We start from the raw sequence: 57,671 nt of genomic DNA, 5'->3' as shown, positions 1-57,671 counted from the left end.
GCAAATTCTCCACTGTGGCAGCTTCACCGTCTGCCATCTGGCAGCGATGCGCTTTATCGCGGCGCGTCAGGGGGCGGAAGTCATCCGACTGCAGTCGCTCTATTCCGCGCTGGCGATGGGCGGTGGCATTGCGATAATGACCATGATCTGCGGCGTGCTGTTCGCCCATCTGCAGGGGCATCTGTTCTGGGTGATGGCACTGGTGGCACTGCCCGCGCTGTTTCTGCGGCCCGGCTACGACTCCAGTAAATAACGAATACGCTGCTGATGGTGTAACGTCAGCGGCAGTTCCGCATGCACCAGCGGCGGAGAGTAGAGTGGCAACGAGGTCGGGTAGGGCGAAATGATGATGTCGACATCACGTGGCGCGCCCTCCCGCTGAAACAGTTTCACGTCCTGATAGGTAATATTAATTGGCAGCAGCGTGATCTCACGAATCTGCTGTTCTACATCCTGTTCCAGATCGGCGTCGTCGCCGGTCAGGATCAGCACCTGCTTTTCCTGCAGCGCACTCTCCTGCATCAGCCAGGCGCCGAAAATAATGGTAATTAAACTCACCTCTTCCGGTGTAAAAGCGATGCGGTAGTGCTGCTCAAAAGCCTGCAGTGCCTGCTGAGTGGTGCGAAGCAGACGCGGATAAAGGCGGCTGACATCCAGTGCCACGCTATTGTCGATACCGATATTGAAATGGGTACGATCCAGCGCCTGCGCCAGATGCGGATAGAGCTGGTGCAGCAGTTCATTGCGATCAGCAAAGGTAATCCCGGCACAGGCTTCAAAATCATCAATCAGCTGCTGAGTCGCCTTCATTAACTGCTGTTCAGCAGGATGCGCAACCGCGTCCACGACCGGCGTATGTATCTGGCTGAACAGCAGCGTCCAGAAATCCGCTTCGCTGACGGGCGGGGCAATGTGACAGCGTTTGCGCCAGTGGTAAATCACATCCTCAGCGGCCTGCCGCTCAGGCTTCTGCTGCAGCCAAAGACATTGCGCCTCACTGAACAGCACCGGCTGACGCTGGCACAAGCCATACTTCATGAATATCTGCAGAAACAGCCGGTCACGTTCGCTGAAGTCACGCTTCAGGCGCAGGCTACAGTGCTGAATCAGTGCCTGTAAATTGGTCTCATCCCACAGCGCTTTCTCAATCTTCATGACTTTCAGGCGCTGACGCAGAGGCGCGGCAAAATGTTCGCAGACGAAGTCCTGCGATAAACGCAGACTGCGTCGCAGGTTATGCAGCAGACAGAGGCGCCGATCCAGCTCAGTTCCATGAAGACGAAAGCTGCCATCTACCATCTGATGCAATTCCAGCTGGTGATATCGCTGTATCTCATGGCCCACATCCGCGATATCCTGTCGGGCAACGTCAGGATCGACGCCATTCAGCTGGCAGACTTTTTCAAGCGTAAGCAAAGGTGTCGGCAGAAACAGCAGCAATAAAAGATGGCACTGACGCTGTGAACGGGAGAAGAGTGGTGCCAAAGGGGTAGCAGAACTCATCAATCAGATTTCCAGCAGGCTATTTTGAGCTAAGAATAGTCAACCCGTTCAGCGCCTGCGCGGTTTACGCGGTTTATTTGCCAGAGGTTTAAGGCGGGTCACAAAATTTTGTTACTTATAGATTCTTTTCGTCGGGAACGTTACTTTATAACATTATGAAACGCGCACTCTTTGCTCTGTTAATGGTATTAAGTCCGGCTGTGCTGGCACACCCTCACAGCTTCATTGATATGAAAACGGAACTGGTGGTGAAGGATGACACCTTTACCGGGTTGAAGATGACCTGGACCATGGATGAGATTACCTCCGCTGATCTGCTGTATGACGCGGGCGACGCGAAACCTGGCACTGTAGTGTGGAAAAAGCTGGCAGCGGGTGTGATGGCAAACGTGCTGGGCCAGCACTACTTCTCAGAAATCTGGCACAACCAACAGCGGGTAAAGTTTTTGAATCTGCCAACGGAATATAACCTTTCGCGAAACGGCCACAAAGCGGTGCTGGAATTTATTCTGCCGCTGGCGGAACCCCCGAAGCTGACCGGACAGCGCTTTGAGATCCTGACTTTTGATCCCACCTATTTCGTCGATATGTTTTACGACAATCCCGGTGCTTTAACGCTGCCGCCTGCACTGCAGACGCGTTGCCGGTTTACCCTCAATACGCCCAAACCCAACGACTCGCTGAAACAGTATGCGTTGTCGCTGGACAAAGCGGATGCCCCGGCTGAAGAGATGGATTTAGGCCGCCAGTTCGCACAAACGGTGGTACTGACATGTCAATAATCTCCACGCCTTCCAGGGCCACCCGACTCTGGCCACTCTGGCTGATAGCAGGACTCTTCTCTGGCGGCGCACTGCTGGTCTGGCTTTACTGGTCGCAGATTCTGCTTCAGAGTGTATTGTGGCAGAAAGATTTGCACCGGCAGATGACTCAGCTGTTACAGCAGGTCGCGGAGCAGCCACACCAGGCAGGCATATCGCTGGTGATATTCAGCCTGATCTATGGCGTGCTGCACGCGCTGGGACCGGGCCACGGAAAAGTGGTGATCGCGACCTTTCTGGCGACCCATCCGAGCCGCGTCAGAACCAGTATCAGGCTGACGCTGCTTGCCTCACTGCTGCAGGGATCGGTCGCGATTGTGCTGGTCACGGTGATGCTGGTGCTGCTGAAAACCTCATCGCGCCAGCTGCATCTCAGCAGTTTCTGGCTTGAAAAGGGCAGTTATCTGCTGGTGATCGGGCTGGGTGTGATGATCGGGTATCGGGCGCTGCGTGCGCTGTGGCTGGCGTTGCGCCCACGACCCGCTCCGGTATTTCGTGCTTTCCAGCCGCAGCATCAGCATGACGAGCATTGCGGATGCGGCCACGCACATCTGCCGACGCCGCAGCAGATGAATGGCAACGTCAGCTGGAAAACTCAGATGCTGGTTGTGGTGTCGATGGGCTTACGTCCCTGTTCTGGCGCGATTATGATGCTGCTGTTCGCCAAAGTGATTGGTGTTTATGGCTGGGGCATTCTCTCTGCTGCGGTAATGGCACTGGGCACGGCTCTGACTATTTCCGCTATTGGTTTGCTGGTGCAACAGGCGCGCTCGGTAGCACAGCGGCTGGCACAGCCTGGTGCTGGTGCTGGCATCATGCGACTTCTGATTCCCATCCTGGCTTTGACCGGTAGCCTGATATTAATCGTAGTGGGTATTGCATTATGGCAGTCTGCCCGGTTAACGTTGGGCGGCGGAATTCGACCTTTCTGACTAAAAGCGCAGCGGGAATAAAATTTCCGCTGTTATCTTTACCTCGCTAATTATCTGGGGCTTCATCACTTTAATTTTTTATCTGAGTAGTTCAGTGGTGAAATCACTATTCCCTGTCTACGCTGTTAATACCAAAACGGCATTCCGCCGTCGGCATGATAAAAGATCAAGACAGCTTTCTGTTTATTGCGAGGAGTATATTTCATGGCTGATACCCGTATTAATAATGGCTACACCGAAACGCTGGCGACCGGACCTGCAGGATTACCTTTAAAGCGTATTTCCTGGAGCGCCGTTTTTGCCGGTGTTATTTGTGCCTTAATCGTTCATATCATTCTGACATTGCTGGGAACAGCCATTGGTGCCACCACCATTGATCCGATGAAAGAACAGAATCCTCTCGACGGCCTGGGTACTGGCGCACTGGTCTGGACAGCCATTGAAATGCTGGTTGCGATGGCGGCAGGGAGTTATGTTGCCGGGCGACTGGCTCAGCGCGAAGGGGCCCTGCACGGTTTATTGATGTTTGGCCTTAGCACAATTTTCACTATTTACCTGGCTATTGCACTGGCGACCAGTGTATTAGGCGGCGCGATGAATATTGTGGGTTCAGGTTTCCAGGCACTCGGTAGTGGTATTTCCGCTGCAGCGCCTTCGGTTACTCAAATGGCAAAACAAAAGCTGCAGGAGAATAATATTAATTTAGATAACCTGCAGAACGAACTGGAAACGACATTACGCCAGACAGGCAAACCGGAATTACAACCCGAGAATTTGAAGCAGGACGCAAATAAAGAAGCGCAGAATGCAGAAAACCAGGCTAGCAACACCGCGAATCATCCGCAGACAGCTGATACTGATCTGACTAACTGGGTAAAAGGTGTGATGGATCGTCATTCAGATACTCTGCAGGCAGCCGACCGTGATGCGCTGAAAAATATTATTAAAGCGCGTACCGGTAAAAGCGATCAGGAAGTGGATCAGATTGTCGCTAAAACTGAGCAGAACTATCAGCAGGCCGTTCAGAAATACCAGGAACTGAAACAGCAGGCTGAACAGAAAGCGCGTGAAGCCGGTGAGAAAGCCGCGGCTGCAACCGCTAAAGCAAGCTGGTATGCACTGATTCTGCTGATCATCGAAGCCGTACTGGCCGGTGTGATGGGTATGGTCGGTCGTCGTACACAGCCTCGTCAGGTGCTGGCACACGAACGTCGTTAATCATCACTGAATAACAGGCAACAAAAAAGGCGGCTGAGAAGCCGCCTTTTTCTGTACTGAAACTTAGCGTTTTAACGCTTCGCTCAGCTCATCACGCATATTCGACAGCATCGATTTCACGACACGTGGGTTACCCGCGACCAGGTTACCTGACAGCAGATAGCCGTGGTTACCGGTGAAGTCAGTGACCAGACCGCCCGCTTCACGCACCAGCAGTTCGCCCGCGGCAAAATCCCATGGCTTCAGGCCAATCTCAAAATAGCCATCAACGCGACCGGCAGCGACATAAGCCAGATCCAGCGCAGCAGAACCGGTGCGACGGAAATCAGCACACTGGGTAAAGAGTTTGGTCATGATGTTCATGTAAGCAGGCGCGTGCTGCTTCATTTTGAACGGGAAGCCGGTTGCCAGAACGGTGCCATCCAGATCGCGTGCCGTGCTGCCACGCAGACGGTAGCCATTCAGCTGCGCGCCCTGACCACGTGAAGAGGTGAACAGTTCATTGCGCATAGGATCGTAAACAACGGCGACTTCAGTGCGGCCTTTGATGCGCACAGCGATCGAAACAGCAAAGTGAGGTAAACGTTTGATGAAGTTAGAGGTGCCATCCAGCGGATCGATAACCCATTGAACATCCTGATCTTCGCCCGCCAGCTCACCGCTTTCTTCAGTGATGATGGTGTGTTTCGGGTAAGATTTACGAATAATTTCGATAATCAGGCGTTCTGCTTCGCGGTCAACATTCGTTACGAAGTCGTTGCTGCCTTTCTGGCTGGCTTCGACGGCGTCCGGGGTTTCATAATATTTGGCAATTAAATTTCCGGCCTTGCGCGCTGCGCGCACGGCAATGTTGAGCATTGGATGCATCGGTATCTCTCGCTGGATGTTAAAGAACGGGGAAAACGGCGCGGAGTATAGCAGTGTGTTCGGTAAATGTCCTGCTTTATGTTAATATTCGGCCTACTGATTTTACTGACCCGTTTCTGAGTATCCCTAATCATGTTGCAAAATATTCGTATCGTGCTGGTTGAGACGTCTCACACCGGTAACATGGGCTCCGTTGCGCGCGCCATGAAAACCATGGGCTTAACTAACCTCTATCTGGTTAATCCGCTGGTCAAACCTGATTCACAGGCTATCTCCCTGGCCGCCGGTGCCAGTGACGTTATCGGCGAAGCTAAAATTGTCGACTCGCTGGATGAGGCGATCGCCGGATGCAGTCTGGTTGTTGGGACCAGCGCCCGTTCCCGCTCGCTGCCCTGGCCGATGCTGGATGCACGTGAATGTGGCGTGAAAAGCGTGGAAGAGGGCCAGCAGGCACCTGTTGCGCTGGTGTTTGGTCGTGAACGTGTTGGCCTGACCAATGAAGAGTTGCAGAAGTGCCATTATCACGTCGCGATTCAGGCTAACCCGGAATACAGTTCGCTGAACCTGGCGATGGCGGTGCAGATTATCGCCTATGAAGTGCGCATGGCGTGGTTACAGTCGCAGGAGCAGGCCAGCCCGGCACCGAAGTATGAAGAATCCCCTTATCCGCTGGTGGATGACCTTGAACGCTTCTATCAGCATATGGAGCAGATGATGCTGAACAGCGGTTTTATCCGTGAAGCTAATCCGGGTCAGGTGATGAGTAAACTGCGTCGTTTATACACCCGCGCACGCCCGGAACGTGATGAACTCAACATCCTGCGTGGCATGCTTTCATCGTTTGAAAAGCGTAAAAACGAGAAAAAAGAAGCAGATAATAGTTGAGTAAATTACCAGGTTAAATACCTGACTAATTTACCAGGTTAAATAGTTGACCAAATTACTCGGGAATGGCAGACTTCAGCGCATCTGTTGCTAATCCTCCGATAACCGGACGCTATTGAGGTCACACGCTATGAGACTGACATCCAAAGGACGTTATGCCGTTACTGCAATGCTGGACGTTGCCCTTCACTCCCATGAAGGTCCGGTCCCGCTGGCGGATATTTCCGAGCGTCAGGGCATTTCGCTCTCCTATCTGGAGCAGTTATTCTCCCGACTGCGTAAAAATGGTCTGGTCTCGAGCGTGCGTGGTCCGGGTGGCGGTTATCTGTTAGGTAAAGAATCCAACACCATTTCTGTCGGTGAAGTGATTACCGCCGTGGATGAGTCTGTTGATGCGACCAAATGCCAGGGTAAAGAAGGTTGTCAGGGTGGCGAGCGCTGCCTGACTCACGTGCTGTGGCGCGATCTGAGCGTGCGCATCAGTGAATTCCTGAACAATATTACGCTGGCTGAGCTGGTGAATAATCAGGAGATTCTGGATGTGGCCGATCGTCAGAATGCAATTGATAATCGTCGCTTCCAGAGCCCGCGTTCTCAGGGAATTAACGTTAACCAACGCGCCTCCTGATCCCCGCTGTTGCGGCCCTTACTGCTAACGCGGTCAGGGCCGAATCTGCTATAAAGACGTATGATTTTTTATACGGAGCTGTAGCGCAATGAAATTACCGATTTACCTGGATTATGCCGCCACCACGCCGGCCGATCCGCGTGTAGCCAGCAAAATGATGCAGTTTCTGACGCTGGATGGCACGTTCGGTAATCCGGCCTCGCGATCGCACCGTTTTGGCTGGCAGTCTGAAGAAGCGGTTGATGTTGCCCGTAATCAGATCGCCGAACTGGTCAACGCCGATCCCCGCGAAATCGTCTTTACCTCTGGCGCCACCGAATCCGATAACCTCGCGATCAAAGGCGCTGCCCATGCCCACCAGGCACGCGGCAAACATATCATCACCAGCCAGACCGAACATAAAGCGGTGCTCGACAGCTGCCAGCAGCTGGAGCGTGAAGGCTTTGATGTCACGTATCTGACGCCAGCAACCAATGGCATTATCTCGCCTGACCAGTTACGTGCGGCGCTGCGCGACGACACGATTCTGGTCACTCTGATGCATGTGAACAATGAAACCGGGGTGATTCAGGATATTGCCGCCTTTGGTGAAATTTGCCGTGAGCGTGAGATTCTGTTCCATGTTGATGCCACCCAGAGCGTTGGCAAATTGCCCATCGATCTCAGCCTGTTACCGGTCGATTTGATGTCGTTTTCTGCCCACAAGCTTTATGGCCCGAAAGGCATCGGCGCGCTCTATGTACGGCGTAAACCGCGCGTGCAGATCGCTGCGCAGATCCACGGCGGCGGACATGAACGCGGAATGCGCTCCGGGACCTTGCCGGTGCATCAGATTGTCGGCATGGGTGAAGCCTATCGTATTGCCGCCGAAGAGCGCGAAACTGAAATGGCGCGGATTCAGGCGCTACGCGATCGCCTGTGGCAGGGCATCAGCGCACTGCCGGACGTTACCCTTAATGGCGATCTGCAGCAGAGTGCACCGAATATTCTTAACCTCAGTTTCGCTGATGTTGAGGGTGAATCACTGATCATGGCGCTGAAAGACCTGGCGCTCTCTTCCGGTTCGGCCTGTACCTCCGCCAGCCTGGAGCCTTCCTATGTCCTGCGCGCGCTGGGCCTGAGTGAAGAACTGGCGCACAGTTCGCTTCGCTTCTCGCTGGGACGCTTCACGACCGAAGAAGAGATCGACTACGCCATTGCACTGGTGCAGAAGTCAGTGACCCGTCTGCGGGCCTTAATGAAATCCTGATACCCGGCGATAGTCCGGAAACTGCGCCAATATGGGCACTTCGCTGGCAACGCCCGGCGGAATCTGTTATCAGGTCTCTCTGTGAATTACATTTAACATCTTATTAAAGCCGTTATAACAATCAGGCTGGATGAAACAGATAACGATTACGGAGCTTTTCGATGACCACACAACCGATGAACATTACGCTTAGCAGCCAGCCCGCCGATGCGCGCTGGGGCGAAAAAGCGATTCTCAGCAGCAACGACAGCGGCATGACACTGCACCTGACCGGCGCAGATGCGCTGAATACCATTCAGCGTGCGGCCCATAAAATCGATGGCCAGGGCATCCGCCATGTGGCGCTGACCGGCGAAGGCTGGCACCTTGAGCAGTGCTGGGCATTCTGGCAGGGCTTCCGTGGCCCGAAAGGCCAGCGTCAGGTTGACTGGCCTGAACTGGGCGAACATGAGCAGGCGGAGTTTGATCGCCGTCTGAAAATCATCGACTGGGTGCGCAACGTCATTAACCTGCCCGCAGAAGATCTGGGGCCGGAGCAGCTGGCGCACAATGCCGTCGATCTGATCAGTGAAGTGGGCGGTGACGCTGTCAGCTATCGTATTACCAAAGGCGATGAACTGCGGGTGCAGGGTTATATGGGCCTGCATACTGTGGGACGCGGTTCAAATCGTCCGCCGGTCTATCTGGCGCTCGACTACAACCCGACCGGCGACGAGAATGCGCCGGTTTACGCCTGCCTGGTCGGTAAAGGCATCACCTTTGATACCGGCGGCTACAGCCTGAAGCAGAGCAGCTTTATGGACTCCATGAAGTCTGACATGGGCGGCGCGGCGACGGTGACTGGCGCGCTGGCGATGGCGATTTCGCGCGGTCTTAACAAGCGCGTCAAACTCTACCTCTGCTGCGCCGATAATATGGTCAGCAGCAACGCCTTCAAGCTGGGCGACATTATTCGCTATCGCAACGGCAAATCGGTGGAAGTGATGAACACCGACGCGGAAGGCCGCCTGGTGCTGGCCGACGGTTTGATCGACGCCAGCGAGCAGAACCCGACGATGATCATTGACGCCGCAACGCTGACCGGCGCGGCTAAAACGGCGCTGGGCAACGATTACCATGCGCTGTTCACCTTTGATGATGTGATGGCGCAGTCGCTGATGGGCAGCGCAGTGAGTGAGAACGAACCTTTCTGGCGTCTGCCGCTGGCCGAATTCCATCGCAGCCATCTGCCGTCTAACTTTGCCGATCTCAATAACATCGCCAGTCCGTCTCATGCGGCCGGTGCCAGCAGCGCGGCAGCGTTCCTGTCACACTTCGTCAGCAACTATCAGCAGGGCTGGCTGCACATCGACTGCTCTGCGACCTATCGCAAAGGTGCCGTTGATCAGTGGGCGGCAGGTGCAACAGGTCTGGGCGTGCGTACCCTCGCCAATCTGTTACTCAAATAAGCCGATCTCAGCGGTGGCTGATGCTGCCGCTGTTCAGAGGGAAACGTTCAGAGGGAAAATATGAACCGTCTTGAAGAGGTGCTGAAGCTGGCGGCGACTGAGCCTGCCCATCGGCCCGAGTTTTTCCAGTTGCTGCTGGAATCTGACGTCTTTGTTCCGGGCGAAAGTACCACGCAACAGTTTGATGCCAGCACGCCCGTTGATCTCCAGCACTGGGAAAAAGAGGATGGCAGCAGCATTATTCCTTTTTTCACGTCAGAAGAGGCGATGAGTGAAGCGGTAAGCGGTGAGCAGTCATGGCTGCGTCTGCCGGTACGGACGTTGTTTGAGATGACGCGTGGCGAGACGCTGTTTCTCAATCCTAAACTGCCTTCCGGCAAAGAGTTCACTGCAGCGGAGATCACGCATCTGCTGGCGGAAGAGGGCAGTGCGCTAAGTCAGCAGACTGTGCTGGAAGGCGGGCAGTCACTGCTGCTCTCTGAGGTGGCTGAACCGCCTGCACAGATGATCGACTCGCTGACTCAGCTCTTCACGAAGCATAAGCAGGTGCGTCGGGCATTTATTGCCAGTATTCGTGAACGGGCAGACGAAGCACCTAATTTACTGATTGGCATTGAAGCGGACAGCAACATTGAAGCGATCATCCAGGCGGCGGGCAGTGTGGCAACGGATACGCTGCCAGACGATGCGCCAGTGGATATCTGTGAAGTGATGCCGAACGATCGCGGCATCAGCCACTTCTTTACCGCGCACATCACCCCCTTCTATGAACGTCGCTGGGGCAGTTTCCTGCGCGACTTCAAGGGCAGTGAGCGGATTATCTGACGCACTCAATACAAACAGGCGGCTCATGAGCCGCCTGTTTTTTATTTCGCAATAGGCAGGTCGTCCCGGCTGCCCCATTCGCCCCAGGAGCCGTCATACAGCGTGGCATCCCGTGCGCCCAGCGCGGTCAGCGCCAGAATCAACACCACCGCCGTTACGCCTGAGCCACAGCTGGCGACCACTGGCTGGGAAATATCGACACCTGCGTCAGCAAAAATTCTGCGCAGTTCCGCTTCCGGCTTGAGTGTTCCCTGCTCAACCAGCATATTCCACGGCACGTTCAGGCTGTTGGGAATATGGCCGCGATGCAGGCCGGGACGCGGTTCGTCCACTTCAGCGTTAAAACGATTGGCAGCACGGGCATCAACAATCTGCGCGCCGCCTTCATGGCTGATCAGCAGCACATCCGTCAGGCGTTTCACCCGGCTTTCATCCGCGTGGGCTTCAAACTCACCTTCCGGCAGATTCACTTCGCCGCTTGCCAGCGCAAAACCGGCCGCTTTCCAGCCCGGCAATCCCCCGGCCAGAATCGACACCTGAGCCACACCAAAGGTCTTCAGCATCCACCAGGCGCGGGGTGCGGAAAAGAGATTGCCTTCGTCATAAACGACCAGATGTTTATCACTGCTGATGCCCAGCTCGCGCATCGCGACGGCAAAGGTCTCGGCACGCGGCAGCATATGCGGATAAGGGCTGGTGTGATCGGAAAGGGCTTCAATATCAAAGTAAGGGGCGTCAGGTAAATGACCCGCCAGATACTCAGCCTGGATATCGCGAACCGCTTCCATTCCGGGTGGCAACAAACGTGCATCCAGTACCTGAAGGCGTTCATCGTTGTAGTGCTCTTGTAACCAGTCGGCGGACACAAACAGTGGCGTCGTCATAACAACCTCATCTCAGCAATCTGTCATACCAGTGTCAGGGAATGTGCGCACCATCTCAAGAGAAGCGTTGATTAAATGCGAGCATTGATATGAAATTGCGCGGCGTAATCAAACGACACTCCCTGCGTCCCGGTGAAGGAACTACCATGAAGAAACGCAACACCCGGCTGCTGCTCAGCATGCTGATCGGTGGCTCGCTGCTGTCAGCAACTCTATTACCTGTTTTGCCTCTTCAGGCGGCAGAGGCACCCTCAACGGCTCAGGTCAGCAAACCGCTGACCATTATCGATCTCTCAGAACTGCAGATCGACAGTGCCGCTGCGCTGGTCTTAACCTTCAGTCAGCCGCTGGATGATAAACAGGATATCGCGCAAAAAGTCAGGCTGACTGACGATAAACAGGGCCGGGTGGATGGCGGCTGGGAGCTTTCCGCTAACCGCAAAACGTTGCGCTTCCGTCATCCTGAACCCTCACGTCACTTCACCGTCACGGTGGATGCCGGATTGCGCGCGGCCAGCGGTGAAACGCTTGCCGCCGATTACAGCCAGAAAATCGCCACCAGTGATATCCAGCCGATGGTGGGGTTTGCCAGTCGCGGTTCATTGCTGCCGCTGCGTATCACGCAGGGACTGCCGGTGCTGGCGCTGAATGTGAACCAGGTCGATGTCGATTTCTTCCGCATTAAGAATGCCGGCCTGGCAGAGTTTCTCTCGCAGTGGAATTACGGCAATAACCTCTCCAGCTGGCAGTCACAGGATCTGCTGAAAAGCAGCCAGCTGGTCTACTCCGGTCGCTTCGAGCTTAATCCGGCGCGCAACACCCGTGAAAAATTGCAGTTGCCGATGAGTGACATTACCGCGCTTCAGCAGCCGGGCGTCTATCTGGCGGTGATGAAGCAGGCCGGAACGTATCGCTACAGCCAGCCCGCTACACTTTTCACCCTGAGCGACATTGGCCTCTCACTGCATCGCTTCCCGACTCAATTTGAACTGTTTGCCCAGAGCCTGGCAAACGGCCAGCCACTTTCCGGCGTCAGCGTCAGGTTGCTGGATGCCAAAGGGCAGGTGCTGCAAAGCGGCACCAGTGACAACACCGGCCATCTGCGCCTCAGGGCGGATGAAAAAGGCAGGATCCTGCTGGCCGTGCAGGGTGAACAGACCTCAATGATTGACCTGTCGCGTCCGGCGCTGGATCTCGCGGAGTTTCCGGTTGCCGGACCGCAGGGTTATGACAAACAGCTGTTTGTCTTTGGGCCGCGCGATATCTATCGCCCAGGCGAAATCGTCATCGTCAATGCGCTGCTGCGTGATGCCGACGGACATCCGTTGCCCGTTCAGCCGATAAAAGCAGAACTGGTGCAGCCCGATGGCCAGGTGATGCGAACCTTTGTCTGGCAGCCTGAGGCGGGCCTCTACCAGCAGCGCCTGGCACTGCCCGAATCTGCCATGACCGGCAACTGGATACTGCGACTCAATACCGGCGATAACCTCAAGCGTGAATGGACGTTCCACGTCGAGGATTTTCTGCCGGAGCGTATGGCGTTAACCCTGAAAAATGACCCTCAGCCGCAGCCTGCTGATGCCCCCGTTGAGTTTGGTATTGAGGGGCGTTATCTCTATGGCGCACCGGCGGCGGGTAACACGTTACAGGGACAACTCTATCTGCGACCGGCACGCGAAGCGGTGGCTGCACTGCCGGGCTACCAGTTTGGTGACATCACCGAAGAGGGGCTAAAGCGCACGCTGGATGAGGTCGATCTCAAACTCGACGCCAGCGGTAAAGCGCAGCTTTCGGTAGAGAGTCAGTGGGATCAGCTGCACTCTCCGCTCAACCTGATCCTGCAGGCCAGCCTGCTGGAGACCGGTGGACGTCCGGTCACCCGACGCGCTACCCAGGCCATCTGGCCTGCAGAAGCTCTGCCGGGTATCCGGCCGCTGTTCGGTAACAAGGCCGTTTATGACTACCGCAGTGACAGCTATCACGATGAGCCTACCGTGCCGGAAGAGAGCCTGGCCGAATTCGATATTGTCTATGCCAACAGTCAGGGCAAGAAACTGGCGGCAGACAAGCTGGATGTACGCCTGATTCGTGAACGCCGTGACTACTACTGGAGCTTCTCGGACAGCGAAGGCTGGCAGTCGCAGTATGGCGACAAAGACCTGCAGGAAGATGAACGCGCTATCTCTGTTTCGGCTGACGGCAGCACCAAAGTCAGCTTCCCGGTTGAGTGGGGCCACTACCGGCTGGAAGTGCAGGCGGGCGAGAAGATCGTCAGCAGCGTGCGGTTCCAGGCCGGTTATGACTGGCAGGACAACACCAACGGCACGGGCGCACTGCGTCCGGATCAGGTCAGACTGAAACTGGACAAAGCGGCTTACCAGCCGGGCGACACCGTGCATCTGCAGGTTGACTCCCCGGCAGCCGGTAAAGGTTACCTGATGGTGGAGTCGAGCAGCGGCACGCTCTGGTGGCAACCGCTGACTGTACCTGAGGGCGGCACAACAGTGGATGTCCCTGTTGCTGAGAGCTGGCGGCGTCACGATCTCTACTTCAGCGCTATCGTGGTACGTGACGGTGATAAGGTCAGTGGCGCAACGCCAAAACGCGCGGTGGGGCTATTACACCTGCCGATGGCGACAGAGGCGCGCCGCTTAAACCTGACGCTGGATGCACCCGATAAAATTCGTCCTGAGCAACTCCTGACGGTCAGGGTTCACGCCAGTCGTGACGGCGGTCCGCTGCCTGAAAAAGTGAATGTACTGTTGTCAGCCGTGGACAGTGGCGTGCTGAGCGTCACAGATTTTAAAACGCCCGATCCGTGGCAGGCTTTCTTTGGCCGTAAACGCTACAACGTCGATCAGTACGACGTCTTTGGTCAGCTGATCGAAGGCGGTGGCCGACTGGCGGCGCTGCGTTTTGGTGGTGATGGTGAAGATGAATCGATGACGCGCGGCGGTAAAAAGCCGGTAACGCATGTGAATATCGTGGCGCAACAGTTGCAGGCGGTAACGCTGGATAAAGAGGGCAACGGGACGATTACGCTACCGATCCCGGCGTTTAATGGCGAACTGCGGCTGATGACCCAGGCCTGGAGCGACGACAGCTTCGGCGCGGCAGAGCGCAAACTGGTGGTTGCGGCGCCGCTGATCAGCGAACTGGCCACGCCGCGCTTCCTTGCCAGCGGCGATTCGGCATCACTGGCGCTCGATCTCACGAACCTGACCGATCTGCCGCAAACTCTGAAAGTGGATGTGGCCAGCAGTGGCTTAGTCGATCTGGCCGGTGCGGCCAGCCAGAGCGTGACGCTGGCCAAAGGCGCTCGTACCACACTGCAGATTCCGGTCACGGCGAAAACCGGCTTTGGTGATGGCGAGATTGCCGTACAGATTTCCGGTCTGAACCTGCCGGGTGAACAGGTTAAGGCCAGCAAACAGCAGTGGAAAATCGGCGTCCGGCCGCCTTATCCTGCCCTGACGCTGAACTTTGATGCCGTTATCAATCCCGATCAGCCCTGGCAGATAGCGGCAGCGGCGCTGACTGGCCTGGATGCACAGACCCTGAGTGGACAACTGACGCTGAGCAATCGTCCGCCGCTGAATATCGCCAGCTATATCAGTGCGCTCTATGCCTATCCCTATGGCTGTCTGGAACAGACTACCAGCGGGCTCTGGCCTTCGCTTTACACCAGCCATGCCGAGCTAACTGCTATGGGCATTAAAACCAGCAGCGATGAAGCGCGACGGGCCGCCGTCGACACCGGCATTGCTCGTCTGGCGGGCATGCAGCGGGCCAACGGCAGTTTCGGGCTGTGGGATAAACAGAGTGAAGAGGAGTTCTGGCTGACGCCTTATGTAACGGACTTCCTGCTGCGCGCCAGTGAGGCGGGCTATGCGCTGCCAGATAATGTGGTTGATCGCGCTAACGCACGGCTGCTGCGCTACTTGCAGGATCCCGCGCAGATCAGCGGCGGCGGCAGTGACGACAACGCCGCGCTGCAGTTCAGCGTGCAGGCTTACGCCGGATTGGTGCTGGCGCGTCAGCAGCGCGCGCCACTGGGTGCGCTGCGTGCATTGTATGAAAAGCGTGAGAAAGCCCGCTCCGGACTGGCGCTGATGCAACTGGGTGTCGCGCTGAAGCTGATGGGTGACGGGCAGCGCGCATCGCTTGCGATCATGCAGGGTGCCACGCTGACCCGTTCGGACAAAGCGTGGTACGGCGACTATGGCAGCACGGTGCGCGATGAGGGGATGATGATTGCCCTGTTAGCAGAGAATAAGCTGCAGCCTGATTTGCAGAATAGTCTGCTGCTGTCGCTCTCCAAAGAGGTCAATGGCAAACGCTGGTTCTCGACCCAGGAAAATAACGCGCTTTATCTGGCTGCGCATACTTTACAGCAGCCGCAGGGCGGAAGCTGGCAGGCGCAGCTGTCCGGTTACCCAGCTCCGTTACAGGGCGATGCACCGCTGAACAAAGGGCTGGGCGCTGAGCAACTGCTGCAGGGGTTAACCATGAGTAATCCGGGCAGTGCGCCGCTGTATGGTCGTCTGGACGTCACCGGTTATCCGCTGGCCGCGCCTCAGCCGGAGAGTAATGTGCTCGGGATAAAACGTGAATATTTCACCCTGGATGGCAAAGCTGCCGATCTCAGTAATCTGCGCAGCGGTGAATTGCTGGTGGTTCGTCTGACGGTCTCCTCGAAACGCAGCATCAGCGATGCGCTGGTGGTGGATCTGCTGCCTGCCGGTCTGGAGCTGGAAAACCAGAATCTGGCGGATAGCAGCGCCAGCCTCGGTGACAGTGCGGATACGCTGAAGGAGAGCATGGGTGACATGCAGCAGGCTGATATCAAACACATCGAGTTCCGTGACGATCGATTCGTCGCGGCCCTGGCGGTGGATACCTATCGTCCCGCCACGCTGGTCTACCTGGCCCGGGCGGTCACGCCGGGTCGCTACCTGATGCCACCGCCGCAGGTGGAGTCGATGTATGTGCCGGAGTGGCGCGCCACCGGCAGTACACCGCCGCAGCTGCATATCCAGTAAGTGATGCAGGGCGTGATTAACATCAGCGCCATTAAAAAGCGGTGGCTCGCGCTGCCGCTTTTTTTTCTGGCGTTATGGCTGGCGACGTGGGGACTGGATCGGCTGTTCCCGCTGCCGCTTAAAGAGGTGCAGCCTGCGCGGGTGATTGTGGCCAGCGACGGCACGCCGCTGTGGCGCTTTGCGGACAGCAAGGGCATCTGGCGCTATCCCGTCACACCAGAAGAGGTCGCTCCGGCTTATCTGCAGGCGCTGCTCACCTACGAAGATCGCTGGTTCTGGTATCACCCCGGCATCAATCCGCTGGCGTTGGTGCGTGCGGCCTGGCAGGATTTGCGCCATCAAAGCGTTATTTCCGGTGGCAGCACGCTGACCATGCAGGTAGCACGCCTTATCGACCCGCAACCCCGTACGCTGCGGGGCAAGCTAATCCAGGCGTGGCGGGCGCTGCAGCTTGAATGGCACCTTTCCAAACGTGACATCCTGACGCTCTACCTTAACCGTGCGCCTTTTGGCGGCACGCTGGAAGGGGTGGGCGCGGCAAGCTGGAGCTGGCTGGGGAAATCCCCGTCACAGCTGACACCGGGCGAGGCGGCGCTGCTGGCAGTTTTGCCGCAGGCACCCAGCCGACTTCGACCCGATCGCTGGCCAGAGCGGGCAGAAGCGGCACGCAATAAAGTGCTGGATCGGCTGGCGGAATACCGCATCTGGTCCGCTGAGCAGGTGGCGGAAATCCGGCAGGAGCCGGTCTGGCTGCCGCCACGGCAGATGCCGCAGATGGCGCCACTGCTGGCCCGGCGATTACTGTCGATCAGTTCCAGCGACAAGATTGTCTCCACGCTCGATCCTTCACTGCAGCGCGAGCTGGAAAGCCTGGCGCTGAACGTTAAAAACCAGCTTCCGCCGCGCACCTCACTGGCGATGCTGGTGGTCGATCACACCACCATGGCGGTTCGGGGCTATGTCGGTTCGGCTGACTTTACCGATGACAGTCGGTTCGGGCATGTGGACATGATCGCCAGCGTGCGTTCGCCTGGCTCGGTGTTAAAACCCTTTGTTTACGGCATGGCGCTGGATGAGGGGCTGATTCATGCCGAATCGCTGCTGCAGGATGTGCCGCGTCGCTTTGGTGATTACCGGCCAGGCAATTTCGACACCGGTTTTCACGGGCCGGTCAGCGCCAGCGATGCGCTGGTACGCTCCCTGAATCTGCCGGCTGTACAGGTGCTGGAGGCGCTGGGACCGAAAAACGTTGCGGCGCGTCTGCGCAATGTGGGTCTGAATTTACGTTTCCCGCCCGGCGCGGAACCCAATCTTTCGTTGATTCTTGGCGGCACCGGCGCCCGCATGGATGAAATTGTGGCGGCTTATAGCGCCTTTGCCCGTCACGGCAATGCCGCTGCACTGCGCTGGACGCCCGAGCAACCCTTGCAGCAGCGACCGCTGCTTTCACCCGCATCGGCGTGGATCATCCGGCGCATCCTGGCGGGTGAAGCGCAACCGGCCGGTAATGGCAGCGTATCTGATGTGGTGCCGCTGGCCTGGAAAACCGGCACCAGTTACGGCTATCGCGACGCCTGGTCGGTGGGCATCAATCCCCGTTATCTGATTGGCGTCTGGGTGGGGCGGCCGGATGCGACTCCGGTTGCCGGGCAGTTTGGTTTCGCCTCTGCCGTGCCAGTCATGAATCAGATTAACAGCGTGCTGATGAGCCGTCTCGGCAGGCGTGACGTGCCGGTCGACCCACGTCCGGCCTCGGTAACGGTCGCGACCATATGCTGGCCTGGTGGTCAGCCGTTGCCTGCCGGAGATGAAAACTGCCGCCAGCGTCGGCAAAGCTGGGTCGCTTCTGATACGTTGCCGCCAACACTGCTGGCGCCCGGTCAGGAGAGCCTCAGCGGATTACGTGCCGGCTACTGGCAAAATGTGCAGGGACTGCGCGTCGCAGCAGATTGCCCCGGCGCTACCCGCCACGAACGGCTGGTCTGGCCGCTGCCGCTGGAGGCCTGGCTGCCGCCTCAGGAGCGGCGGGCGCAGCGCTTACCGCCTGTCGATACCCATTGTCCGCCATTACAACAGGGCAGTAGCGCACCACTGATCGTCACTGGCGTTATTGAGCGGCAAATCGTTAAACCGCTGCCGGGTAATAGCACGCTGACGATACCGGTCGCGGTGCAGGGAGGGCAGGGCACGCAACGCTGGTGGTTCCTGAATGGTGAGCCATTGATGACGCAAAACGCGGCGAACAGCCTGTCGCTGCATCTTGGTCATCCCGGCGAGTATCAGCTGGTGGTAATGGATGAAGAGGGACAACTTGTCTCGGTCACCTTCACTCGGGGCTGACGATTTTTTGCGCTAAATCATAACTATGGCGCGCCTGCCTCGACTCAGATCAAGAATTTTCAACAAATTGGGGATCTCTGATAGGCAATGCCGCACTCAGCCCCTATAATCGGCGCCGTTTCTTAACCGGGGCGGACGCCACCGGTTTCTTCAGAACGTCAAGACAGAGGTCATCATGGCAATCGAACGTACTTTTTCTATCATCAAGCCAAACGCCGTCGCTAAAAATGTGATTGGTGCTATCTATAACCGTTTTGAAAGCGCTGGCTTCAAAATCGTTGGCGCAAAAATGCTGCAGCTGAGCAAAGAGCAGGCTGAAGGCTTTTACGCTGAGCACCAGGGCAAGCCATTCTTCGATGGTCTGGTTGAATTCATGACCTCTGGCCCGGTTGTTGTATCCGTGCTGGAAGGTGAAAATGCGGTTCAGCGTCACCGTGACCTGATGGGTGCAACTAACCCGGCAAACGCACTGGCTGGCACACTGCGTGCTGACTACGCTGACAGCTTCACCGAAAACGCGACCCACGGTTCAGATTCTGCTGAATCCGCTGCCCGCGAAATCGCTTATTTCTTCGGCGAAAACGAAATCTGCCCACGTACCCGTTAATCGCCCGGCGATAAACGTTACAGCGGCTTTACAAAAATCTGCGTAGGGGAGGTCACTCCCGCCTGTTATCAGGCCGCAGATGTTGTACAATATTGCGCCTTCATTGACATCGCTTAATGAAGGCGCAATTTTTTCACCTATCCCTGAACAGCGCCATAACGTGTAACAACGAGGCCAGAGAATATTATGTCCGAACAGATTGAGACGTCCGCGTCCGCTTCCCCCATTGTCGTTTCTCCCAAAAGCCAGAAAATAAACCTGCTGGATCTCAACCGTCAGCAGATGCGGGAATTTTTCCTGTCGCTGGGCGAGAAGCCTTTCCGCGCCGATCAGGTCATGAAGTGGATTTATCACTACTGCTGCGATGACTTCGAGCAGATGACCGACATCAACAAAAAGCTGCGTAACCGGCTGATGGAGCTGACGGAAATCCGCGCGCCAGAAGTGGCGGAAGAGATGCGCTCCACCGACGGCACCATTAAATGGGCCATTCGCGTGGGCGACCAGCTGGTGGAAACGGTCTACATCCCGGAAGGCGATCGCGCCACGCTGTGTGTCTCTTCACAGGTAGGGTGTGCGCTGGAGTGTAAATTCTGTTCGACCGCACAGCAGGGTTTTAACCGTAACCTGCGGGTGTCAGAAATTATTGGTCAGGTGTGGCGTGCGGCGAAAATTGTCGGCGCAGCCAAAATCACCGGCCAGCGTCCTATCACCAACGTGGTGATGATGGGCATGGGCGAGCCCCTGCTCAATCTCAATAACGTGGTTCCGGCGATGGAGATCATGCTGGATGACTTCGGTTTTGGTCTGTCGAAGCGTCGCGTAACCCTCTCCACCTCTGGCGTCGTGCCTGCGCTGGATAAACTGGGTGATATGATCGACGTGGCGCTGGCGATCTCGCTGCATGCAGCAAACGACAAGCTGCGTGATGACATCGTGCCGATCAACAAAAAGTACAATATCGAAACCTTCCTGGCCGCGGTGAAGCGTTACATCGCGAAATCCAACGCCAACCAGGGACGCGTGACCATTGAGTACGTACTGCTGGATCACGTCAATGACAGCACTGATGATGCGCATGAACTTGCCGCATTACTGAAAGAAACACCGTGTAAAATCAACCTGATTCCGTGGAACCCCTTCCCGGGCGCGCCATATGGCCGTAGCTCTAACAGCCGTATCGATCGCTTCTCTAAAGTTTTAATGGACTATGGTTTTACCACCATCGTGCGTAAAACCCGTGGCGACGACATTGATGCCGCCTGCGGTCAGTTAGCCGGCGAAGTCATTGACCGTACCAAGCGGACGATGCGCATCAAAATGGCGGGTGAAGCCATATCTGTGAAGCCTCTCTAGAAGGTTGAAATCGCGCGTTTCCTGACGTGATGACCCGTGGCAGGCTGCAGCCTGTCAACGTCAAACGGAGGGAAACGATTATGCGTAATGGATTACCTGCAGTGTTGCTGGCGCTGTTTGTTGTAAGCGGGTGTGTCAGTCAGCCGCGTGAACCTGGCGCAGAAGAGGTGCGTCTGCAGTTAGGGATGCACTATCTGGCCAGTGGCGACGCTGCTGCGGCTGAGCGAAACTTTCTACGGGCACAGGCCGCTGCGCCACATGATTACCGGGTCTCGCTTGCGCTGGCACGGCTGGCACTGAAGCAGGGTAATCAGACAGCGGCGCAGGCACGGTTTATACTGGCACAGCAGCAGGCGCCGGAGAATGGTTTTGTTGCTAACAATTACGGTGCGTTTCTCTGCGCTTTAAGGCAGTATGACGAAGCGCATCAACAGTTTAGTCGGGCAAGCGCAGCACAGCAGTTTGATGCTCGCAATGACGCGCTTGAACTGGCAGGCTTTTGTTATCTGCAGGCTGGCGATGTTGCTGCTGCCCGAAGGGCGTTACGTCAGGCCATTGATGCTGACAGGCGTAAAGCTGACTCGCTGCTGTCGGAAGCTGAAAAGCAGCTGGCAGATAACCATCTGCCGAAGGCCCAGGTTTTGCTTAGTGTTTACCAGCAACAACTGCCTGAAACAGCACGAAGTCTGGCGTTACACTTACGTTTCGCCGCGCTACAGGGAAATGCCGCTGACGTTTCACGTTATGGCGACCGGTTAGCGCGACGTTTTCCGCAATCGATACAGTACCAGCGTTATTTAGCTAATGAATACTGAAGCCACTCAAGAAAACTCTGCATTACAATCAACAGGTGAACGCCTGCGTCTGGCCCGTGAGCAGATGGGGCTGACGCAGCAGAACGTCGCTGAACGCCTGTGCCTGAAACTTTCTACCGTGCGTGACATTGAGGAGGACAAATCACCTGCTGATTTAGCTTCCACGTTCCTGCGCGGCTACATTCGCTCTTACGCGCGTCTGGTGCATATTCCTGAAGAGGAACTGCTGCCGATGATGGCGAAGCAGACACCGATTCGGTCTTCAAAGATTGAGCCGATGCAAAGTTTTTCACTGGGCAAACGCCGCAAGAAACGCGACGGCTGGTTAATGATTTTTACCTGGCTGGTGGTGTTTGTGGTCGTGGGGCTGACGGGCGCCTGGTGGTGGCAGAACCATAAAGCGTCTCAGGACGATCTGGTGCCGATGACCGACCAGAGCAGTAGCAGCGGTGATAATGGTCAGTCGATTCCGCTGGGTGAAAGCAGTGGTGATAGCGCGGCACCTGCCGCAACTGACGAGAGCAACACCACCACGACCAGTAACAGCGGCGCAGCCAGTGCGCCGGCGAGTGCGGCTCCGGCCGCCACCGCCAGCAATAGCGCGACCACCACTCAGCCGGATAACACCAGCAATGCTGTGGTGTCGCCGAGCCAGGCGCCAGTGGACAACTCAGCGGCTGCACCAGCAGCCACGACGCCGACAACCAGCGCGGCACCTCCGATGCCCGTCGGTGCAGCTGCGGTCAATGAGCCGGCAGCTGACCCTAATGCGGTGGTCATGAACTTCAACGCCGACTGCTGGCTGGAAGTCAGTGACGCGACCGGCAAAAAACTGTTCAGCGGCATTCAGCGTAGTGGTGGTAAACTCAGCCTCGCAGGAACGCCTCCGTATCGTCTGAAAATTGGCGCGCCTCGTGCGGTTCAGGTGCAATATCAGAATCAGCCCGTTGATTTAAGTCGTTTTATCCGTAATAACCAGGTTGCTCGCCTGACGTTGGGTGCGCAATAACAGCGTATCGCGTACCGGGCAATTGTGGAGAAGAAATATGCATAACGAAGCACCCATTATCCGCCGTAAATCCAAACGCATTTACGTCGGCAAGGTGCCGGTCGGTGACGGCGCGCCAATCGCTGTTCAGTCGATGACCAACACCCGCACCACTGACGTGGAAGCGACGGTAAATCAGATCAAAGCCCTTGAGCGAGTCGGTGTCGACATCGTTCGTATCTCGGTGCCTACCATGGATGCCGCAGAAGCATTCAGACTGATCAAACAGCAGGTGAATGTACCGCTGGTTGCAGATATTCATTTTGACTACCGCATCGCCCTGAAAGTCGCCGAGTATGGCGTCGACTGCCTGCGCATCAATCCCGGTAATATCGGGAACAACGAGCGCATCCGTATGGTGGTTGACTGCGCACGCGACAACAATATTCCGATTCGAATTGGCGTGAACGCCGGTTCACTGGAAAAAGATCTGCAGGAAAAGTATGGCGAGCCGACGCCGCAGGCGTTGCTGGAATCAGCCATGCGTCATGTCGATCATCTTGACCGTCTTAACTTCGATCAATTCAAAGTCAGCGTAAAAGCCTCTGACGTCTTCCTTGCCGTTGAATCTTATCGCCTGCTGGCGAAACAGATCGAACAGCCTCTGCATCTCGGCATCACCGAAGCGGGTGGCGCACGCGCAGGCGCAGTAAAATCTGCGATTGGACTCGGCCTTTTACTGTCAGAAGGGATCGGCGATACGCTGCGTATCTCGCTGGCGGCCGACCCGGTTGAAGAAGTCAAAGTCGGTTTCGATATCCTGAAGTCACTGCGCATTCGCTCTCGCGGGATCAACTTCATCGCCTGTCCAACCTGTTCACGTCAGGAGTTTGACGTTATCGGCACGGTCAACGCGCTGGAGCAGCGTCTGGAAGATCTGATCACCCCGATGGATGTCTCTATTATCGGCTGTGTCGTCAACGGACCGGGTGAAGCGACCCTCTCTACGCTGGGCGTGACCGGCGGCAGCAAGAAGAGTGGTTTCTACGAAGATGGCGTGCGTCAGCGCGATCGTCTCGACAACAATGACATGATCGATCAGCTGGAAGCGCGCATTCGCGCCAAAGCGTCGATGCTGGATGCCAGCCGCCGTATTGATGTGCAGCATCTGGAAAAATAATGGCGCGCGCGGTCTGCGTGCGTGACTTTTTTGACTGAACCTGTGCGGTTTCATCCTCATAAGGTATGATGCCGGACAGGTTTTTTTGCATTAAGAGATTCTAACGTGGCGAAGAATATTCAGGCGATTCGCGGGATGAACGACTACCTGCCTGCGGATACTGCCCTCTGGCAACGGATTGAAGGCGTTCTCAAGCAGACGCTGGCGAGCTACGGTTACAGCGAAATTCGCTTACCGCTGGTAGAGCAAACCCCACTGTTTAAGCGCGCCATCGGTGAAGTCACCGACGTGGTTGAAAAAGAGATGTATACCTTTGACGATCGCAACGGCGAAAGCCTGACGCTGCGTCCGGAAGGCACGGCAGGCTGTGTGCGAGCCGGTATCGAACACGGTTTACTCTACAACCAGGAACAGCGTCTGTGGTACATGGGTCCCATGTTTCGCTATGAGCGTCCGCAGAAAGGCCGCTATCGTCAGTTCTATCAGATTGGCGTGGAAGTTTTTGGTCTGCAGGGACCAGACATCGATGCTGAACTGATCATGCTGAATGCCCGCTGGTGGAAAGCCCTGGGTATCTCTGAGCACGTTCGCCTTGAACTTAACTCTATCGGTTCGCTGGAAGCGCGTGCTCACTACCGTGATGCGCTCGTCGCCTTCCTTGAACAGCACAAAGAGGTGCTGGACGAGGATTGCAAACGCCGCATGTACAGCAATCCGATGCGTGTTCTCGACAGTAAAAATCCCGACGTTCAGCACCTGCTGAATGATGCGCCACAGCTTGGCGACTACCTGGATGATGAATCACGTGAACATTTCAGCGGCCTGTGTGCCTTGCTGGATGATGCCGGAATCAGCTACACCGTCAATCAGCGTCTGGTGCGCGGTCTGGATTACTACAACCGCACCGTGATTGAGTGGGTGACGGATAGCCTGGGTTCACAGGGCACGGTATGCGGCGGCGGTCGCTATGATGGCCTGGTTGAGCAGCTCGGTGGCCGCGCGACACCTGCCGTTGGCTTTGCCATGGGTATGGAGCGTCTGGTATTGCTGGTTCAGGCAGTTAATCCTGAATTTGAACCGACGAGCAATGTGGATGTCTATGTTATCGCTTCAGGTCAGGGCGTGCAGTCTGCTGCGATGCAGCTGGCTGAGAAATTGCGTGATGAAGCGCCTGAACTGAGGCTGATGACCAACTTTGGCGGCGGCAACTTCAAGAAGCAATTTGCCCGTGCTGACAAGTGGGGCGCGCGCGTTGCCCTGGTGTTAGGCGAGGATGAAGTTAAAGCCGGTCAGGTCGTGATTAAAGATCTGCGCCGTGGCGAGCAGCAAACACTGGATCAGGCAGAGGCTGCTGCTGTATTGCGTACGCTGCTACAGTAAGCGTGACACAGCACCAACCATAGAAAGGAGAAGGATTGCGTGGAAGTGTATAGCAATGAAAACGAGCAGACCGACGCGCTGCGCAACTTTTTTGCCAATAATGGCAAAGCGTTAGCCATTGGCGTAGTGATCGGCATTGCTGCGCTGGGTGGCTGGCGTTACTGGAGCAGTCATCAGGATGATACGGCGAAATCGGTATCCGCACAGTATCAGCAGCTGACCAGCGCCATGCAGGCAGGCAAGCCGGAAACGCTGGAAGCGGTAAACCGTTTTGCCAGTGAAAACAGCAACACTTACGGTGCTCTGGCCGCAATGGATCTGGCGAAGCAGTACGTTGACGCCGGTCAGCTTGATAAAGCGGCATCACTGCTGCAAAACGGCCTGAAAGATACCAAAGATGCCAATCTGCAGGCGGTGATTAACCTGCGCCTGGCACGCATTCAACTGCAACAGAATCAAGCGGATGCGGCGCTTAAAACCCTTGACGGTGTGAAGGGTGATGGCTGGACAGCCATTGTGGCCGATATTCGCGGCGAAGCGCTGCTGACCAAAGGCGACAAGCAGGGCGCGCGCGATGCATGGAGTAAAGGGGTTGAATCTGACGCCTCTCCGGCATTGAAGCAAATGATGCAGATGAAGATGAATAACTTAAGCTAAGCCAGTCAAGAGAGAGCGCATGGAATTACGTAAATACCTGCTGCCGGGACTGATTTCAGTCACTTTGCTCAGCGGTTGTTCGCTGTTTAGCGGCGAAGAAGATGTAGTAAAAATGGCCCCGTTGCCGAAGGTCGAAAACCAGTTCACGCCACAGAAAGTGTGGAGCACCTCGGTTGGTGACGGTGTGGGTGATTTCTACTCAAATCTGCATCCTGCCTGGCAGGATAATACGGTTTACGCTGCCGACCGCTTTGGTATCGTCAAAGCACTGGATGCCGCAGACGGTAAAGAAAAGTGGAAAGTCGATCTCTCTGAGAAAACCGGCTTCTTCTCGAAAAATATTTCAGCCCTGCTATCAGGTGGCCTGACGGCCGATGGCGACCGCATTTATGTTGGCAGCGAACGCGGCCAGGTTTTTGCCCTGAACAGCAGCGATGGTAGCGTGGCCTGGCAGACGAAAGTCGCCGGTGAAGCGCTGTCACGTCCGGTGGTCAGCGATGGTCTGGTGCTGATTCATACCAGCAATGGCATGTTGCAGGGACTGGATCAGAGCAGCGGTGTGGTGAAGTGGAGCGTCAACCTGGATATGCCAGCGCTGTCTCTGCGCGGTGAATCTGCGCCGGCTGTGGCCTTTGGCGGCGCAATTGTCGGTGGCGACAACGGCCGTGTCAGTGCCGTGGCAATGAACCAGGGACAGCTGATCTGGCAGCAGCGTATTTCTCAGGTCAGCGGTGCCACGGAGATTGACCGTCTTAATGACGTCGATACCACACCGGTTATCGTTAACGGCGTCGTTTATGCACTGGCCTACAATGGCAATCTGTCGGCGCTGGATCTGCGTTCAGGTCAGATTTTGTGGAAACGCGAAATCGGCGGTGTGAAGGATCTGATTGTTGATGCCGGCCGTATCTATCTGGTCGATCAGGACGATCGTGTGATCGCTCTTAACACTGACGGCGGTGTTGCCATCTGGCGTCAAAGCGATCTGCTGCATCGCAACCTGACTTCACCGGTGCTCTACAACGGTTATCTGATAGTCGGTGACAGCGAAGGTTATCTGCACTGGCTGAACACCACAGATGGACGTTTTGTCGCGCAGCAGGAACTGGATAGCTCAGGCTTCCAGACCGAGCCGGTAGTTGCCAGCGACAAGCTGCTGATCCAGTCCAAAGACGGTGAGGTTTATGCGATTACCCGTTAACGGGTAAACGTCTGGCAGGTGAAATCCTCCGTTCCGACGGCTCCTGATTTAATCAGGGGCCGTTTCGTTTTTAGTCAGGCATGGTATTCTTTGCGCCTTAAGCCTGAACTTAACGGCCAGAGCCGTTATAATCTCGCCATTCGGGCGATTAATTTTTTATTGAGGCATTTTGTTATGGTACCTGTGGTCGCGCTGGTTGGGCGTCCCAATGTGGGAAAATCTACGCTATTCAACCGTTTAACACGCACACGTGATGCGCTGGTAGCGGATTTTCCTGGACTGACTCGCGATCGCAAATATGGTCGCGCCGAAGTGGAAGGGCGCGAATTTATTGTTATTGATACCGGTGGTATCGACGGCACCGAAGAGGGTGTTGAAACGCGGATGGCTGAACAGTCACTGCTGGCGATCGAAGAAGCCGATGTTGTGCTGTTTATGGTGGATGCGCGTGCGGGCATGATGGCCGCCGATCAGCAAATTGCGAAGCATCTCCGTTCCCGTCAGAAAGCGACCTTCCTGGTGGCAAATAAAACTGACGGGATGGATCCGGATCAGGCGATTGTCGACTTCTATTCACTGGGCCTGGGCGAAATCCACGCCATTGCGGCGTCGCATGGTCGTGGTGTGAGCAGCCTGATTGAAGAGGCGCTGCTGCCGTGGATGGAAAAAGTTGAGGCGGTCGAGCTCACTGAAGAAGAAGAGAACCAGGCTTACTGGGCTGCGTTAGAAGCTGACGAGATTGCTGAGCAGGAAGCCGCAGAGGAAGAAGAAAACTTCGACCCGACGGGCCTGCCGATCAAACTGGCTATCGTTGGTCGTCCAAACGTAGGTAAGTCAACGCTTACCAACCGCATTCTCGGTGAAGACCGCGTGGTGGTCTACGATATGCCGGGCACCACCCGCGACAGCATCTACATTCCGATGGAGCGCGATGGACGTGAATACGTTCTGATCGACACCGCCGGTGTCCGTAAGCGTGCCAAAATCTCTGACACTGTAGAGAAATTCTCGGTGATCAAGACGCTGCAGGCGATTGAAGATGCCAACGTGGTGATGCTTGTGATTGATGCGCATGCCGGCATTTCCGATCAGGATCTCTCACTGCTTGGCTTCATTCTCAACAGTGGTCGCTCGCTGGTGATTGTGGTCAACAAATGGGATGGCCTGTCGCAGGAAGTACGTGATGAAGTGAAAGAGACGCTGGACTTCCGTCTGGGCTTTATCGATTTCGCCCGTATCCACTTTATCTCTGCGCTGCACGGCAGCGGCGTGGGTAATCTGTTCGAGTCGATCACAGAAGCTTATGACTGCTCGACCCGACGCGTAAATACCTCGCTGCTGACGCGCATCATGAACATGGCTGCAGACGATCACCAGCCGCCGCTGGTACGCGGTCGCCGCGTTAAGCTGAAATACGCGCATGCCGGTGGTTATAACCCGCCTATCGTAGTGATCCACGGTAATCAGGTGAAGGATCTGCCTGATTCTTACAAACGCTATCTGATGAACTACTTCCGTAAATCACTGAACGTGATGGGAACGCCAATTCGTATTCAGTTCAAAGAGGGTGATAACCCTTATGAAGGCAAACGTAACCTGCTGACGCCAACGCAGCAGCGTAAACGCAAGCGTCTGATGGCGCATATGAAAAAGAATAAGCGTTAACAAAATGAGGGCCATCTGGCCCTCTTTTTTTGCTCTGAACTGATCAGGCAGGGAGAAGAAAATGATGGTGATGTGTGAAAAATGTCAGCAACCGCTGTCGCTCAGCAACGGTGAAATTATCTGCAGTGCCTGTGGTGCACATTATCCCGCGAAACCCTGTTGCCCTGAGTGTCACCAGCCGCTTGACGTACTCAAAGCCTGCGGTGCAGTGGACTACTTTTGCCGCAATGGACATGGTCTGATCTCCCGCAAGCGCGTACTGTTCCAGCCGCCAGGTCACTAACGCCGCTTTCAGCTACGCGTAATCTGTCTGAGAATCCACCGCGACGCCCGGCTATTTGTAGCAAAAATGCTATTGCGCCGTAACAAACCGGTTAGATATGTTCACTCTGTAACGTACCAGGTGGTACAATCCTGCCGCGTCGTGGGAGGGGTCAGCCACATCAGTGCTCTTCCGGCCCACAGATTCTCACGGACGCGGGTCTGTTTATATTCGATTTGAAACCGAGCGATGCTCCACGCGCACCTGTTAACGCGCCGGAGTCCGGATGGCCTCTGTCCGGGCGCTCTGTTTATTCAGGAGAGTAAGTGTTATGGCTGAAACATCCTCCCGCGCCGGAAAGGGGCTGGGAATCGCATCCATGCTGCTCGGACTGGTGCTGCTCGCCACCGGTCTGTTTTTTGCAATTGGCGGCGGTAAACTGGTTGCCCTGGGCGGCAGTTGGTACTTTTTAATTGCGGGTATTGTTACTGTCCTCTCCGCAATCCAGTTCTTCCGTCGCAAATCTTCGGCAGTGGTTCTGTTACTGCTGGTCTTTGCTGGCACCCTGATCTGGTCGCTGTTTGACGCAGGTCTGGATTTCTGGCCACTGGTCTCGCGTCTGATGGTTCCAGCCGGACTGACGCTGCTGGCTTTCCTGATCTGGCCTTCACTGCGTAAGCACGAAGGTAAGCACTCACTGGCGAAACCTTCTTACGCGTTCGCGGCAGTGCTGGCGGCAGGCATGGTGGCAACACTGGTGCAGATGTTCCAGCCTCATCCTACCGTTGCGGCTACGGGCGAAGAGTTACCGTTGATCCCGGTAGACAAAGCGAAACAACAGAAAGACTGGGATAACTACGGCAACACGCCTCAGGGCAGCCGCTTTGTGGCACTCGATCAAATCACCCGCGACAACGTGAAAGATCTGCAGGTCGCGTGGACCTTCCGCACGGGTGATACCCCAGTCAGCCCGACCGGTAACGGCGCAGAAGATCAGCAGACGCCATTACAGATTGGCAATACCCTTTATCTCTGTACGCCGCATAACAACGTTATCGCCGTTGAAGCCAACACGGGTAAGCAGATCTGGAAACGTGAAATCAACGCCCAGGCTGAAGTCTGGCCGCGCTGCCGTGGTCTGGCTTACTTTGATGCAACCAAACCGCTGCAACAGCCTGATAAACCGGGATCATCACCTGTTCCGGCCGCTGTCCTGCCAGCCGGTGACAGCTGTCAGCGTCGTATTCTGATGAATACCATCGATGCACGACTGATTGCGATCAACGCCGACAACGGTGAGTTCTGTGAAGATTTTGGTAATCACGGCATCGTAGATCTTAAAGCGGGCCTGGGTCAGGCACCGGACCCACAATATCAGCTGACCTCCGCGCCAACGCTGGCCGGTACCACGGTTGTGGTGGGTGGCCGTGTCGCAGATAACGTACAGACCGATATGCCTGGTGGTGTGTTACGTGGTTTTGACGTGATTACTGGCAAAATGCGCTGGGCGTTTGACCCGGGCAATGTTGACCCGAATGCGATACTGATGCCGGGCAAAGATTATACCCGCAGTACGCCAAACTCATGGGCGCCGATGTCTTATGACCCGGCAATGAACACCGTGTTCATCCCAATGGGGAGTTCGTCAGTTGACCTCTGGGGTGCGAACCGTACCGCGCTGGATCACAAATATGGCGCATCGGTGCTGGCGCTGGATGCCACCACCGGTAAAGAGAAGTGGGTCTATCAGACCGTACATAACGATCTGTGGGACTTCGACCTGCCGATGCAGCCAAGCCTGATCGACTTCCCGCAAAAAGATGGCAGCACCACGCCAGCGGTGGTGATTGGCGGCAAAACCGGCATGATCTTCGTGCTTGACCGTATGACCGGTAAGCCGCTGACCAAAGTCGAAGAACTGCCGATGCCGCAGGGTCATATCCCGAACGAGCAGTACACCAAAACACAGCCGCACTCGACCGGTATGCCGCAGATCGGCAACCAGACGCTGAAAGAGTCTGACATGTGGGGTGCCACGCCGTTTGACCAGCTGGCTTGCCGTATTGGTTTCAAATCGATGCGCTATGACGGTCTGTTCACCGTACCAGACACTGACAAGTCTCTGAGCTTCCCGGGTTCACTGGGTGGAATGAACTGGGGCAGCATGTCGATCGATCCGAACAATCACCTGTTGTTCGTCAATGACATGCGTCTGGGCCTGTGGGTTCAGATGATCCCGGCGGATACCAATAAAACGGCGCGTGGCAGTAACGGTGGCGAAGCGATCAACACCGGTATGGGTGCGGTTCCGCTGAAAGGCACGCCTTATGCTGTGAATAAGAACCGCTTTATGTCACCGCTGGGCATCCCTTGTCAGAAACCGCCATTTGGTACGCTGTCGGCGATTGACCTGAAAACACAGAAAATCGTCTGGCAGGTGCCGGTCGGTACGGTGCAGGATACCGGTCCGTTTGGTATTAAAATGCGCGTGAAAATGCCGATTGGTATGCCAACGCTGGGCGGTACGCTGACAACGCAGGGTGGCCTGGTGTTCATCGCCGGTACACAGGATTACTACCTGCGCGCCTTCGATGCATCAACCGGTAAAGAAGTGTGGAAAGCACGTCTGCCGGTGGGCAGTCAGGGCGGCCCAATGAGCTACGTCTCACCGAAAGATGGTAAGCAGTACATCCTGATCTCGGCAGGTGGCGCACGTCAGTCACCGGACCGTGGTGATTACGTGATTGCGTACGCGCTGCCAGACAGCAAGTAACAACGCTTAACGAGAAGGGCCGACATTGTCGGCCCTTTTTTTATTTGCCGTCGCGCCACAGCGCCTGCAACTCAGGTGGTGCCACCTGTTCCGGAATCAGCAGCACAATGGTGCCCACCTCGCGGCGGGTGGCATACTGAATCTGGATGCGGAAATAGCGCTGATCGCCACTGCCCACCTGCGCAGCTTTTTCCTCGGGTTCGCCCAGCGGCATTGCCTGCTCCAGCGCATGGCAGACGCGCTCTTTTTCCGGTGCCGGTAGTTCGCCCAGCATAAAGCGACGTTCGGCGCGCAGCCCCGGAATAAAGGCCATGCCGCCTTCACGCGCGACGATGATGGTGGCATCATCGGTGAGTTCGGGCAGGTCACTCATAGCACGCCAACCTCCTTCCACGCCTGTTCAATAGCATTGCTGACCGACGCGTCGAAGCGTTTTTTACCATGCTCAACGGTGAAGCGGGCAAAGGTCTTAAAGTCCGCATTCTGTGGCAGTTCGTCGTCACACACGGTGTCGTACCAGGCATATCCCGCCTGTTCCCATGCATAACCGCCGAGTGCTGTAGCCGCCAGATAAAAGGCCCGGTTAGGAATGCCGGAGTTAATATGGACCCCACCGTTATCTTCACGGGTCTTCACGAAGTGATCCATGTGGGCCGGTTGCGGATCTTTGCCCAGCATCGGATCATCGTAGGCGGTACCAGGTTCAGACATCGATCGCAAACCACGCCCATTAATTCCTTTTGCCAGCAGACCTTCACCGATGATCCAGTCGGCCTCGTCGGCGCGCTGTTTTTTACTGAACTGTTTCACCAGCGAGCCAAAGACATCCGACAGCGATTCATTCAGCGCGCCAGACTGCTCAAAGTAGATTAACCCGGCTTCGTTTTCAGTGACGCCATGCGCCAGCTCGTGCGCCACCACGTCAATCGCAATGGTGAAGCGATTGAAGATTTCGCCGTCACCATCACCAAATACCATCTGCTGGCCGTTCCAGAAAGCGTTCTGGTATTTCTCACCGTAGTGCACGGTACCCAGCAATTTCAGCCCCTGATTATCCAGCGAGTTACGCTGATAAGCCTGCCAGAAGAAGTCATAGGTTACGCCAAGATAGTCCCAGGCTTCTTCTGCAGCCACGTCGTCATTGCCGGGCTGACCTTCCTGACGAATCAGTTTACCCGGCAGCGTTTGCTGACTTTGCGCATCATAAATTTCACGATCCACATGACCACCCGCCGCGGTTTTTACGCCGGTCGGCTTTTGCCAGTGTTCCGCCATGAGGTGCTGAACGTGAGTCAGGGTGCGACGCGCCTGCTCCTGCTGGTGGCCGGAACCATGTGAGATGATTTTGCGAAGGATATAGGGAGGAATAACGCTGTAAGCCATCTGGAACTCCTTGGCATCATGAATGTACCAAAAAGTATAGACCCGCCAGTCTGGTTAAACCTTATTCATCAGACCAGCGGTGAGGGAAAAGTGTGATTTGACAGCAAGCGTCAGCGTCAGGACGCGGTTTTGCGGCGGCGTTTTTTCTCAGGTAACAGCTGGGTCACCTGGCTTTCAACCCAGCCATCATCCAGACGGGTGCGCAGCAGATCGCCGCTCTGGAGCTGTACCGTTTTCTTCACCACCTGTCCGGTGGTGTCTGTGGTCACACTAAACCCACGCGCCAGCGTCGCCAGCGGGCTGACGCCTTCCAGCTGCGCCACCAACTGACCAAAGTGCTGCCTGTTGCTGTTAAGCTGCTGAGTGATGCTCTGCTGCAGGCGATAGTGCCAGTTTTGAAGCTGCTTTTGCGCCTCGAACAGGCGCTGCTGCGGCTGTTGAGCATTGAGTCGCTGGGACAGGCGATCCTGCTGACGTGTTGCGTGACGCAGACGGGTTTCGATCGCTTCACCCAGACGCTGTTGCAGGCGGAACAGGGCGGTCTGCTGGCGAGCCAGACGCAACTGCGGGTGCTGCTGCTGCAGACGATGCTCAAGGCGGGTATAAAGCCGCTGCTGGCGCGCCAGGTAATAATCCATCGCCATCTCCAGCCGCTGTTGCTGAGATTGCAACTGGCGCAGCAACTCCAGCTGGTTACGGCTGACAATTTCAGCGGCGGCGGAAGGGGTGGGCGCGCGTAAATCGGCAACAAAGTCAGCAATGGTGACATCGGTTTCGTGACCGACCGCGCTGACGACAGGAATGCGGCTGGCAAAAATGGCGCGTGCTACGCGTTCGTCATTAAAACTCCACAGATCTTCCAGTGAACCGCCGCCGCGTCCGACAATTAACACGTCGCACTCATTGCGCAGGTTGGCGATTTCAATTGCACGGACAATCGCCGCGGGCGCATCAACACCCTGAACCACGGTCGGGTAGATCACCACGGGCAGCGAAGGATCGCGGCGATGCAGCACGCGTAACACATCGTGCAGTGCCGCACCGGTGGAAGAGGTGATAACCCCGACCTGGCGTGCCGGTTCCGGCAGTGGTTGCTTATGCTGCGGATCGAACAATCCTTCGGTCGCCAGTTTTGCTTTCAGCAGTTCGAACTGCTGCTGCAACAAGCCTTCACCTGCCGGATGCATGCTCTCGGCAATCAGCTGATAGTCACCGCGGGGCTCATAGAGCGTGATGTTGGCACGCACCAGTACCTGCTGACCGTGCTGCGGACGGAAGGTGACGCGACGATTGCTGTTACGGAACATGGCACAGCGAACCTGAGCGCCATCATCTTTCAGCGTGAAGTACCAGTGACCGGATGCCGGTTGCGTGAAGTTGGAGATCTCGGCGCTGATCCAGACCAGACCCATCTCTTTCTCCAGCAGTTGACGCACTGTCGTATTGAGACGGCTGACGGTAAAAATATTGGCGATGGGTGGCAGCGACATGTGACGAAGATCAAATTCCAAATCAGCAGGTTAATTCATCGATACTACATTGCTGCCTGTGCGGATCAAGAGTTTTTCTTAAATAATGCTGGAGGCAATCGATTACGGCCTGTATAATGCCGCGGCAATATTTTATCTATTCTCAATCACCCGAGGTGGAGTATTGCCATGTTAAGAATCGCTAAAGAAGCACTCACTTTTGACGACGTTCTGCTCGTCCCTGCACACTCCACCGTCCTGCCTAATACGGCCGATCTCAGCACGCAGCTGACCAAAAATATCCGTTTAAACATTCCTATGCTCTCCGCTGCCATGGACACCGTGACCGAATCGGGTCTGGCGATTGCGCTGGCACAGGAAGGCGGCCTTGGCTTCATCCATAAAAATATGTCGATTGAACGCCAGGCGGACGAAGTGCGCAAGGTGAAGAAACATGAAAGCGGCGTGGTCACTGAACCACAGACCGTGCTGCCAACCACGCCTCTGGCTGATGTGAAAGTGCTGACCGAGCGCAACGGCTTTGCAGGCTACCCGGTAGTTAACCGCGACAACGAACTGGTGGGTATCATCACCGGTCGTGATGTGCGCTTTGTAACCGACCTCTCTCAGCCGGTCTCTGCGGTCATGACCCCGAAAGAGCGTCTGGTGACGGTGAAAGAGGGTGAAGCGCGTGATGTGGTCCTGCACAAGATGCACGAAAAGCGCGTTGAGAAAGCGCTGGTCGTGGATGACAGCTTCCATCTGCTGGGCATGATCACTGTTAAAGACTTCCAGAAAGCCGAACGTAAACCTAACGCCTGTAAAGATGCGCAGGGTCGACTGCGTGTCGGTGCAGCGGTGGGCGCGGGTGCCGGTAACGAAGAGCGTATTGATGCGCTGGTCGCAGCAGGCGTTGACGTGCTGCTGATTGACTCTTCACACGGCCACTCTGAAGGTGTGCTGTCACGCATCCGTGAAACCCGCGCTAAATACCCGGATCTGGAAATCGTCGGCGGTAACGTGGCCACTGGCGCAGGCGCTCTGGCGCTGGTCGCGGCAGGCGTCAGCGCCGTTAAAGTCGGTATCGGCCCGGGCTCAATCTGTACTACCCGTATCGTAACCGGCGTGGGCGTTCCGCAGATCACTGCCGTTTCTGACGCGGTTACAGCGCTGGAAGGCACCGGTATTCCAGTGATTGCTGACGGCGGTATCCGTTTCTCTGGTGATATCGCCAAAGCAATCGCGGCGGGTGCGTCCTGTGTGATGGTCGGTTCAATGCTGGCGGGGACCGAAGAGTCGCCGGGCGAGATCGAACTCTATCAGGGCCGTTCATTCAAATCCTATCGCGGTATGGGTTCACTGGGCGCGATGTCCAAAGGCTCGTCTGACCGTTACTTCCAGACTGATAACGCCGCTGACAAGCTGGTGCCGGAAGGTATCGAAGGTCGCGTGGCCTATAAAGGCCGTCTGAAAGAGATCGTGCATCAGCAGATGGGCGGATTGCGTTCGTGCATGGGCCTGACCGGTTGCCCGACCATTGACGACCTGCGCACCAAAGCGGAATTTGTTCGCATCAGCGGCGCGGGCATCAATGAGAGCCACGTGCATGACGTGACCATCACTAAAGAGTCACCGAACTACCGCATGGGTTCATAATCCCGATTTCACGCCCGGCTTCAGCCGGGCGCTTTTATTGATCAAGTCACCGTTCTGGAAACCCCTCAATGACGACGGAAAATATCCATAAGCACCGCATTCTGATTCTCGATTTCGGCTCACAATACACGCAGCTGGTGGCACGTCGCGTGCGCGAGCTCGGCGTTTATTGCGAACTCTGGGCATGGGATGTCACCGAAGAGCAGATTCGCCAGTTCAACCCCAGCGGCATCATCCTTTCCGGTGGCCCGGAAAGTACCACAGAACTGAACAGCCCGCGTGCGCCTGAATATGTTTTCAGCGCAGGCGTGCCGGTGCTGGGTGTCTGCTACGGTATGCAGACCATGGCGATGCAGCTGGGCGGCACAGTATCTGGCTCTAACGAGCGCGAGTTCGGCTATGCGCAGGTTGAAGTAACGACCCCAAGTGCCCTGGTTCGCGACATTGAAGATGCAATCAGCGCCACCGGTAAACCGCTGCTGGATGTCTGGATGAGCCACGGCGACAAAGTCACGGCGATCCCGGCTGACTTCGTGACCGTTGCCAGCACAGAAACCTGTCCGTTTGCCATTATGGCCAACGAAGAGAAGCGTTTCTATGGCGTGCAGTTCCACCCGGAAGTGACCCATACCCGTCAGGGTCTGCGGATGCTTGAGCGCTTCATCATCGACATTTGTGAATGTGAAGCACTGTGGACACCAGCCAAAATCATTGAAGATGCCGTTGAACGCCTGCGTGAGCAGGTTGGCAACGACAAGGTCATCCTTGGCCTGTCAGGCGGAGTGGACTCCTCTGTGACGGCAATGCTGCTGCATCGTGCCATCGGCGACCGTCTGACCTGTGTGTTCGTGGATAACGGTCTGCTGCGTCTGAACGAAGCACAACAGGTAATGGATATGTTTGGCGACCACTTCGGCCTGAACATCATCCATGTGCCGGCTGAGATGCGCTTCCTGGATGCGCTGGCGGGTATTGATGAGCCTGAAGCCAAGCGTAAGACCATTGGTCGCGTCTTTGTGGAAGTGTTCGACGAAGAAGCGCTGAAGCTGCAGGATGTGAAGTGGCTGGCACAGGGCACCATCTATCCGGACGTGATTGAGTCGGCGGCGTCAGCTACCGGTAAAGCGCACGTCATCAAGTCACACCACAACGTGGGTGGCCTGCCGAAAGAGATGAAGATGGGCCTGGTTGAGCCGCTGAAAGAGCTGTTCAAAGACGAAGTGCGCAAGATTGGTCTCGAGCTGGGCCTGCCGTACGACATGCTGTATCGCCATCCATTCCCGGGTCCGGGTCTGGGAGTGCGTGTGCTGGGCGAAGTGAAGAAAGAGTATTGCGACCTGCTGCGCCGTGCCGATGCCATCTTCATCGAAGAGTTGCATAAAGCGGATCTCTACAACAAAGTCAGCCAGGCGTTCACTGTGTTCCTGCCGGTTCGTTCGGTTGGTGTGATGGGTGATGGCCGTAAATATGACTGGGTTGTCTCGCTGCGTGCGGTGGAAACCATCGACTTTATGACCGCACACTGGGCGCACCTGCCGTATGATTTCCTGGGCCGCGTCTCAAACCGCATCATCAATGAAGTCGACGGCATCTCCCGCGTGGTGTACGACATCAGCGGCAAGCCACCGGCGACTATTGAGTGGGAATAAACCGGCCCATGCCGATTAAGCGCTGATGCAAAAAAGCCCGCTTCCAGCGGGCTTTTTATTGCCTGAACTCCACTTAGACGGGCCATTTTAACCTTTCAGCACATCTATCCCCATCACTGGCGGTTTTCTGTTCACTTTACCGGAAATTGCGCTATTCTCCCTGCAGTAGAAGCCTGCACTTAACTTCCTTTGTGTCCTGCTTTTATTCGCCGCTTCGATAATCCGTATCCCAAAGCCGCCACTTACTGTAACCGCCTGCCACTCAGGCGTTTCGTGATTCTTACGTCATCAGGAATGTTGTCATGCTCTCACTGAAAGTGTTCAGCCTGTTTTTTGTTGCCGTGCTACTGCTGTCGCTGGGGGCCAGCATTGCGCAGGCGACGCGTCACGGCGAAACCGCACAGACCGGTGGCTGGGCCACTGCCCGGCGGGATTCGTCCGGAATCGCGCCCGATCCGCGTGCGTTATATAACCTGGCTATCGTGCAGGTCTATGCGGCGCCGACCTATGGCTGGAAAGGGCGGGTGGCGGTGCATCCCTGGATCATCTTTAAGCGCGCAGGTGAAACGCGTTTCACCCGCTACGAAGTGATTAGCTGGGGCAGCGGCGACAAAATCCGGCGCAACACCAACCTGCCGGATGGTTACTGGTATGGCGCAAAACCCCGGCTGCTGGTGGAGCATCGCGGACCGGAAGCCGAGGCGATGATTCCGCAGATTGAAGCCGCCATTAAATCCTATCCGTGGCCGACAACTTATCGTGCCTGGCCCGGACCGAACAGCAATACCTTCCTGGCGCATATCGGCCGTGAAGTGCCGGCTTTAAAACTGGATCTGCCCGCCAATGCGCTGGGCAAAGATTACCGGTCACTGTGGCATCCCATCGGGCTGCCGCCATCCGGGCGCGGTTTGCAGGTGTCGATTCTGGGCGTGGCGGGCGTGACGCTGGGCGCGGAAGAGGGACTTGAAGTGAACCTGCTGGGGCTTAATATGGGACTCGATTTTACGCCGTTCCGGCTGCGGTTGCCGTTTATCGGTGGTCTGGGCAATGACAACCTTCAGCAGGACAAACCCTGACAGTCTGGCCCCGTCAGGGGCCATTTTGCGTCAGCACACGCCAAAGTCACCCTCTTCATGATAGAGATTGACGCTCTCTGCCTTCACTTCGATCTCTTTCTTTGCCGCATCATCAACGCGCGCACACCACAGGGTGTCGCCGTCGACGCGCAGTACCTGCATTTTAGGTCCGCCGGTTTTCGACTGAACAAAATCCTCTGCTTTAAACATTCCTGCCTCCGTTGTTGAACATGAGTCCGGCCGGATTCTCGCTGGCGCGGTTTATTTTTTGCGTGACGTTATCCAGTTTATACCCTGACCGTTTTACTGCGAGAAAAAGTCTGCGCATGCTGAGGCGCATTAAGAAATATTCACCTGGTTGTCAGTTGACAACTCAATCATTCAGCGTCAGGATAGGGACACACATGGCAAGGAAGCGACATCCCAGTAAAGAGATTGAAACGGCGTTACGTTACGCCGAAACCCATGGCTGGCTGGTCGTGACGGGAGGTCATCACGCCTAGGGCAAAATGTACTGCCCGAAAAATCTGTTGATATGCCGATGTGGGGAGTTTTGTCTGACCTGCATCTGGAGCACACCGAAAAATGCACATCAGCATGCCCAGGCGCTGCGGCGCGTGGTAGATAATTGTCACTATCTGAAGTCCTGAAGCAGCACAAGGAGAGGCATATGGAATATTGTTTTACACTGCGGTTTAGCCTGCCGGAAGGGCATGCGCCGGTGGATGAGTGGCTGGAAACACTGGCAGCAGCAGGCTGTGATGATGCACTGATCGGTCTGGGTATGCCAGGGCGCATTGCACTGGAGTTTACCCGGGAGTCTGACTCTGCCACGGAGGTATTGAGACAGGCAGAAGAGGATGTGCTGCGTGCTATACCGGGTGCCACGCTGGTAGAAGCGGCACCTGATTTTGTGGGATTGACGGATGTGGCCGAGATCATCGGCATGACGCGTCAGAATATGCGTAAGTTAATGCTCAGCCACCGCCCGCCGTTTCCACTGCCGGTGCACGACGGTAAAACCGCCATCTGGCACTTAGCGGACGTGCTGGAGTGGCTGAGCCAGCGCGGCAATTACACGTTGCCTGCGGCGACCCGTGAGCTGGCACAGGTGACACGCCAGCGCAATCTCAACGGGTCGCTGCAACGTTACGGCCTGCACGCCTGATCAGTGGGGCAGCAGGAAGATCGTCGCCAGTCCCAGGAAGATAAAGAAGCCGCCGGTATCGGTCAGGGCGGTGATCAATACGCTGGAGCCTACGGCCGGATCGCGCTTCATTTTGGTCATTACCAGCGGAACCAGTACACCCATTAGCGCGGCCAGCAGCAGATTCAGCGCCATGGCCAGCATCATGACGCCGCCCAGCGCCATATTGTCATACATCAGCCAGGTAATGCCGCCCATAATGCCGCCCCAGAACAGGCCGTTGATCAGCGCTACGCCCAGTTCACGCACAATCAGAAACGAGAAGTTACCCGGTTCAACCTGATGTAAGGCCAGTGCCCGCACAATCATGGTGATGGTCTGGTTACCGGTGTTGCCGCCAATACCCGCAACAATTGGCATCAGGGTGGCAAGCGCCACGATTTGCGAAATCGTCCCTTCAAACAGCCCGATAACCCGCGAAGCAACAAAGGCGGTACAGAGATTAATGGCCAGCCAGGCCCAGCGTTTGCGTACTGATTTACGCACCGGGGCAAACACATCCTCTTCCTGACTGATGCCGCCCATTTTACGAATGTTACTTTCGTTTTCTGCATTCACCAGGTCGACAATGTCTTCGATGGTCACACGGCCAATCAGTTTGCCCCTGGCGTCGGTGACGGCAGCAGAAATCAGGTTATAACGCTCAAAGGCGCTGGCCGCATCTTCGGCCTTGTCGTTGAGCTGGAAGGTGGTCGGACGCGCGTTCATAACGTCGCTGACCAGAGTTTTAGGTTTGTTAAGCAGGATATCCGTCAGCAGCAGTTCGCCCAGCAGCTGATTGTCTTTGTTAGTAATAAAGAGTTTATCGGTACCGCCTGGCATGCTTTTACGCTTGCGCAGAAAACGCTGCACCGTTGCCAGCGTGACATCGTCGCGCACCGTCAGGATATTAAAATCCATCACCCGGCCTACGCGGTCGCGGTCGAGCTGCACCATATCGAGCATGCGGGCGCGCAGGGCTGGCTCCACGGTCGCCAGCAGGCGCCCGGTCAGGTCACGCGGCAGATATTGTGCCAGCCAGACCTGATCGTCGATGTCCAGCGGCTGGATAGCGCGCAGGATATCACGGTCGCTCATCTCTTCGGTGAGGCTGGCCCAGACCGTTTCTGAGGCTTCAACCAGCACGTGACCACGCCGCTCATTCGGCACCAGCCGCCACAGCCCCTGACGTTCCTCTTCGGGCAGGGCTTCAAGAATGTCGGCGAGGTCAGCGGCATGAAGCTGCTGAATATCCTGTTCCAGCGCATCACGCTGGGCCGCATTTTCACGTTGCTGTTCAGGGTTGAGATCGCCGGATTTCTCCAGCAGGGAATCAACCAGATCGTGCTCATTGAGCAGCAGCGTCAGAATGCGATGACGTATTTCACTTAAACGTTGAGATTGAGAGGCAGACACATTGGATCCCTTAGTCTGTAAGCACCAGCACGCAGTGTAGCGTTTCGCCTGAAAAAGGGATGCAAAAAAGAGTCCAGTTATCTGGATTCCGTTCAGGTTTCAGTGCAATTCAGGCGAAATATCACTATTCGCTAGCGCGTATCATTTGATGTGACGGTGACAGGCTCAGGAATAGCTTTCTGTTGCTGATGATGCTCGAAGGCAGCAGGCAGGATAAAAATCAGGCGACTAAAGAGAATGATAAAACTGATCAGCAGCACAATGCGGGTCATGGTGCCGGTTTTTTGACGTCTTCGGGGAGAAATAGCGCTGTTCACGCGGGGTGGTTCCTGTAATGAGCCCATCAGAGGGCGATTGCAATATTTAGTCACAGTCGCCTGATGAAATCAATCGCTGTTGAAAAAAACAGCAGATAAAGATCAATAACTCGCTTTTTGCGCCAGTAACGTTGCAAAGCGGCAGGTGATGCGGTTGCCGTTTTCATCTTTACGATGCAGCTGACCGGGATGCTCGTTGTACTTCACGATGTGCCAGTTGCGATAATAGTGGCTGAGCTCACCCGATTTAAACGCAAAAGAGAAATCTGCCGGGCAGGGCATATCGTCCGTGTTCATCGCCGCCACAATCAGGTTGAAACCATCCCTGACCGTACAAGCCTGCATGTCGGCAATCAGCTGCGGAATGGTCTGCGGCTGCAGAAACATCATTACCACAGTCGACAGCACAACGTTGAAGCCGCCATTGAAGCGTGTGTTGTTCAGATCGCGCTGCTCAGTGTGTATACCCTGAAGGTTTTCCTGCGCAATAATCTCCTGCAGGCGCGCCAGGCTCTGCGGATTGTGATCCCACGCTGTGACGTCAAAACCGTGCTGATTCAGAAACAGCGTATTGCGTCCCACGCCACAGCCAAGATCAAGCGCCTTGCCGACGTTAAGCTGGGGCAGAGCCGCAACCACTTCGGAGTGGGGCGGCGTTAAACCATAGGTGTCGGCAAAATAGTTTTCGCCTGAAAGCGGTGCGGTTGGTTGTGTCATAGTCATCAATTCAGTTAAACGGGCGCTGGGCGCCCGGGTTGTCAGATATCTTCTTCGAGGATCAGCTTCCATCCAGTGACGTCGTTCCAGTAAGCCTGCTCGCGTTCAAGATCGAGCTGAACCAGATTGTTCTGTGCAAAGTAGCCCGCCGGGAAAATCAGCGTCCAGTGGCCATCATCGCATTTCAGGGTTAACGCATCCGGACGCGTGGTGGCCTGACGCTGATTATTCAGCAGGGTGCCCAGGCGCAGCAGAAAAATCAGCGGCACAAACTGTTTTTTCTTGAACAGCGTTACGCGTGGTAACTCATCAAGCTTCACCGCTTTACGATGGAATCTGACCAGTGCCGCCAGTAGCATCTGCTGATCCTGATTGAACCCCGGCAGGTTGGTGTTTTGCAGAATATAGGCTGAATGGCGTTGCAGGCCACTGTGATTGATAGTCAGGCCCACTTCATGCAGCATCGCCGCCCATTTTAGCAGTGCAGCCAGTTGCGGATTCGCCAGCTTTGGGTTCTGATCGCGCCATTGCAGATAAAGCTGCTCGGTCGTCTCCAGAACACGTCGAGCCTGATCGCTGTCGATGGCGTAATGGTTAGCCAGACTTTGTGCTGTGCGGCTGCGAATATCCTGATGGCGGAAACGGCCCTCCATCTCATAGAGCACACCTTCACGCAGCGCACCGTCGGAGAGGCGCAGCTCGCGAATCGCCAGCGCATCGAAGACGCCACAGAGAATCGCCAGTCCGGGGACAAACACACCTTTGCGCTCTTCTGACAGGCCCGGCAGGCTCAGTGCAGAGAAGGATTTATGTTTCATCACTTCGTCATAGAGCTTTTCGAGACGCTCAGGCGTAATCAGCTTCTCTTTTTCATCCATCGCCTGCAGCACTTCGCAGGCAGCTTTGATGGTACCGGATGCGCCCAGCGCATATTGCCAGCCATGCAGACGATATTGCCACGCCAGCGTTTCCAGCTTTTGTGCAGCCGCTAAGCGGGCACGACGGAAGTTTTCACGGCTGATTTCCCCTTTCGGGAAATAGAGCTGGGCGAAACTGACGCAACCCATGCGCCGGCTCTCAACCAGCTGAGGTTCGAAATCCTCACCAATCACCAGCTCAGTGGAGCCACCGCCGATATCGATCACCAGCTTGCGGCCTTTTTCCGGCTGTGTGTGCTCCACACCCATAAAGATCAGACGCGCTTCTTCATGGCCTGAAATCACCTCGATTGGATAGGGGATCACCTCGGCAGCGCGCTGCAGGAAGGTTTCGGCGTTGATCGCCTCGCGCAGCGTATGGGTGCCGACAATCGTCACGTTGCTGGGACTGAATCCCTGGAGGCGTTCGGCAAACAGGGCCAGGCAGGCTAAGCCCCGCTCCATCGCCTCTTCGCTGAGGTTGTGTTGAGCATCCAGCCCGTCCGCCAGATGGACGCGCTGTTTAAGGCGGCCCAGTACCTGCATCGCACCATCGACAACCCGCGCAATTACCATATGGAAACTGTTCGAGCCCAGGTCAATCGCCGCAAACTCCTGGGGTTTTGGCGTACTTTTATGAGAAATTGGCATAGGATTTATTCAGGTTGTTCCAGTTTCTTGATGTAATCATAAATGGCCAGCTGCGAGCGCACTTTACGACGATTGCCGCGCTGGACGTAATGGTTACTCAACTCTTTATCGACGATGCGGGCTTTCACCGTATCACTCAACTGAATAGCAATAATGTCGAGTATACGCTGCCGGATGTGGGGATCGAGGATCGCCACAGCCACTTCAATGCGGTAATCGATGTTACGCGTCATCCAGTCAGCGGAGGAGAGGAACACCTTTTTATCGCCGCCATTTTCAAAAATATAGACGCGATCATGTTCCAGATAACGATCAACAATACTGATGACACGAATATTTTCACTGATCCCAGGCAAGTCAGGAATTAATGAGCACATTCCGCGCACCAGAAGATTGACCTTTACCCCTACGCTCGAGGCTGTATAAAGCCGATCAACCAGACCTTTGTCCACCAGATTGTTTATTTTCAGAGTAATGCCGCAGGGCTTATTTTGCTGAGCATTGGCAATTTCGGTGTCGATCAGTTCATACAGCATCCGGCGCGAGTTTTGTGGCGACACCATCAGGTGATCGAACGTCACAGGCCGATAGGGATTCTCAATAAAGTTGAACACCCGGCGCACTTCATTGGTGATGCGCGCATCCGCGGTCAGCAATGAGTAATCGGTATAGAGTCGCGCGGTTTTCTCGTTAAAGTTGCCGGTACCGATATGCGCGTAGCGCACAATCTCTTCGCCTTCGCGGCGTGAAATCAGGAACAGCTTGGCGTGAATCTTCAGGCCTGGTGCGGAGAAAATGACGTGCACACCCGCTTCAGTCAGGCGTTTCGCCCAGTAAATGTTAGCTTCTTCATCAAAGCGCGCCTGCAGTTCCACCACCACCGTGACTTTTTTACCGTTATAGGCGGCATGGATCATCGCATCCATAATGCGGGAGTGTTTGGCGACGCGGTAGATATTGATTTTGATTGCCAGCACGCTGGGGTCAAACGATGCCTGACGCAGCAGCTCCAGCACATGCTCAAAGGTATGGTATGGATAGTAGAGCAGCACGTCGCGATTACGAATCGCATCAAAGCCGTTGCGGAAGCCATCAAAGCCGATGTGGCGAATCTGCGGCAGCGGGCGGTTAACCAGGTTGTTTTTGCCGACGTTCGGGAAGCCGATAAAGTCTTTGAAGTTGTGGTAGCGGCCGCCCGGCAAAATGGAATCCAGGTTAGAGATGGAAAGCTTGTGGCACAGCAGCGACACCATGGTGTCGGGCATATCGCGCTGGTAGACAAAACGTACCGGCTCCGCCGTCAGGCGCTGCTTCAGGCTGGAGGACATCAGCTCCAGCAGGCTCGACTCCATTTCCGTGACCAGGTCATACTCGGCGTCACGCGTCATTTTCATTGAATAGGCGTTGAGCGCGTCGTAGTCGTAGAAGCCTTTGAAAATATCATCCAGGCAGTAACGCAAAATGTTATCCAGCAGAATCATCGGTTTACGGCGACGCGGTGGCTCTGCCGGTAAATTAATGAAACGCGGCACTTTGTCAGACGGAATTTCCAGCAGTGCATACTGAATATGGTCACCACGGATAATCTCTACTGCCAGATAGGTGTAGTCGTCTTTGAGGAATTCCGTCAGGTCGGTCTCGTGGGTGATCAGGATCGGCGAGATGTGCTGACGCAGTTCATGTTTGAAGTAGTGGCGCAGCCAGGCCTGCTGATTGGATGAGAGCTGACGTTCGTTGATCAGGAAGATCTGATTACGTGCCATCTCCAGCAGCAGATCGTTATAGAGCGCATCAAACTCCTGATCGGACTTCATCACCCGTTGCTGAATTTTCTTAAACAGATGGCGTGGCGTACTGGCGGAACCCTGCTCTTCACCAATCAGAATGCGGCGTTTGAGGTCGGCGAAACGCACTTTATAGAATTCGTCGAGATTATTGGAGTAGATGCCCAGAAAGCGCATCCGCTCAATCAGTGGATTGCTTTTGTCTGCGGCTTCCTGCAAAACCCGTTCATTAAAGGATAACCAGCTTAATTCTTTTTCAATATAAAGCTTTACCTGACCCATTCTCACTCCATTTAGCGGTTGCAGGACTGAAGATCCAGTATCCACCAACATTATGGCGAGAGTATGGCAGCGTTGTCCAACGCCAGGAGTTGTCTTATCAATCGGCTACGGGCAACATAGCGGCTTATTTCAGGCTGCCACCGGAACCGCATGAGCGCAAACCACATTCCTGTCCAATTCAGCGATCGTAAGCGTCGTGCCGTTGACCGTCTGACGCGACGACTGGTCACCTGCTGTGGCGTAGCGATCCTATTGCTGATGCTGCTGCTATTCTGCTGGTTGATCGGCGTGGTATTACCGCTATTTAATGCGCCTGGCCTGCAAATTGCGGCCAGCCAGCAGCTCTGGGATCGTGCGCCCGCTTTAGCCATGGGCAATCAGGGCAGTGTTGGCTGGCGAATCAGCGCGCGCGGTGCGGCCCGTTTTATTCCGCTGGATGGACAGCCTGCAGAACCAGCGCTGACCCTGACTCCCGCTCCCGATGACGCTGTGCAGAGTGCCGACGGGCAAACACTGTTGCTGAATATGCAGGGCGCGCTAACGCTGATGCAGCCGACAGCCGACCAGCAATGGCGTTTTCCATTGGGTGACAAACCGTTCCATCTGCCTGATGGCACGGTGACGAAGATGGCGCTGGCGACGCGTCATGCGGGCCAGTGGCGCATTGCTGCTCTCACCGAGGCCGGACTCCGGGTGCTGACGCTGGGCACCGATCGTCAGGCATCCATTATCCCGCTTCCGCAACGTCAGCTGGATCTGCTGGCACTCTCGCCATCCGGCGATCTGCTCTACACCACTGAAGGCAATCTGCTGCGGGTCTGGCAACTTGATGATGATCGGGCACTGTTGCGCGAAACCCACATGCTGCCGCAGCCTCCGCAAAGTTTGCATCTGCTGGTGGGGGGGAAAAGCCTGCTGATCCAGGATAATCGCGGTGTCACCCAGTGGTTTGCGATTGCCAGCGATCAGGGGCCACGGCTGCAGCAAATCCGGACCTTTGCCGACAGCGACGGCGAGACGATTCTGGTGACAGAATCTCAACGTCGCGTGTTTGCGACCCTCAGTAAACAGGGGATGCTTCGGCTGTTCGCCAGCAAGCAGCATGGCCCGATACTGCAGCGTCAGCTGGCGCCGGGCATTGTGCAGGCGCAGTTCTCTCCCCACGGCGACAGCCTGCTGATTGAGCGGCCGGGCAGCTGGCAGACACTGCGGCTTGATAATCCGTGGCCGGATGTCACCTGGCGCAATTTCTGGCAAAAGATCTGGTATGAAAACTACCCTGGACCCGACTGGGTCTGGCAATCGACTGCGGCCGGCGATAACTATCAGGCCAAATTCAGCCTGATGCCGATGGTCTCGGGAACGCTGAAAGCGGCCAGTTTAGCACTGCTGTTTGCGACACCGCTGGCGCTGGCGGCGGCGATGTACACCGCATGGTTCATGGCGCCAGGCCTGCGGCGCTGGGTTAAACCGGCCATTGAGATGATGGGTGCGCTGCCGAGCGTGGTGGTGGGGCTGATTGCCGGGATTTGGCTCGCGCCGCATATCGGTCAGGCGCTGGTGGGTGTGCTGCTGCTGCCGCTGACCCTGGCAGGCGCGCTGCTGCTGTGCGGCGTATTCAGCGCGCGTTTACCACCACGCTGGCGTCAGCCGGGCCGTGAGGTCATGGTTCTGCTGCCGCTGTTGCTGCTGGTCACGCTGCTGACGCTGTGGCTGCCCACACTCTTTATACCGGATGCCGGTGACTGGCTCCCGCATTACGAGCAGCGCAATCTGCTGGTGGCTGCGCTGGCGATGGGCTTCGCGCTGGTGCCGCTGATTTTCACCCTCTCAGAAGATGCGCTGTTTAGCGTGCCTGCTGCACTGGGGCAGGGCTCGCTGGCACTGGGGGCGACGCCCTGGCAGACACTGACCCGCGTCGTGCTGCCGGGAGCCTCTGCCGGTATTTTCGCCGCCCTGATGATCGGTCTGGGACGCGCCGTAGGAGAAACCATGATTTTGCTGATGGCGACCGGCAATACGCCGCAAAGTGAAGGTGGCCTGTTCAGCGGGTTGCGCGCGCTCTCTGCCAATATCGCCATTGAGATGCCGGAAGCAGCAGCGGGCAGTGCCCACTATCGCGTGCTGTTTCTCAGCGCACTGATGCTGTTGCTGTTTACGCTGGTGATTAACACGGTTGCCGAGCTGATCCGTCAGCGACTGCGTCAGCGCTACAGCCAGCACGAGGAGCAGGCATGAAAGCGATGCGACAGAATGACCGCTGGCGCTGGTTAACCGCCGGTGCCGTCGCCGTCTGCCTGCTGGCTTTTACGCTGCTGATTGGGCTACTGGCGTGGCAGGGCGTTCGCGCTTTCTGGCCGCAGCGCGTTGACCTTTATACGTTCAGTCAGCCCGAGGGCGGCGAAACACGTCTGCTGGGCGAAACGCTGGAACATCAGCGACGTTTTCCGGCCCCGGCCGATGAGCAGGGTAACAGCGGCGGTCAGGTGAATCGCTATCTGATCAAAACCGGTAACCGTGACTGGGACGCACCCGATTTCCGCGTCGTCTACAGTAGCACGGCAGCGAAGGTCAGTCAGCCAGCAGATATCATGGTGCTGCAACGCCGCAGCCACGGCCAGGCTTATGGCTGGTTTGTTGGCCTGCGTGAAGATAATGAAGAGTTAACTGCGCAGGATCCCGATGCGCTGCTGAATCAGCGGCTCGGACAGGTGCAGATGCTGGTGCGGCAGGCTAACCAGATTCGCCGGGTCGGGATGGCGCGCATCAACAGCCAGCGTGAGGAGCTTGATGAGCAGGCGGCTACAAACCGTGCTGCCGGCCACTTTGATCTGCAGGCCGAATCGGAATATCAGGCCAATCAGGCTGCCTTACAGCGCCGCTTCAATCAACTGAGTGAGACACTGGCTTCTCTGCAACTGCAGAGTCAGCGCGATGTGTTAGTTCTGCGGGATGTGAAGGGCACCGAACATGCGATCCCACTGACCGAAATCGTCGACAGCTGGAAACCTAATGCGATGACGCTGACCGGCAAAACCGGACATTTTTTGCAGCAGCTGTGGCGTTTCGTCAGTGACACACCCGCCGAGGGTGAAAGTGAATCCGGAGCGTTTCCGGCGATCTTTGGCACCGTGCTGTTGGTGTTATTGATGTCGGTGGTGGTGATGCCGCTGGGCGTCATCGCCGCCATCTGGCTGCACGAATATGCCGGACGCAATGCGTTGACCAGGCTGGTGCGTATCGCAGTGGTCAATCTGGCGGGCGTCCCTTCAATCGTTTATGGCGTATTTGGTCTGGGCTTCTTTGTCTGGCTGGTGGGCGGCACCCTTGACCAGCTCTTCTTCGCCAGCGCGCTGCCGAATCCCACTTTTGGCACACCGGGTTTGCTGTGGGCCTCACTGACGCTCGCCTTGCTGACGCTGCCGGTGGTGATTGTGGCGACTGAAGAAGGCTTATCCCGTATTCCCAACAGCCTGCGTCAGGGTTCGCTGGCGCTGGGCGCGACCCAGGCGGAAACGCTGTGGAACGTGGTGTTGCCGATGGCGGTGCCGGCCATGTTGACCGGCCTGATTCTGGCGGTAGCGCGTGCTGCTGGTGAAACCGCACCGCTGATGCTGGTGGGTGTAGTAAAAATGGTACCGGAACTGCCGGTCGACGCAGTGTTTCCTTATCTGCATCTGGATCGCAAGTTTATGCATCTGGGCTTCCAGATTTACGATCTGGCGTTTCAGAGTCCGAATATTGAAGCTGACCGGCCGCTGGTGTTTGCCACCGCGCTATTGCTGGTGCTGATTATTCTGTCGCTTAATCTGCTGGCGATGGGCCTGCGCCACCGTCTGCGTGAACGCTATCGTCTTATGACTCAATAACAGGCTATGACTATGACGTCCGACACGGATATCGCGCTGACCGTTAACCATCTGTCGCTGTGGTATGGCGAGCGCCAGGCGCTGCAGGATATTTCTCTGCAGGTGCCGAAAAACAGGATTACTGCGCTGATTGGCCCTTCAGGCTGTGGCAAGTCGACGCTGCTGCGCTGCTTTAATCGTATGAACGACGTGATTGATCACTGCCGGGTAGAGGGCGACGTGCTGCTGGATTCACTGCCGATCCTGCAACCCGGACAGGATCTCTCTGCGCTGCGCCGTCGGGTCGGTATGGTGTTTCAGCGGCCCAATCCTTTTCCAAAGTCGATCTATGAAAATGTGGTCTATGGGCTGCGTTTACAGGGTGTGCGCGATCGGCGGGTATTGAACGAAGCCTGTGAACGGGCACTGCGCGCGGCGGCGCTGTGGAGTGAGGTCAAAGATCAGCTGTCACAGAATGCGCTGACGCTTTCGACCGGACAGCAGCAGCGGCTGGTGATTGCCCGTGCCATTGCGATTGAGCCGGAAGTGCTGCTGCTGGATGAGCCGACCTCCGCGCTGGATCCGATCTCCACGCTGGTGATTGAAGAGTTGATGACCACACTGAAGCAGCATTTCACGCTGGTGCTGGTGACGCACAACATGCAGCAGGCGTCGCGGGTGTCAGATTACACTGCGTTTATGCATCAGGGCGCGTTAGTGGAGTTTGATGAGACCGACCGGATTTTCACCGCGCCGAAACAGCGACGGACTGAAGATTATATTACGGGGCGCTACGGCTGAAGAAGGGGAAAAGCAGGCTTTCGTGAGGTGGGAATGAAGCACCCGCCCCGTCGCTTTGATTTTTTCAGCCGTCTGAGAGAAACCCCTGACGGCTTCCCATGCATCAGTCGTTAGCATAGCCCTGCGGCGGCAGCGGTTCGCCATCCAGCCAGGCTTTGCCGTCTCGCATTTCCAGCCGACCCTCAACAAACCAGCTGATCACCAGCGGATAGATAGCGTGTTCCTGGTGCTGCACCCGCTCCGTAATCTCCGCTTCACTGTCGCCAGGAAAGACCGGCACTTTGGCCTGCAGGATCACCGGACCACCATCCAGCTCGTCCGTCACGAAATGCACGGACGTGCCATGTTCGCTGTCGCCATTTTCCAGCGCCTGACGATGCGTATTCAGACCTGGATATTTCGGCAGCAGGGAAGGGTGGATATTCAGCAGGCGATTATGGAAATGCGCCACAAAAGCGCTGCTGAGAATGCGCATATATCCGGCCAGCACAATCAGGTCTGGACGGTATGCGTCGATTTCAGTGATGAGCTGACGATCAAAGGCTTCGCGGTCAGCGAAGTCACTGGCGGCAAGCGCATGGGCGGGAATGCCCGCCTCCTGCGCCCGCGTCAGGCCATAAGCGGCGGCACGGTTGCTGAACACGGCAGCGACGCTGCCGTGAATCTGCCCGCTTTCACAGGCGTCAAGGATGGACTGAAGGTTACTTCCGTTGCCGGAAATCAGTACAACCAGCTTTTTCATCCGTTAATAACCACACGCTCTTCAGCATCCGACGCTTTAATCACGCCGAGCTTCCAGGCTTTCTCGCCTGCGGCCTGCATCAGCGCAATCGCCTTGTCCGCCTCTGCCGGGCTCAGGGCAATGATCATGCCGACGCCGCAGTTAAAGGTGCGGTACATCTCGAAACGGCTGACGTTCCCCGCCTGCTGTAACCAGCTGAATACCGCCGGCCATTCCCAGCTCTTTTCGTCGATCACGGCCTGAGTATTGTCAGGCAGTACGCGCGGAATATTCTCCCAGAAGCCGCCGCCGGTCAGGTGCGCAATAGCGTGCACATCGACCTGCTCAATCAGGCTCAGGATATTTTTCACGTAGATGCGGGTCGGTTCCAGCAGATGATCAGCCAGCGGTTTGCCTTCCAGCTGTTCAGCCAGTGGATCCGTGTTGCTGACTTCCAGAATTTTGCGCACCAGCGAATAGCCGTTGGAGTGCGGGCCGCTTGAGCCGAGGGCGATCAGTACGTCACCATCCTGCACCTTGCTGCCATCAATGATTTCTGACTTTTCCACCACGCCGACACAAAAACCCGCCACGTCGTAATCTTCGCCGTGATACATGCCTGGCATCTCAGCGGTTTCACCGCCGACCAGCGCACAACCCGACTGCAGACACCCTTCGGCGATGCCGGTGATCACCGCAGAGGCGGTTTCCACATCCAGTTTGCCGGTGGCGTAGTAGTCGAGGAAGAAGAGCGGCTCAGCGCCCTGTACCACCAGGTCGTTAACGCACATCGCGACCAGGTCAACACCAATGGCATCGTGGCGTTTGAGATCCATCGCCAGGCGCAGCTTGGTGCCGACGCCATCGGTGCCGGAGACCAGCACCGGTTCACGGTATTTTTGCGGCAGCGCGCAAAGCGCACCAAAACCGCCCAGTCCACCCATCACTTCCGGGCGACGCGTCTTTTTCACTACGCCTTTAATACGGTCAACCAGAGCGTTACCAGCATCAATATCAACACCGGCGTCTTTGTAACTGAGAGAGGTTTTGTCGGTCACTGCGAGGTCCCCACGCGAATTGCGGTTGGTGGTTAAAATAAAGCGCGGCAATTCTATCAGTGCAGGCAAACGTTTGCGAGTCCGGGATTGCGCATCGGGCGATTTTCATTAATCCTCTATTTGTTCCGGTAAAAGCCGCGGCTTTGCGCAAGAGCAGGTGGCGCAGGGCGCAAAAGGCGGTATAATCCCGCGATTTTTTTTTAGCTCAACTCATTCCGGGAGAACACCAATGAAGATCGTGGAAGTCAGACACCCGCTGGTCAAACATAAACTGGGCCTGATGCGTGAGCATGATATCAGCACAAAGCGTTTTCGCGAGCTGGCCTCTGAAGTGGGCAGCCTGCTGACCTACGAAGCGACCGCCGATCTGGAAACAGAGCGCGTCACCATTGAGGGCTGGAATGGCCCGGTAGAGATCGACCAGATCAAAGGCAAAAAAATCACGGTGGTCCCGATTCTGCGTGCCGGCCTGGGCATGATGGAAGGGGTGCTGGAGCACGTCCCCAGCGCCCGTATCAGCGTGGTGGGTGTTTACCGTGATGAAGAAACCCTGGAGCCGGTTCCCTACTTCCAAAAGCTGGTCTCTAACATTGAAGAGCGCCTGGCGCTGGTGGTCGACCCGATGCTGGCGACCGGCGGTTCCATGATCGCCACCGTCGATCTGCTGAAGAAAGCGGGCTGCACCAGCATCAAAGTGCTGGTTCTGGTTGCTGCACCAGAAGGGATTGCCGCGCTGGAGAAAGCGCATCCTGACGTCGAGCTTTATACCGCGTCAGTGGACCAGGGACTGAATGAAAAGGGTTACATCATTCCCGGGCTCGGCGATGCCGGGGACAAAATTTTCGGAACCAAATAATACGCACAGCCGACCAGAGAGTCGGCTTTTTTTTGGCAAAAAACACCCCACGGATTCGGCCTGCCGCAAGGCGCACCGGCGTGCCTGCTGCTGTGCCTGAGGCCCGAATCGTCGGGGAAAAAATAAGGGGATAAATGATGACTCGTCGCGCCATTGGCGTCAGTGAACGACCGCCGTTACTGCAAACCATTCCACTCAGCCTGCAACACCTGTTTGCCATGTTTGGTGCCACGGTACTGGTACCCATTCTGTTTCACATCAACCCGGCGACAGTGCTGTTGTTTAACGGGGTCGGCACACTGATTTATCTCTTTATCTGTAAAGGCAAAATTCCCGCCTATCTGGGTTCGAGCTTTGCCTTTATCTCGCCGGTGCTGCTGTTATTGCCGCTGGGTTATGAGGTCGCACTGGGCGGGTTTATTCTGTGCGGCGTGCTGTTTTGCATCGTGGCGCTGATTGTCAAACGCGCCGGAACCGGCTGGCTTGATGTAATGTTCCCTCCGGCGGCGATGGGCGCAATTGTCGCCGTCATCGGTCTGGAGCTGGCGGGCGTGGCCGCGAATATGGCGGGCCTGCTGCCTGCTGAAGGCAGTGCGCCCGACAGTAAAACTGTGCTGATCTCGCTGGTCACGCTGGCGGTAACCGTATTCGGTTCGGTGCTGTTCCGTGGTTTCCTGGCGATCATCCCGATTCTGGTCGGGGTCGTGGCGGGTTATCTGCTTTCCGCGTTTATGGGCATCGTTGACTGGAGCGGCGTGGTCAAAGCGCCCTGGTTTGCACTGCCGACCTTTTATACGCCGCGCTTTGAGTGGGTGGCGATGCTGACGATTCTGCCTGCGGCGCTGGTGGTCATTGCCGAGCATATCGGTCATCTGGTAGTCACCGCCAATATCGTGAAGAAAGATCTGATTCGCGACCCCGGCCTGCATCGTTCGATGTTCGCCAACGGTTTATCGACCGTCATCTCCGGCTTCTTTGGTTCCACACCCAACACCACCTACGGTGAAAACATCGGTGTGATGGCGATTACCCGCGTCTACAGCACGTGGGTGATTGGCGGCGCGGCGATTCTGGCGATTCTGCTCTCCTGCGTTGGCAAACTGGCGGCGGTGATCCAGGCGATCCCGGTTCCGGTTATGGGCGGTGTGTCGCTACTGCTGTATGGGGTCATTGGCGCCTCCGGTATCCGGGTGTTGATCGAATCCAAAGTCGATTACAACAAAGCGCAGAACCTGATCCTCACCTCGGTGATCCTGATCATCGGGGTCAGCGGGGCGAAAGTGCATATCGGCGCAGCGGAGCTGAAAGGCATGGCGCTGGCGACGATAGTCGGTGTCGGACTGGCGTTGATCTTCCGGGTTATCTCGCTGCTCAGACCTGAAGAAGTGGTGCTGGAGGCTGAAGAACCGCGCGAGCAGTGATCGCTGCGAGCCTGACAGGATCCGGGGCAGGGACGCCCCATTCATCTCTTTCTGAAAACTGTGTTAGACTTCCCCCGATTTTTTGCTTGTTCTCTTGCTGAGGTGCTTCTGAACACGCCGGCACAATTGTCATTGCCACTCTATTTACCTGACGATGAAACCTTCTCCAGCTTCTGGCCGGGGGAAAACCCGTCGCTGATTGCCGCCCTGAAAGGCGCGCTCAACCAACAACATGGCAGCTATCTCTACTTCTGGTCACGCGAAGGCGGTGGGCGGAGCCATTTGCTGCACGCCGCGTGTGCCGAAATGTCCGCACGCAGTGAAGCCGTGGGCTATGTTCCGCTGGATAAACGCACCTGGTTTGTTCCGGACGTTCTGGAAGGGATGGAGCAGCTGTCACTGGTCTGTATCGATAACATCGAGTGCATTGCAGGCGAGCCGGAATGGGAAATGGCGATCTTCGATCTCTATAACCGCATTCTGGAAACCGGTAACACGCGTCTGTTTATCACCGGCGATCGTCCGCCACGCCAGCTTAATCTTCAGCTGCCCGATCTCGCCTCGCGCCTTGACTGGGGGCAAATCTATCGCCTGCAGCCGCTTTCTGATGAAGATAAATTACAGGCGTTGCAGTTGCGTGCCGGGTTACGCGGATTTGAGCTGCCGGAAGATGTGGGTCGCTTCCTGCTGAAGCGACTCGATCGTGAAATGCGCACGCTGTTTGATACGCTGGATCGTCTTGATCGCGCCTCGATCAGCGCCCAGCGCAAACTCACCATTCCCTTTGTTAAAGAGACGCTCGGCCTTTAAAGAATGTCGAGCACCGCATCTGGCGGGCGGCCAATTCGCGCCCTGTCGCCATTGATCACTATCGGCCTTTCAATCAGCTCCGGATTCTCTACCAGCGCATCCAGCAGCGCACTTTCGCCTTTGTCGTCAAGCGCCAGCTCGCTGTAGATCGCCTCTTTAGTTCGCATTAACTCGCGTGCGCTCTGCATCCCCAGTTTCTGTAACAGGATTTGCAGCGTCTCGTGGTCGGGCGGCGTTTGCAGATAGAGCACCACATCCGGCTCAATTCCGCGGGCAGTGAGCAGCGCCAGTGTCTCGCGGCTCTTGCTGCAGCGCGGGTTGTGATAAATCGTCACCATCTCTGACTCTCCTTTCTTCTCTGTTCGCGACGTGCTGGCGGTGTGAGTGCTTAGCCTTTCTGATACTGCTTAAAGCGCTGTTGTAACTGGCGCAGCTGATCGATACGGGCATCGTAACGCGCCTGTTTCAGGCTGCCGAGCGGCACCTGTGCGCTGGCACTGCTCAGGGTGGTGATCGCCTGATCAAGCTGGCCATTCAGGGCCAGACTCTCTGCCCGCGCCGATAACTCTTCATCATGCAGTCCCTGCTGTGCCGAGGCCTGCGCCAGTAAATCCCAGCCGTTGGGATCGTCTTTATTGGCCCAGGTGTAGCGGTTCAGAATACGGCTGGCATTGGCATACTGTTTCGCTTCAACGTAGGCATTGGCCAGATTGAGCTGCACGACCGGACTGTTTTTGGCACCGGTTGCGGCGGTGAGCAGGGCGATGGCCTGCTGTGGCTGATTCAGCCCGATATCAATGTCCGACATGATATCCAGGAACCAGACATTATTGGGCTGCTTCGCCAGCAACGGGGTGATAATACGTTTCGCATCGGCGTAACTCTTCGCCTGCAAAAACTGTATGGCTTTGCCATATTGTGACGCCATCTGCTCACGGGAATTGCCGCTGGCGTACTGACTCAGCAGTTCGTCAGTAAGCTGATTACGTCCGGTAGAGTACATGCCCAGCGAACGCACCTTTGCCATATAGAAATCTTCCGTGGATTGCACCACCACCGGCCGCATCTGATTAGCACGGTTGCGGGCATCCGCCAGACGACTGTCGGGCAAGGGGTGCGTCAGCAGAATTTCAGGTGGCTTAGAAGAGAAGCGGCTCTGATCGGCCAGTTTTTGCAGAAAGTTCGGCATTGCCTGGGGATCGAAGCCAGCGCGCTGCAGCACCTGAATCCCGATGCGGTCTGCTTCCTGCTCATTGCCCTGTGTAAAGCTGATAATTCCCTGCTGCGTTCCCGCCAGAGTACCGGTCAGCGCGGCCATGCCCGCCTGCGGACTGGCCATCGCCAGCAGAATAGAGCCAAGCGCACCGACCCAGGTCAGTGGCGCGTTGCGCTTCTGATCTTCCATGGCACGCGCCAGATGGCGCTGGGTGACGTGCGAGATTTCATGTGCCATTACCGATGCCAGCTGGCTTTCATTGTCGGTAAAGCGGAACAGCGCTGAGTGCAGCACCACGTTGCCACCGAAAAAGGCAAAGGCGTTAAGTTCATCGTTCTGAATCAGAAAGAAGTGGAACGGCGTTTTCACCGAGTCGGCGTGAGAAACGAGTCGTTGCCCCAGCTGATTAATGTACTGATTGAGCAGCGGATCGTTGATTAGCGGCGCACTGGCGCGCAGCTGGCGCACATAGAAGTCGCCCATCTGCAATTCCTGATTAATTGATAGCGTCGAACCCGCCGTAGTACCAATATCGGGAAGTGAGTCACTGACATCGGCGTTAGCGGGTGTCAGAGTGGAGAAAATGAGCGTCGGAAGGAGCGCGGCGATCAGCGTTTTCTTTAACGAGTTCAACATGCCTGAATCCTGTAGAGAGGCCCTGAGAATGGACAGGTGCGCAGCGGGAATGTTCCGTTTTTCGCAGATAACGACGGTTCGTGACTATCTTAACCAGGGCCTCAAAAGAAAGAAATGTTGTTTTCTGGCAAATCGCCCGCCTGATTTGAGCAAGATCGCCGATTATGAAGAAAAAAATTGAATATCCTGCCAGTTTAAACGGCAGTTAAACGAAAAAAAACTGGCGGGGTATTGCCGGGGTCGTCAGCGGTTATATTACGGCGTTGTTGTTTATT

General features: G+C 56.1%; 48 protein-coding genes and 1 pseudogene (1 of these 49 running past the window's edge). 33 read left to right on the top strand and 16 right to left on the bottom strand.

Going from position 1 to position 57,671, the window contains the following annotated elements; translation table 11 throughout:
• A protein-coding gene (locus tag Q7C21_RS12615; RefSeq protein WP_003848653.1) for a 3-phenylpropionate MFS transporter crosses the window boundary here: on the top strand, positions 1-253 show its final stretch. Its footprint begins 896 nt before the window's first position; 253 of the gene's 1,149 nt are visible here — the last part of the coding sequence; the start codon falls outside the window, past its left edge; its stop codon occupies positions 251-253.
• Here the strand turns inward: Q7C21_RS12615 and csiE are convergent.
• On the bottom strand, positions 235-1,503 hold the full coding sequence (gene csiE / locus Q7C21_RS12610; RefSeq protein ID WP_312543865.1) for a stationary phase inducible protein CsiE: 1,269 nt from the start codon (positions 1,501-1,503) through the stop codon (positions 235-237). The two genes, Q7C21_RS12615 and csiE, sit on opposite strands and share 19 nt — an antisense overlap.
• 155 nt (positions 1,504-1,658) lie before the next feature.
• Between csiE and Q7C21_RS12605 the strand changes: the two genes are divergently transcribed.
• The 3 genes from Q7C21_RS12605 (at position 1,659) to Q7C21_RS12595 (ending at position 4,474) form a co-directional block, all read left to right on the top strand.
• Positions 1,659-2,285 carry a DUF1007 family protein gene (locus Q7C21_RS12605; protein ID WP_008926712.1) on the top strand — a complete coding sequence of 209 codons (627 nt, stop codon included), beginning with the start codon at positions 1,659-1,661 and terminating at the stop codon, positions 2,283-2,285.
• On the top strand, positions 2,276-3,256 hold the full coding sequence (locus tag Q7C21_RS12600; RefSeq protein ID WP_140915734.1) for a nickel/cobalt transporter: 981 nt from the start codon (positions 2,276-2,278) through the stop codon (positions 3,254-3,256). Before Q7C21_RS12605 ends, Q7C21_RS12600 begins: the two co-directional genes overlap by 10 nt.
• A gap of 204 nt (positions 3,257-3,460) precedes the next feature.
• On the top strand, positions 3,461-4,474 hold the full coding sequence (locus Q7C21_RS12595) for a TIGR04086 family membrane protein (RefSeq protein WP_008926710.1): 1,014 nt from the start codon (positions 3,461-3,463) through the stop codon (positions 4,472-4,474).
• 63 nt (positions 4,475-4,537) lie between these two features.
• On the opposite strand, the gene suhB is transcribed toward Q7C21_RS12595, so the two are convergent.
• Positions 4,538-5,341 (bottom strand): inositol-1-monophosphatase, encoded by an 804-nt coding sequence (gene suhB, locus Q7C21_RS12590; RefSeq protein WP_008926709.1) that lies wholly within the window; start codon positions 5,339-5,341, stop codon positions 4,538-4,540.
• Positions 5,342-5,473: 132 nt separating this feature from the next.
• Between suhB and trmJ the strand changes: the two genes are divergently transcribed.
• The 5 genes from trmJ to sseB all read left to right on the top strand — a co-directional run bounded on the left by trmJ (position 5,474) and on the right by sseB (position 10,376).
• Positions 5,474-6,226 (top strand): tRNA (cytosine(32)/uridine(32)-2'-O)-methyltransferase TrmJ, encoded by a 753-nt coding sequence (gene trmJ, locus Q7C21_RS12585; protein WP_003848663.1) that lies wholly within the window; start codon positions 5,474-5,476, stop codon positions 6,224-6,226.
• 130 nt (positions 6,227-6,356) lie between these two features.
• Positions 6,357-6,854, top strand: coding sequence for a Fe-S cluster assembly transcriptional regulator IscR (gene iscR, locus Q7C21_RS12580; protein WP_003848664.1), 498 nt, complete (start codon positions 6,357-6,359; stop codon positions 6,852-6,854).
• Positions 6,855-6,942: 88 nt separating this feature from the next.
• A complete protein-coding gene (locus Q7C21_RS12575) occupies positions 6,943-8,103 on the top strand; it encodes an IscS subfamily cysteine desulfurase (protein ID WP_375150757.1) in 1,161 nt (386 codons plus the stop codon).
• Positions 8,104-8,264: 161 nt separating this feature from the next.
• The gene (gene pepB / locus Q7C21_RS12570) at positions 8,265-9,551 is read left to right on the top strand and encodes an aminopeptidase PepB (protein ID WP_275771267.1); all 1,287 of its coding nucleotides are present in this window, start codon (positions 8,265-8,267) and stop codon (positions 9,549-9,551) included.
• A 60-nt stretch (positions 9,552-9,611) separates the two neighbouring features.
• Positions 9,612-10,376 carry an enhanced serine sensitivity protein SseB gene (sseB, locus tag Q7C21_RS12565; protein WP_140033141.1) on the top strand — a complete coding sequence of 255 codons (765 nt, stop codon included), beginning with the start codon at positions 9,612-9,614 and terminating at the stop codon, positions 10,374-10,376.
• A 41-nt stretch (positions 10,377-10,417) separates the two neighbouring features.
• On the opposite strand, the gene sseA is transcribed toward sseB, so the two are convergent.
• Complete coding sequence (gene sseA / locus Q7C21_RS12560; protein WP_375150756.1) at positions 10,418-11,260, bottom strand: 3-mercaptopyruvate sulfurtransferase; 843 nt, start codon at positions 11,258-11,260, stop codon at positions 10,418-10,420.
• Positions 11,261-11,406: 146 nt separating this feature from the next.
• Here sseA and Q7C21_RS12555 point away from each other — a divergent pair, with 146 nt between their 5' ends.
• The 13 genes from Q7C21_RS12555 (at position 11,407) to Q7C21_RS12495 (ending at position 31,526) form a co-directional block, all read left to right on the top strand.
• Positions 11,407-16,302 (top strand): alpha-2-macroglobulin, encoded by a 4,896-nt coding sequence (locus Q7C21_RS12555; protein ID WP_375150755.1) that lies wholly within the window; start codon positions 11,407-11,409, stop codon positions 16,300-16,302.
• Positions 16,303-16,305: 3 nt separating this feature from the next.
• Entirely contained in the window at positions 16,306-18,642 is a 2,337-nt protein-coding gene (gene pbpC / locus Q7C21_RS12550; protein ID WP_375150754.1) for a peptidoglycan glycosyltransferase PbpC, read from the top strand.
• 175 nt (positions 18,643-18,817) lie between these two features.
• A complete protein-coding gene (gene ndk / locus Q7C21_RS12545; RefSeq protein ID WP_003848684.1) occupies positions 18,818-19,249 on the top strand; it encodes a nucleoside-diphosphate kinase in 432 nt (143 codons plus the stop codon).
• Between the two features lie 186 nt (positions 19,250-19,435).
• Positions 19,436-20,605 carry a bifunctional tRNA (adenosine(37)-C2)-methyltransferase TrmG/ribosomal RNA large subunit methyltransferase RlmN gene (locus Q7C21_RS12540; RefSeq protein WP_003848686.1) on the top strand — a complete coding sequence of 390 codons (1,170 nt, stop codon included), beginning with the start codon at positions 19,436-19,438 and terminating at the stop codon, positions 20,603-20,605.
• An 80-nt stretch (positions 20,606-20,685) separates the two neighbouring features.
• Positions 20,686-21,420, top strand: a complete 735-nt coding sequence (gene pilW / locus Q7C21_RS12535) for a type IV pilus biogenesis/stability protein PilW (protein WP_375150753.1) — start codon at positions 20,686-20,688, stop codon at positions 21,418-21,420.
• Positions 21,410-22,429 carry a cytoskeleton protein RodZ gene (gene rodZ, locus Q7C21_RS12530; protein ID WP_003848690.1) on the top strand — a complete coding sequence of 340 codons (1,020 nt, stop codon included), beginning with the start codon at positions 21,410-21,412 and terminating at the stop codon, positions 22,427-22,429. The genes pilW and rodZ overlap by 11 nt, the downstream gene beginning before the upstream one ends.
• A gap of 37 nt (positions 22,430-22,466) precedes the next feature.
• A complete protein-coding gene (ispG, locus tag Q7C21_RS12525) occupies positions 22,467-23,588 on the top strand; it encodes a flavodoxin-dependent (E)-4-hydroxy-3-methylbut-2-enyl-diphosphate synthase (RefSeq protein ID WP_003848692.1) in 1,122 nt (373 codons plus the stop codon).
• 105 nt (positions 23,589-23,693) lie between these two features.
• Entirely contained in the window at positions 23,694-24,968 is a 1,275-nt protein-coding gene (hisS, locus tag Q7C21_RS12520; RefSeq protein ID WP_140033145.1) for a histidine--tRNA ligase, read from the top strand.
• Between the two features lie 39 nt (positions 24,969-25,007).
• Positions 25,008-25,625 carry a YfgM family protein gene (locus Q7C21_RS12515; protein ID WP_008926704.1) on the top strand — a complete coding sequence of 206 codons (618 nt, stop codon included), beginning with the start codon at positions 25,008-25,010 and terminating at the stop codon, positions 25,623-25,625.
• 19 nt (positions 25,626-25,644) lie between these two features.
• A complete protein-coding gene (bamB, locus tag Q7C21_RS12510; protein WP_003848699.1) occupies positions 25,645-26,826 on the top strand; it encodes an outer membrane protein assembly factor BamB in 1,182 nt (393 codons plus the stop codon).
• A 174-nt stretch (positions 26,827-27,000) separates the two neighbouring features.
• Complete coding sequence (gene der, locus Q7C21_RS12505; protein ID WP_008926703.1) at positions 27,001-28,491, top strand: ribosome biogenesis GTPase Der; 1,491 nt, start codon at positions 27,001-27,003, stop codon at positions 28,489-28,491.
• Between the two features lie 61 nt (positions 28,492-28,552).
• Positions 28,553-28,774, top strand: coding sequence for a zinc ribbon domain-containing protein (locus Q7C21_RS12500; RefSeq protein WP_039659539.1), 222 nt, complete (start codon positions 28,553-28,555; stop codon positions 28,772-28,774).
• Positions 28,775-29,084: 310 nt separating this feature from the next.
• Positions 29,085-31,526, top strand: a complete 2,442-nt coding sequence (locus Q7C21_RS12495; protein ID WP_375150752.1) for a glucose/quinate/shikimate family membrane-bound PQQ-dependent dehydrogenase — start codon at positions 29,085-29,087, stop codon at positions 31,524-31,526.
• Between the two features lie 40 nt (positions 31,527-31,566).
• On the opposite strand, the gene Q7C21_RS12490 is transcribed toward Q7C21_RS12495, so the two are convergent.
• From Q7C21_RS12490 to xseA, 3 genes are all read right to left on the bottom strand, one after another.
• Positions 31,567-31,899, bottom strand: a complete 333-nt coding sequence (locus Q7C21_RS12490; protein WP_008926700.1) for a protealysin inhibitor emfourin — start codon at positions 31,897-31,899, stop codon at positions 31,567-31,569.
• Positions 31,896-32,909, bottom strand: a complete 1,014-nt coding sequence (locus Q7C21_RS12485) for a M4 family metallopeptidase (RefSeq protein WP_375150751.1) — start codon at positions 32,907-32,909, stop codon at positions 31,896-31,898. The genes Q7C21_RS12490 and Q7C21_RS12485 overlap by 4 nt, the downstream gene beginning before the upstream one ends.
• 116 nt (positions 32,910-33,025) lie before the next feature.
• A complete protein-coding gene (gene xseA, locus Q7C21_RS12480) occupies positions 33,026-34,399 on the bottom strand; it encodes an exodeoxyribonuclease VII large subunit (protein WP_140033672.1) in 1,374 nt (457 codons plus the stop codon).
• Between the two features lie 168 nt (positions 34,400-34,567).
• Between xseA and guaB the strand changes: the two genes are divergently transcribed.
• From guaB to Q7C21_RS12465, 3 genes are all read left to right on the top strand, one after another.
• A complete protein-coding gene (gene guaB / locus Q7C21_RS12475) occupies positions 34,568-36,034 on the top strand; it encodes an IMP dehydrogenase (RefSeq protein ID WP_003848714.1) in 1,467 nt (488 codons plus the stop codon).
• 68 nt (positions 36,035-36,102) lie between these two features.
• Positions 36,103-37,683, top strand: coding sequence for a glutamine-hydrolyzing GMP synthase (guaA, locus tag Q7C21_RS12470; protein WP_110411093.1), 1,581 nt, complete (start codon positions 36,103-36,105; stop codon positions 37,681-37,683).
• 302 nt (positions 37,684-37,985) lie between these two features.
• Positions 37,986-38,759, top strand: coding sequence for a DUF3750 domain-containing protein (locus Q7C21_RS12465; protein ID WP_003848719.1), 774 nt, complete (start codon positions 37,986-37,988; stop codon positions 38,757-38,759).
• Between the two features lie 30 nt (positions 38,760-38,789).
• Here Q7C21_RS12465 and Q7C21_RS12460 read toward each other — a convergent pair whose 3' ends face one another.
• On the bottom strand, positions 38,790-38,969 hold the full coding sequence (locus Q7C21_RS12460; protein ID WP_003848720.1) for a hypothetical protein: 180 nt from the start codon (positions 38,967-38,969) through the stop codon (positions 38,790-38,792).
• 194 nt (positions 38,970-39,163) lie between these two features.
• On the opposite strand from Q7C21_RS12460, the pseudogene Q7C21_RS12455 reads away from it, so the two are divergent.
• Positions 39,164-39,409 (top strand): annotated as a pseudogene (locus tag Q7C21_RS12455) (hypothetical protein).
• Positions 39,410-39,429: 20 nt separating this feature from the next.
• A complete protein-coding gene (locus tag Q7C21_RS12450) occupies positions 39,430-39,927 on the top strand; it encodes a helix-turn-helix transcriptional regulator (RefSeq protein WP_375150750.1) in 498 nt (165 codons plus the stop codon).
• Here Q7C21_RS12450 and mgtE read toward each other — a convergent pair whose 3' ends face one another.
• The 5 genes from mgtE to ppk1 all read right to left on the bottom strand — a co-directional run bounded on the left by mgtE (position 39,928) and on the right by ppk1 (position 46,029).
• Positions 39,928-41,361, bottom strand: coding sequence for a magnesium transporter (gene mgtE, locus Q7C21_RS12445; RefSeq protein ID WP_375150749.1), 1,434 nt, complete (start codon positions 41,359-41,361; stop codon positions 39,928-39,930).
• A gap of 131 nt (positions 41,362-41,492) precedes the next feature.
• On the bottom strand, positions 41,493-41,678 hold the full coding sequence (locus tag Q7C21_RS12440; RefSeq protein ID WP_003848728.1) for a YfgG family protein: 186 nt from the start codon (positions 41,676-41,678) through the stop codon (positions 41,493-41,495).
• A gap of 102 nt (positions 41,679-41,780) precedes the next feature.
• Positions 41,781-42,395: a tellurite resistance methyltransferase TehB gene (tehB, locus tag Q7C21_RS12435; RefSeq protein ID WP_003848730.1), complete on the bottom strand. Its 615-nt coding sequence runs from the start codon at positions 42,393-42,395 to the stop codon at positions 41,781-41,783.
• A gap of 41 nt (positions 42,396-42,436) precedes the next feature.
• A complete protein-coding gene (gene ppx, locus Q7C21_RS12430; protein ID WP_003848733.1) occupies positions 42,437-43,963 on the bottom strand; it encodes an exopolyphosphatase in 1,527 nt (508 codons plus the stop codon).
• A 5-nt stretch (positions 43,964-43,968) separates the two neighbouring features.
• The gene (gene ppk1, locus Q7C21_RS12425; RefSeq protein WP_003848735.1) at positions 43,969-46,029 is read right to left on the bottom strand and encodes a polyphosphate kinase 1; all 2,061 of its coding nucleotides are present in this window, start codon (positions 46,027-46,029) and stop codon (positions 43,969-43,971) included.
• Positions 46,030-46,179: 150 nt separating this feature from the next.
• Here ppk1 and Q7C21_RS12420 point away from each other — a divergent pair, with 150 nt between their 5' ends.
• From Q7C21_RS12420 to pstB, 3 genes are read left to right on the top strand one after another with little or no spacing between them, the layout of a single operon-like run.
• Positions 46,180-48,267 (top strand): ABC transporter permease subunit, encoded by a 2,088-nt coding sequence (locus tag Q7C21_RS12420; protein ID WP_375150748.1) that lies wholly within the window; start codon positions 46,180-46,182, stop codon positions 48,265-48,267.
• A complete protein-coding gene (pstA, locus tag Q7C21_RS12415) occupies positions 48,264-49,898 on the top strand; it encodes a phosphate ABC transporter permease PstA (RefSeq protein WP_375150747.1) in 1,635 nt (544 codons plus the stop codon). The genes Q7C21_RS12420 and pstA overlap by 4 nt, the downstream gene beginning before the upstream one ends.
• 12 nt (positions 49,899-49,910) lie before the next feature.
• Positions 49,911-50,678: a phosphate ABC transporter ATP-binding protein PstB gene (gene pstB, locus Q7C21_RS12410; RefSeq protein ID WP_003848740.1), complete on the top strand. Its 768-nt coding sequence runs from the start codon at positions 49,911-49,913 to the stop codon at positions 50,676-50,678.
• A 103-nt stretch (positions 50,679-50,781) separates the two neighbouring features.
• On the opposite strand, the gene purN is transcribed toward pstB, so the two are convergent.
• Positions 50,782-51,420, bottom strand: coding sequence for a phosphoribosylglycinamide formyltransferase (gene purN, locus Q7C21_RS12405; RefSeq protein ID WP_375150746.1), 639 nt, complete (start codon positions 51,418-51,420; stop codon positions 50,782-50,784).
• A complete protein-coding gene (gene purM / locus Q7C21_RS12400) occupies positions 51,417-52,457 on the bottom strand; it encodes a phosphoribosylformylglycinamidine cyclo-ligase (protein ID WP_003848745.1) in 1,041 nt (346 codons plus the stop codon). The genes purN and purM overlap by 4 nt, the downstream gene beginning before the upstream one ends.
• Before the next feature lie 229 nt (positions 52,458-52,686).
• On the opposite strand from purM, the gene upp reads away from it, so the two are divergent.
• From upp to hda, 3 genes are all read left to right on the top strand, one after another.
• Positions 52,687-53,313 (top strand): uracil phosphoribosyltransferase, encoded by a 627-nt coding sequence (gene upp, locus Q7C21_RS12395; RefSeq protein WP_003848753.1) that lies wholly within the window; start codon positions 52,687-52,689, stop codon positions 53,311-53,313.
• Positions 53,314-53,450: 137 nt separating this feature from the next.
• Complete coding sequence (gene uraA / locus Q7C21_RS12390; RefSeq protein ID WP_078804659.1) at positions 53,451-54,734, top strand: uracil permease; 1,284 nt, start codon at positions 53,451-53,453, stop codon at positions 54,732-54,734.
• 102 nt (positions 54,735-54,836) lie between these two features.
• Complete coding sequence (hda, locus tag Q7C21_RS12385) at positions 54,837-55,544, top strand: DnaA inactivator Hda (RefSeq protein ID WP_033743385.1); 708 nt, start codon at positions 54,837-54,839, stop codon at positions 55,542-55,544.
• Here the strand turns inward: hda and arsC are convergent.
• Together arsC and Q7C21_RS12375 are read right to left on the bottom strand one after the other, a co-directional pair.
• Positions 55,541-55,882, bottom strand: a complete 342-nt coding sequence (arsC, locus tag Q7C21_RS12380; RefSeq protein ID WP_375150745.1) for an arsenate reductase (glutaredoxin) — start codon at positions 55,880-55,882, stop codon at positions 55,541-55,543. The genes hda and arsC overlap by 4 nt on opposite strands.
• Before the next feature lie 50 nt (positions 55,883-55,932).
• Positions 55,933-57,396: a M48 family metallopeptidase gene (locus tag Q7C21_RS12375; RefSeq protein WP_078804657.1), complete on the bottom strand. Its 1,464-nt coding sequence runs from the start codon at positions 57,394-57,396 to the stop codon at positions 55,933-55,935.
• Positions 57,397-57,671: the final 275 nt, after the last annotated feature.

The sequence above is a fragment of the Pantoea sp. ANP04 genome (assembly GCF_041982285.1).
GTDB classification, from domain to species: domain Bacteria; phylum Pseudomonadota; class Gammaproteobacteria; order Enterobacterales; family Enterobacteriaceae; genus Pantoea; species Pantoea eucalypti.
The sequence above is the reverse complement of the archived record's forward strand: the minus strand, read 5'-3'. Positions and strand labels throughout refer to the sequence as shown.

Bases quoted from the DNA above. Each gene is read 5' to 3' on its own strand.
- csiE (WP_312543865.1), bottom strand. From the start codon at position 1,503: ATGAGTTCTGCTACCCCTTTGGCACCACTCTTCTCCCGTTCACAGCGT.
- Q7C21_RS12605 (WP_008926712.1), top strand. From the start codon at position 1,659: ATGAAACGCGCACTCTTTGCTCTGTTAATGGTATTAAGTCCGGCTGTG.
- Q7C21_RS12600 (WP_140915734.1), top strand. From the start codon at position 2,276: ATGTCAATAATCTCCACGCCTTCCAGGGCCACCCGACTCTGGCCACTC.
- Q7C21_RS12595 (WP_008926710.1), top strand. From the start codon at position 3,461: ATGGCTGATACCCGTATTAATAATGGCTACACCGAAACGCTGGCGACC.
- suhB (WP_008926709.1), bottom strand. From the start codon at position 5,341: ATGCATCCAATGCTCAACATTGCCGTGCGCGCAGCGCGCAAGGCCGGA.
- trmJ (WP_003848663.1), top strand. From the start codon at position 5,474: ATGTTGCAAAATATTCGTATCGTGCTGGTTGAGACGTCTCACACCGGT.
- iscR (WP_003848664.1), top strand. From the start codon at position 6,357: ATGAGACTGACATCCAAAGGACGTTATGCCGTTACTGCAATGCTGGAC.
- Q7C21_RS12575 (WP_375150757.1), top strand. From the start codon at position 6,943: ATGAAATTACCGATTTACCTGGATTATGCCGCCACCACGCCGGCCGAT.
- pepB (WP_275771267.1), top strand. From the start codon at position 8,265: ATGACCACACAACCGATGAACATTACGCTTAGCAGCCAGCCCGCCGAT.
- sseB (WP_140033141.1), top strand. From the start codon at position 9,612: ATGAACCGTCTTGAAGAGGTGCTGAAGCTGGCGGCGACTGAGCCTGCC.
- sseA (WP_375150756.1), bottom strand. From the start codon at position 11,260: ATGACGACGCCACTGTTTGTGTCCGCCGACTGGTTACAAGAGCACTAC.
- Q7C21_RS12555 (WP_375150755.1), top strand. From the start codon at position 11,407: ATGAAGAAACGCAACACCCGGCTGCTGCTCAGCATGCTGATCGGTGGC.
- pbpC (WP_375150754.1), top strand. From the start codon at position 16,306: ATGCAGGGCGTGATTAACATCAGCGCCATTAAAAAGCGGTGGCTCGCG.
- ndk (WP_003848684.1), top strand. From the start codon at position 18,818: ATGGCAATCGAACGTACTTTTTCTATCATCAAGCCAAACGCCGTCGCT.
- Q7C21_RS12540 (WP_003848686.1), top strand. From the start codon at position 19,436: ATGTCCGAACAGATTGAGACGTCCGCGTCCGCTTCCCCCATTGTCGTT.
- pilW (WP_375150753.1), top strand. From the start codon at position 20,686: ATGCGTAATGGATTACCTGCAGTGTTGCTGGCGCTGTTTGTTGTAAGC.
- rodZ (WP_003848690.1), top strand. From the start codon at position 21,410: ATGAATACTGAAGCCACTCAAGAAAACTCTGCATTACAATCAACAGGT.
- ispG (WP_003848692.1), top strand. From the start codon at position 22,467: ATGCATAACGAAGCACCCATTATCCGCCGTAAATCCAAACGCATTTAC.
- bamB (WP_003848699.1), top strand. From the start codon at position 25,645: ATGGAATTACGTAAATACCTGCTGCCGGGACTGATTTCAGTCACTTTG.
- der (WP_008926703.1), top strand. From the start codon at position 27,001: ATGGTACCTGTGGTCGCGCTGGTTGGGCGTCCCAATGTGGGAAAATCT.
- Q7C21_RS12500 (WP_039659539.1), top strand. From the start codon at position 28,553: ATGATGGTGATGTGTGAAAAATGTCAGCAACCGCTGTCGCTCAGCAAC.
- Q7C21_RS12495 (WP_375150752.1), top strand. From the start codon at position 29,085: ATGGCTGAAACATCCTCCCGCGCCGGAAAGGGGCTGGGAATCGCATCC.
- Q7C21_RS12490 (WP_008926700.1), bottom strand. From the start codon at position 31,899: ATGAGTGACCTGCCCGAACTCACCGATGATGCCACCATCATCGTCGCG.
- Q7C21_RS12485 (WP_375150751.1), bottom strand. From the start codon at position 32,909: ATGGCTTACAGCGTTATTCCTCCCTATATCCTTCGCAAAATCATCTCA.
- xseA (WP_140033672.1), bottom strand. From the start codon at position 34,399: ATGTCGCTGCCACCCATCGCCAATATTTTTACCGTCAGCCGTCTCAAT.
- guaB (WP_003848714.1), top strand. From the start codon at position 34,568: ATGTTAAGAATCGCTAAAGAAGCACTCACTTTTGACGACGTTCTGCTC.
- guaA (WP_110411093.1), top strand. From the start codon at position 36,103: ATGACGACGGAAAATATCCATAAGCACCGCATTCTGATTCTCGATTTC.
- Q7C21_RS12465 (WP_003848719.1), top strand. From the start codon at position 37,986: ATGCTCTCACTGAAAGTGTTCAGCCTGTTTTTTGTTGCCGTGCTACTG.
- Q7C21_RS12460 (WP_003848720.1), bottom strand. From the start codon at position 38,969: ATGTTTAAAGCAGAGGATTTTGTTCAGTCGAAAACCGGCGGACCTAAA.
- Q7C21_RS12450 (WP_375150750.1), top strand. From the start codon at position 39,430: ATGGAATATTGTTTTACACTGCGGTTTAGCCTGCCGGAAGGGCATGCG.
- tehB (WP_003848730.1), bottom strand. From the start codon at position 42,395: ATGACACAACCAACCGCACCGCTTTCAGGCGAAAACTATTTTGCCGAC.
- ppx (WP_003848733.1), bottom strand. From the start codon at position 43,963: ATGCCAATTTCTCATAAAAGTACGCCAAAACCCCAGGAGTTTGCGGCG.
- ppk1 (WP_003848735.1), bottom strand. From the start codon at position 46,029: ATGGGTCAGGTAAAGCTTTATATTGAAAAAGAATTAAGCTGGTTATCC.
- Q7C21_RS12420 (WP_375150748.1), top strand. From the start codon at position 46,180: ATGAGCGCAAACCACATTCCTGTCCAATTCAGCGATCGTAAGCGTCGT.
- pstA (WP_375150747.1), top strand. From the start codon at position 48,264: ATGAAAGCGATGCGACAGAATGACCGCTGGCGCTGGTTAACCGCCGGT.
- pstB (WP_003848740.1), top strand. From the start codon at position 49,911: ATGACGTCCGACACGGATATCGCGCTGACCGTTAACCATCTGTCGCTG.
- purN (WP_375150746.1), bottom strand. From the start codon at position 51,420: ATGAAAAAGCTGGTTGTACTGATTTCCGGCAACGGAAGTAACCTTCAG.
- upp (WP_003848753.1), top strand. From the start codon at position 52,687: ATGAAGATCGTGGAAGTCAGACACCCGCTGGTCAAACATAAACTGGGC.
- uraA (WP_078804659.1), top strand. From the start codon at position 53,451: ATGACTCGTCGCGCCATTGGCGTCAGTGAACGACCGCCGTTACTGCAA.
- arsC (WP_375150745.1), bottom strand. From the start codon at position 55,882: ATGGTGACGATTTATCACAACCCGCGCTGCAGCAAGAGCCGCGAGACA.
- Q7C21_RS12375 (WP_078804657.1), bottom strand. From the start codon at position 57,396: ATGTTGAACTCGTTAAAGAAAACGCTGATCGCCGCGCTCCTTCCGACG.